This window comes from Pedobacter sp. MC2016-24, from assembly GCF_015223055.1.
Classification (GTDB): Bacteria; Bacteroidota; Bacteroidia; order Sphingobacteriales; family Sphingobacteriaceae; genus Pedobacter.
The window spans coordinates 230,687-288,357 of the sequence record NZ_JADFBX010000006.1 but is presented as its reverse complement, the minus strand read 5'-3'; the positions used below and the strand labels follow the sequence as shown (position 1 = coordinate 288,357).

General features: G+C 40.7%; 46 protein-coding genes and 1 tRNA gene (2 of these 47 running past the window's edge). 20 read left to right on the top strand and 27 right to left on the bottom strand.

All coding sequences use genetic code 11. The features are described 5' to 3' along the window. The 5 genes from IM797_RS16665 to IM797_RS16645 all read right to left on the bottom strand — a co-directional run. Positions 1–508 carry the beginning of a metallophosphoesterase gene (locus IM797_RS16665; RefSeq protein ID WP_194128283.1) on the bottom strand. The gene continues 617 nt to the left of window position 1, outside the view, so 508 of the gene's 1,125 nt are visible here — the first part of the coding sequence; its start codon is at positions 506–508; its stop codon lies beyond the left edge, outside the window. Between the two features lie 133 nt (positions 509–641). After that, positions 642–1,202 (bottom strand): elongation factor P, encoded by a 561-nt coding sequence (gene efp / locus IM797_RS16660; protein ID WP_194128282.1) that lies wholly within the window; start codon positions 1,200–1,202, stop codon positions 642–644. 136 nt (positions 1,203–1,338) lie between these two features. Beyond that, positions 1,339–1,764 carry a PleD family two-component system response regulator gene (locus IM797_RS16655; protein WP_194128281.1) on the bottom strand — a complete coding sequence of 142 codons (426 nt, stop codon included), beginning with the start codon at positions 1,762–1,764 and terminating at the stop codon, positions 1,339–1,341. 141 nt (positions 1,765–1,905) lie between these two features. Continuing rightward, the gene (locus tag IM797_RS16650) at positions 1,906–2,259 is read right to left on the bottom strand and encodes an MmcQ/YjbR family DNA-binding protein (RefSeq protein WP_194128280.1); all 354 of its coding nucleotides are present in this window, start codon (positions 2,257–2,259) and stop codon (positions 1,906–1,908) included. Between the two features lie 14 nt (positions 2,260–2,273). Beyond that, positions 2,274–2,921, bottom strand: a complete 648-nt coding sequence (locus IM797_RS16645; RefSeq protein WP_194128279.1) for a competence protein — start codon at positions 2,919–2,921, stop codon at positions 2,274–2,276. 186 nt (positions 2,922–3,107) lie between these two features. Here IM797_RS16645 and IM797_RS16640 point away from each other — a divergent pair, with 186 nt between their 5' ends. Continuing rightward, entirely contained in the window at positions 3,108–3,296 is a 189-nt protein-coding gene (locus IM797_RS16640) for a hypothetical protein (protein WP_194128278.1), read from the top strand. Between the two features lie 20 nt (positions 3,297–3,316). Here the strand turns inward: IM797_RS16640 and IM797_RS16635 are convergent, their stop codons facing one another. Then, entirely contained in the window at positions 3,317–4,489 is a 1,173-nt protein-coding gene (locus IM797_RS16635; protein WP_194128277.1) for an MFS transporter, read from the bottom strand. 91 nt (positions 4,490–4,580) lie between these two features. Here IM797_RS16635 and IM797_RS16630 point away from each other — a divergent pair, with 91 nt between their 5' ends. Beyond that, positions 4,581–4,964: a helix-turn-helix domain-containing protein gene (locus IM797_RS16630; protein WP_194128276.1), complete on the top strand. Its 384-nt coding sequence runs from the start codon at positions 4,581–4,583 to the stop codon at positions 4,962–4,964. A 24-nt stretch (positions 4,965–4,988) separates the two neighbouring features. After that, complete coding sequence (locus IM797_RS16625) at positions 4,989–6,041, top strand: hypothetical protein (RefSeq protein WP_194128275.1); 1,053 nt, start codon at positions 4,989–4,991, stop codon at positions 6,039–6,041. A gap of 85 nt (positions 6,042–6,126) precedes the next feature. Here IM797_RS16625 and argS read toward each other — a convergent pair whose 3' ends face one another. Continuing rightward, positions 6,127–7,908, bottom strand: a complete 1,782-nt coding sequence (gene argS / locus IM797_RS16620; protein ID WP_194128274.1) for an arginine--tRNA ligase — start codon at positions 7,906–7,908, stop codon at positions 6,127–6,129. A gap of 23 nt (positions 7,909–7,931) precedes the next feature. After that, a complete protein-coding gene (locus IM797_RS16615) occupies positions 7,932–8,882 on the bottom strand; it encodes an arginase (RefSeq protein ID WP_194128273.1) in 951 nt (316 codons plus the stop codon). Between the two features lie 102 nt (positions 8,883–8,984). Here IM797_RS16615 and IM797_RS16610 point away from each other — a divergent pair, with 102 nt between their 5' ends. From IM797_RS16610 to IM797_RS16585, 6 genes are all read left to right on the top strand, one after another. After that, complete coding sequence (locus IM797_RS16610; RefSeq protein ID WP_194128272.1) at positions 8,985–10,376, top strand: arginine decarboxylase; 1,392 nt, start codon at positions 8,985–8,987, stop codon at positions 10,374–10,376. A gap of 175 nt (positions 10,377–10,551) precedes the next feature. Then, positions 10,552–11,517, top strand: a complete 966-nt coding sequence (locus IM797_RS16605) for a hypothetical protein (RefSeq protein WP_194128271.1) — start codon at positions 10,552–10,554, stop codon at positions 11,515–11,517. A 95-nt stretch (positions 11,518–11,612) separates the two neighbouring features. Beyond that, positions 11,613–12,992, top strand: a complete 1,380-nt coding sequence (locus IM797_RS16600) for a PP2C family serine/threonine-protein phosphatase (protein WP_194128270.1) — start codon at positions 11,613–11,615, stop codon at positions 12,990–12,992. A gap of 1 nt (position 12,993) precedes the next feature. Beyond that, entirely contained in the window at positions 12,994–16,992 is a 3,999-nt protein-coding gene (locus IM797_RS16595) for an FtsW/RodA/SpoVE family cell cycle protein (RefSeq protein ID WP_194128269.1), read from the top strand. Between the two features lie 65 nt (positions 16,993–17,057). Further along, positions 17,058–17,849, top strand: a complete 792-nt coding sequence (locus tag IM797_RS16590; RefSeq protein ID WP_194128268.1) for an FHA domain-containing protein — start codon at positions 17,058–17,060, stop codon at positions 17,847–17,849. 9 nt (positions 17,850–17,858) lie between these two features. Next, positions 17,859–19,412: a serine/threonine-protein kinase gene (locus tag IM797_RS16585; RefSeq protein WP_194128267.1), complete on the top strand. Its 1,554-nt coding sequence runs from the start codon at positions 17,859–17,861 to the stop codon at positions 19,410–19,412. A 56-nt stretch (positions 19,413–19,468) separates the two neighbouring features. Here IM797_RS16585 and IM797_RS16580 read toward each other — a convergent pair whose 3' ends face one another. Next, positions 19,469–19,903, bottom strand: coding sequence for an Hsp20/alpha crystallin family protein (locus IM797_RS16580; RefSeq protein WP_194128266.1), 435 nt, complete (start codon positions 19,901–19,903; stop codon positions 19,469–19,471). Positions 19,904–19,990: 87 nt separating this feature from the next. On the opposite strand from IM797_RS16580, the gene IM797_RS16575 reads away from it, so the two are divergent. Beyond that, positions 19,991–20,476, top strand: a complete 486-nt coding sequence (locus IM797_RS16575) for a thioesterase family protein (protein WP_194128265.1) — start codon at positions 19,991–19,993, stop codon at positions 20,474–20,476. Here IM797_RS16575 and IM797_RS16570 read toward each other — a convergent pair. Both IM797_RS16570 and IM797_RS16565 read right to left on the bottom strand, forming a co-directional pair. Further along, positions 20,473–21,870 (bottom strand): FAD-binding oxidoreductase, encoded by a 1,398-nt coding sequence (locus IM797_RS16570; RefSeq protein WP_194128264.1) that lies wholly within the window; start codon positions 21,868–21,870, stop codon positions 20,473–20,475. The genes IM797_RS16575 and IM797_RS16570 overlap by 4 nt on opposite strands. Before the next feature lie 26 nt (positions 21,871–21,896). Further along, positions 21,897–22,280 (bottom strand): dihydroneopterin aldolase, encoded by a 384-nt coding sequence (locus tag IM797_RS16565; RefSeq protein WP_194128263.1) that lies wholly within the window; start codon positions 22,278–22,280, stop codon positions 21,897–21,899. A 95-nt stretch (positions 22,281–22,375) separates the two neighbouring features. On the opposite strand from IM797_RS16565, the gene IM797_RS16560 reads away from it, so the two are divergent. Beyond that, positions 22,376–23,563: an acyl-CoA dehydrogenase family protein gene (locus IM797_RS16560; RefSeq protein WP_194128262.1), complete on the top strand. Its 1,188-nt coding sequence runs from the start codon at positions 22,376–22,378 to the stop codon at positions 23,561–23,563. A gap of 4 nt (positions 23,564–23,567) precedes the next feature. After that, complete coding sequence (locus tag IM797_RS16555) at positions 23,568–23,948, top strand: SRPBCC domain-containing protein (protein WP_194128261.1); 381 nt, start codon at positions 23,568–23,570, stop codon at positions 23,946–23,948. A gap of 76 nt (positions 23,949–24,024) precedes the next feature. On the opposite strand, the gene lysA is transcribed toward IM797_RS16555, so the two are convergent. Then, entirely contained in the window at positions 24,025–25,176 is a 1,152-nt protein-coding gene (gene lysA, locus IM797_RS16550) for a diaminopimelate decarboxylase (protein ID WP_194128260.1), read from the bottom strand. Positions 25,177–25,367: 191 nt separating this feature from the next. Then, entirely contained in the window at positions 25,368–26,681 is a 1,314-nt protein-coding gene (locus tag IM797_RS16545; protein ID WP_194128259.1) for an aspartate kinase, read from the bottom strand. 305 nt (positions 26,682–26,986) lie between these two features. On the opposite strand from IM797_RS16545, the gene IM797_RS16540 reads away from it, so the two are divergent. Continuing rightward, positions 26,987–28,720 (top strand): phospho-sugar mutase, encoded by a 1,734-nt coding sequence (locus tag IM797_RS16540; protein WP_194128258.1) that lies wholly within the window; start codon positions 26,987–26,989, stop codon positions 28,718–28,720. An 8-nt stretch (positions 28,721–28,728) separates the two neighbouring features. Here IM797_RS16540 and IM797_RS16535 read toward each other — a convergent pair whose 3' ends face one another. The 6 genes from IM797_RS16535 to IM797_RS16510 all read right to left on the bottom strand — a co-directional run bounded on the left by IM797_RS16535 (position 28,729) and on the right by IM797_RS16510 (position 36,931). Further along, positions 28,729–29,169, bottom strand: a complete 441-nt coding sequence (locus IM797_RS16535) for a response regulator (RefSeq protein WP_194128257.1) — start codon at positions 29,167–29,169, stop codon at positions 28,729–28,731. Between the two features lie 45 nt (positions 29,170–29,214). Beyond that, positions 29,215–30,270, bottom strand: coding sequence for an ATP-binding protein (locus tag IM797_RS16530; protein ID WP_194128256.1), 1,056 nt, complete (start codon positions 30,268–30,270; stop codon positions 29,215–29,217). Positions 30,271–30,461: 191 nt separating this feature from the next. Further along, positions 30,462–31,709 carry a glutamate-5-semialdehyde dehydrogenase gene (locus IM797_RS16525; RefSeq protein ID WP_194128255.1) on the bottom strand — a complete coding sequence of 416 codons (1,248 nt, stop codon included), beginning with the start codon at positions 31,707–31,709 and terminating at the stop codon, positions 30,462–30,464. 2 nt (positions 31,710–31,711) lie between these two features. Continuing rightward, entirely contained in the window at positions 31,712–32,746 is a 1,035-nt protein-coding gene (proB, locus tag IM797_RS16520; RefSeq protein ID WP_194128254.1) for a glutamate 5-kinase, read from the bottom strand. Positions 32,747–32,823: 77 nt separating this feature from the next. After that, positions 32,824–35,259, bottom strand: coding sequence for an AsmA family protein (locus tag IM797_RS16515; RefSeq protein WP_194128253.1), 2,436 nt, complete (start codon positions 35,257–35,259; stop codon positions 32,824–32,826). A 175-nt stretch (positions 35,260–35,434) separates the two neighbouring features. Continuing rightward, on the bottom strand, positions 35,435–36,931 hold the full coding sequence (locus IM797_RS16510) for a malate:quinone oxidoreductase (RefSeq protein ID WP_194128252.1): 1,497 nt from the start codon (positions 36,929–36,931) through the stop codon (positions 35,435–35,437). A gap of 188 nt (positions 36,932–37,119) precedes the next feature. On the opposite strand from IM797_RS16510, the gene IM797_RS16505 reads away from it, so the two are divergent. Next, a complete protein-coding gene (locus tag IM797_RS16505; protein ID WP_194128251.1) occupies positions 37,120–38,493 on the top strand; it encodes an NAD-dependent succinate-semialdehyde dehydrogenase in 1,374 nt (457 codons plus the stop codon). A 37-nt stretch (positions 38,494–38,530) separates the two neighbouring features. Here IM797_RS16505 and IM797_RS16500 read toward each other — a convergent pair whose 3' ends face one another. After that, positions 38,531–39,688, bottom strand: coding sequence for a histidine decarboxylase (locus IM797_RS16500; RefSeq protein WP_194128250.1), 1,158 nt, complete (start codon positions 39,686–39,688; stop codon positions 38,531–38,533). Positions 39,689–39,835: 147 nt separating this feature from the next. On the opposite strand from IM797_RS16500, the gene IM797_RS16495 reads away from it, so the two are divergent. The 3 genes from IM797_RS16495 to IM797_RS16485 all read left to right on the top strand — a co-directional run bounded on the left by IM797_RS16495 (position 39,836) and on the right by IM797_RS16485 (position 44,034). After that, positions 39,836–40,303 (top strand): Lrp/AsnC family transcriptional regulator, encoded by a 468-nt coding sequence (locus tag IM797_RS16495; protein WP_194128249.1) that lies wholly within the window; start codon positions 39,836–39,838, stop codon positions 40,301–40,303. A 93-nt stretch (positions 40,304–40,396) separates the two neighbouring features. Beyond that, on the top strand, positions 40,397–42,790 hold the full coding sequence (locus IM797_RS16490) for a TonB-dependent receptor (protein WP_194128248.1): 2,394 nt from the start codon (positions 40,397–40,399) through the stop codon (positions 42,788–42,790). Between the two features lie 41 nt (positions 42,791–42,831). Next, positions 42,832–44,034, top strand: coding sequence for a DUF4374 domain-containing protein (locus IM797_RS16485; RefSeq protein WP_194128247.1), 1,203 nt, complete (start codon positions 42,832–42,834; stop codon positions 44,032–44,034). An 81-nt stretch (positions 44,035–44,115) separates the two neighbouring features. Here IM797_RS16485 and IM797_RS16480 read toward each other — a convergent pair whose 3' ends face one another. Then, positions 44,116–44,598, bottom strand: a complete 483-nt coding sequence (locus IM797_RS16480) for a hypothetical protein (protein WP_194128246.1) — start codon at positions 44,596–44,598, stop codon at positions 44,116–44,118. A 119-nt stretch (positions 44,599–44,717) separates the two neighbouring features. Here IM797_RS16480 and IM797_RS16475 point away from each other — a divergent pair, with 119 nt between their 5' ends. Continuing rightward, positions 44,718–46,460 carry an ABC transporter ATP-binding protein gene (locus tag IM797_RS16475; protein ID WP_194128245.1) on the top strand — a complete coding sequence of 581 codons (1,743 nt, stop codon included), beginning with the start codon at positions 44,718–44,720 and terminating at the stop codon, positions 46,458–46,460. A 54-nt stretch (positions 46,461–46,514) separates the two neighbouring features. On the opposite strand, the gene IM797_RS16470 is transcribed toward IM797_RS16475, so the two are convergent. From IM797_RS16470 to IM797_RS16445, 6 genes are all read right to left on the bottom strand, one after another. Then, positions 46,515–47,975, bottom strand: coding sequence for a RagB/SusD family nutrient uptake outer membrane protein (locus IM797_RS16470; protein WP_194128244.1), 1,461 nt, complete (start codon positions 47,973–47,975; stop codon positions 46,515–46,517). Positions 47,976–47,992: 17 nt separating this feature from the next. Further along, on the bottom strand, positions 47,993–51,160 hold the full coding sequence (locus IM797_RS16465) for a TonB-dependent receptor (RefSeq protein ID WP_194128243.1): 3,168 nt from the start codon (positions 51,158–51,160) through the stop codon (positions 47,993–47,995). Between the two features lie 396 nt (positions 51,161–51,556). Continuing rightward, positions 51,557–51,629, bottom strand: a tRNA-Met gene (locus tag IM797_RS16460). A 217-nt stretch (positions 51,630–51,846) separates the two neighbouring features. Next, entirely contained in the window at positions 51,847–52,569 is a 723-nt protein-coding gene (locus IM797_RS16455) for a 4'-phosphopantetheinyl transferase superfamily protein (protein ID WP_194128242.1), read from the bottom strand. Between the two features lie 4 nt (positions 52,570–52,573). Beyond that, positions 52,574–55,204 carry an amino acid adenylation domain-containing protein gene (locus IM797_RS16450; protein WP_194128241.1) on the bottom strand — a complete coding sequence of 877 codons (2,631 nt, stop codon included), beginning with the start codon at positions 55,202–55,204 and terminating at the stop codon, positions 52,574–52,576. Positions 55,205–55,617: 413 nt separating this feature from the next. Then, a complete protein-coding gene (locus IM797_RS16445; RefSeq protein WP_194128240.1) occupies positions 55,618–56,070 on the bottom strand; it encodes an Lrp/AsnC family transcriptional regulator in 453 nt (150 codons plus the stop codon). A 147-nt stretch (positions 56,071–56,217) separates the two neighbouring features. Here IM797_RS16445 and rocD point away from each other — a divergent pair, with 147 nt between their 5' ends. Further along, positions 56,218–57,477 carry an ornithine--oxo-acid transaminase gene (gene rocD, locus IM797_RS16440; RefSeq protein WP_194128239.1) on the top strand — a complete coding sequence of 420 codons (1,260 nt, stop codon included), beginning with the start codon at positions 56,218–56,220 and terminating at the stop codon, positions 57,475–57,477. A gap of 5 nt (positions 57,478–57,482) precedes the next feature. Beyond that, positions 57,483–57,671: the start of an arginase gene (rocF, locus tag IM797_RS16435; RefSeq protein WP_194128238.1), read on the top strand. It continues 771 nt past the right edge of the window; only the first 189 of its 960 coding nucleotides appear in the window; the start codon lies at positions 57,483–57,485; the stop codon falls past the right edge of the window.

Below are 57,671 nucleotides of genomic sequence, written 5' to 3'. Positions count from 1 at the left end.
CCTCCTGCTCCAGCTTATACAAAAGCCAAATCGTTGCAGGCACATCCTTTCCGCGGTCAAATAAATCGCCGCAAAGCACCACATGACCTTTTCCATATAACCATTTGTAATCCTTATCAATGATTTTATTGGCCAATAACAAATCGCGTAAAGCACCAAACTCCCCTTCGATATCAGAAATGGCCAGCAGCTTGTCGGGTTGTGGCCATATACAAGGTTCATTTTTTAGTTCTGGTTGTAAGCGGACTTTAAAATCTTTTTCCGGGTGATCGGAAAAACGGATATTCAATTGGATCTTAGCGCGGTCACTGGCCGGATAACTATTCGTAACCACTACCGCCTGTCCGTTTCTAACTTCAATCTGTTTAACAACAATACTGTCTCCTTTATAAAAAACGTAAGGGCCATCGCAGGTATTTCCACTTGATTTGCCATCCTCTTGCAACATGGCCTGCGCATGAGACAAGCTACACATCACTACCAAAATTAAACTATAAATTTTATACATATATATATGAGTTAGCTAAAGGTAAAAAAGAAACAAAGAAATAAGGCGATTACCTTATTGAGAATACAATTGTGCTTAAAAACAAAAAGCGGCTCAGATTACTCGAAGCCGCTATCTCATTGCTGATAAAATTTTATTTCACACGTTCAACATATTCTCCGGTACGGGTATCAACCTTAATTTTATCACCTTCGTTAACAAATAAAGGCACTTTCAACTCTACGCCATTTTCTGTATTGATCGTTTTAAGTGCACCTGAAGAGGTATCACCTTTTACTGCCGGCTCAGCATATGTAACCATCAGTTCCACAAAATTAGGTGCCTGAGCGATAATTGGTTCTTCACTTTCAAAAGAAACAATAACATCCATACCTTCTTTTATAAATTTAGCTGAAGCACCAAATAATGCTTTTGGTACATTAAACTGCTCGAAGCTTACGTTATCCATTACCACAAAATAATCACCTTCTTCGTACAAATATTGATAATCATTGGTCTCTACACGGCAAATCTCAACCTGCTCGTCAGTTCCCAAACGCGCTTCAACAATTTTGCCTGTTCTGATGTTACGAAATTTGCCCAAATAAAACGCACCACCTTTACCAGGTGTACGGTGTAAAATCTCGATTACTGTTACCAGTTCTCCATTGAAACGTAAAATATTTCCGACCTTAATTTCAGATGCCTTTGCCATATATCTTGTATAATTGTAAATTTTGAGCCCAAATATAAACGCTTTTTTCTTAGGTTTTCAAAATTAAGCAAATCGTATTGCAGTCTTGAAAAGATATCACAAAGCAGTCAGGCTCAATAGATCATTGAAAAACAGGTTAAGCCTGCTCAAATTTACGGGCACCTAATCTTTCTATATGAGCTGACAGTTCGTTGAGGTCGAAAGGTTTTGGAATGAAAAGATCACACCCGTAATCCCCCAAAGAAAGAAATACTTTAGGAAAAGCAGAGTACAGGATTACCGGTATTTTACAGAAATCCGGATGTCTTTTAACCTGACCACAAAGTTCCCCGCCGTTAACTGCAGACAGCATATAATCCAGTAAAACTACATCCGCTTTAAATTCGGTTAAGCAAGGAATAATTTCTTCTACATCTTCATAGATCTTGAATTCGTATCCTTCATCTGTAAACAACAACTGAAGAATATCCCTGATATCCGGGTCATTCTCTACAACCAGCACCTTCAATGGGCCATCATGATGCTTCGTTTCTTCCTGGGTATGATTTAAATTTACGCTCATAGCTATTACTGTCGATGGGTCCGGAATTTTTAGGACTTGAGCGAAAGATAAATGATTTAGCTAAATAGTTCTGCTTTATTTGCACAAAATGACCTAAAAATGCAAGTTTGCCAAATATCTGAAGCGTATACAAAGATTGGGTTAGCCGTTCAGAATTTCAGTTTGAAGTTTCTTCGGTAAACTACTAAAAACCAAATCATAAGAATGATCAATCAATTCGGTTAACTGTTTAAAAGTCAGGCGTCCATCCATAAATACCGTATTCCAATGCTTCTTATTCATGTGATACCCAGGAATAATTTCATCATATTGTTCCCGAAGTTCAACGGCACGCTCCGGATCACACTTAACATTAAATCGGTTTCCGGTCGTCAGACTGACCAATAAGAAGACCTTCTCTCCCACCTTAAAAACAAGTGTATCCTCTCCAAAGGGAAACCCTTCTGTGGCGTATTTTTTTTGCAGACAGTAGGTTCTTAATTCTTCTATATTCATGTTATAAATTGCTATTATATTTCCTTATTTAAAAACTGTTCAACAAAAGATTTTCTCGTCATCATGTGCAGGTAAGGATAGCTGCCTGATAGCTGTGGCCGCTGTTTCATCTGGTACAAAAAATGGCCACCCAGATCCACAATAATGGGGGCCTTTGCCTGATACCAGACCCGATGTGGCTGCTTCCAGCAAAAAGAATAGTAATGCGAAGTCAATTCAACAGTACGCAACTCCGGGTGATAAAAATTTAATACCTTGGTTCTACCCTGCAACAAATCTGTTTTCCTGATCATCGACAAATGATCGCTGTGGCAAAACTCGTAATCTCCCAGTCTGGGATCATCCACATCAGGTAAATGCTTCAAAATCCTGAATCCCTTAAACTTTTTACCATTCAATACCCAAACCAGTTTGGGGTAAAATGCTTCCCGGCTTTCCAGTTCGGACAAGCAAATCGGGGAATTCTGGAACTCCAGTGTGGTACCACATGGAGTATGTACGTCTGCACGGTGTAAATCACCCCGCTGTTCGTCTACAAAACTCACTTCACGAAAAGATTCAGGAAACGCTTTTTTCCAATTGCGGTGCCAGGGGCTTTCTCCGGAATAAAATCTCCTTAAGTTATTCGGTACAATGGAACCTGGTTCTTGATTTAAGTTCATGTGGCTGTATTCGATGTTCAGGCAACACAAAAATATACTAAAATTATTAGTACACAAAAAATTTCATAAAAATCTAAAATTATGCCTTAACAGTACAAAAAATTGTACTGATGTCCAAAGTTTTAAAAATAAAAACTTTTTAATGATGAGAATGTTAAGTAATTATTCATCCCTAAACTATTGATTATGAAAACAAAAAATAAAACAACCCAGCGACCTTCAGCAGGTAAAACCAAATTATTTAGTAAGCCGGCCTATTATTTTCATGCTGATGAAGACTTTCGCGAAGATTGGAACTGGAATAACACGGAAGTGGCAAATACCAATATTCATGAACAACGACATCTCACTCATGAAATTAAAATAACTGGTTAAATCCAGAAATTTCAAATCGATCAGGAACAACTTTCTGCAGAACAGCTTAGGTCAGGTTTAGCATCTAAAACTGACCTCCAGCCAATCATACCAATTGCCAAAATACCAAAGCCCATACCTACCCATGGACTTTGAACAACACCTCCTGAGGCAATGAACCAACCACTCACTACCGTACCTACAGTTACACCCAGATTTCCAAATGAAATGGCGAGGCTATTGGCAAATTCAGGTGCATGTGGTGCTGCAGACGTCATGTAAGCAAAACCACTCAAAAAGCAAGGTGCATATAAAAAGCCCCATAAGGCAATCACGCACATGTTAGAAAATGTATTTGCACCAGAGTAATACAACAGTACAGGAATCACCAATGTACCACTTAGAAATAAAGTGATCGTCAGCGGCATATTCCTGCTCATCATTTTTCCAGCCAGCCAATTCGAAAATACCCCTGTTATCCCGAAAAGAAACATCATATAGCTGATGGTCTCTGTATCCATGCGCTTTACTTTACCCAGATAATCCGCAAAATAACTATAGGTGGAAAACCAGGCAGCAATCATAAAAAAGTTCATGATTGAACTGATCAAAAATCGTCGGTTACTCAAAATTTTAAGCTGTGCGCCGTACGATTTCTTCGCTTGAGGACGCATCGCCGGCAAAATCTTATAAATACCGGCCAAAGCTATGGCTGTTACACCTGCCTGAACCAGAAAAGAGGTCCGCCAGGTAAATATACCGGCCATATACGTTGCTAAAGGCACAGTAGTGACCATCGCTATCGCAATCCCGCCCACTACAATGCCAGCCAGCCTGTACTCCTGCCTTTTGTTGGCCCCCACGGTAGCTGCGGCAATCGCGTTGGAAATAAATACAGGCTGTAAAAATGCAGGCAGCATCCGTACCAATACCAATAACCAAAACGGTGGTGCCAGCGCAGATACTGTTCCGGTCAGCAAAAATATAGCAATACTGAGCATCATGATCTTTTTACGGTCGAAACCAGAAGTAAACAGCGTCATAAAAGGTCCGGTCAGTGCAATGACCAATGCAAAGGCACTAAGTAAAATTCCCGCCTTATCGATAGAGATCTGATAATGTTCGGCAATCTGAGGCAAAATACCGATTACACCAAATTCTGTAGTAATGATACCGATAAGCCCTAAACATCCTACGTATGCAATTTTCTTCATTATTGTTTTTTATTTAGGGCAAAAATAGATCTTAAGCTATAAATTTACCGGGAACACAACCCGTTGTAGGGAACTAACAAAAATGTAAGTCATGGCCACGCGCAAAGAAAATTCAACCAATAGCATCAATCATAAAATCATCAGTGAATGCTCTAACATCGTATACGCCATAGGAATACTGGGCGGCAGATGGAAGGTATTGATCTTACGCGAACTGGAAGCCGGAAAAATGCGTTTCACCGAATTGAAGAATACCATGCCAAAAATTACGGAGCGAATTTTGAGTCTACAGCTTAAGGAACTGGAAAGTCAGGGCATCATTTCCAGAACGGTATATTCTTCAGTTCCCCCAAAAGTAGAATATGAATTAACGGAAATCGGAATCGAACTGATCCCCATATGGAATAAACTGAATGAATGGGGTGCTAAGCACCGAGATATCAACACTGAAAAGTCCCAGAAAGAAATCAAATAAAAACGGTACCTAATCCTACACCCTATGAAGAAACAATGGTTACTAATCCACATCATCATGCTGACCTTATTGTCTTGCAGCCCAGGCAAGAGATTTCCGGAACTGGTTGACGAATTACCGCAACATCATCCTGATGAAGATTTTCAAAAATCGCCCTTGCTCCCGGATTACCTGGCCTATAAAGATGCCACAACCAAGAACAGCAAAGTAATCGTGCCCATTAAACAGAAAGACATTAAATATCCATGGGACACGGATGCTTCGGATACAGAAGCAGAAAGTATCCTGACACAAATTGAACAAAACATTCAAGCCGCTAAAGATGCTGCTGCTGATGTAAATAAGGAAGCAGCAAGTAGTATACTCTTGATTTCAAGAATCAAAAGCTCTCCTGCTGAGGAGCAGCAATACAAAGAAAAAGGCCTATTGAAAAACAAAAAATCGCTTCTTGATGACATCAAAGGAAAGGTGATCGGCGCTCAGCTTTTCAATGAAAAAAACGAAAAAGTAGACATCACTAACGAATTTTTGGGTACAACACAGGGTGGACTCGAGGAATTTGATGGAAAAATGTACGGACATTTTGGTTTTCAAACCCTGGGCCTGAGTAACGAATATTTAACCTTAAAGGGCTTTATTGAAATCGAGATCGAGATCCCTGTTCAGTTTGATCATAAAGAAATTGACCATTCTGATGTTGGAACTACCGTAAAAATTAACGGTCAAAAAATTGAAATTCTGGAATTGGATCAAAACACACTGCATTTTGTACTCACATCGGGTTCCAGTCCGGATTTCAATATTTATTTCGACAACTGCAACAATGCCTACAGTAGCGGAATAGGAATACCAGAAAGCCTTTACAAAATGTTTAGAGAAAATCAGGGCTTATCCTACGAAAATTTCGTTAAGAAATACAAGGCGCTCGGCCTCGATAAGGACAGAAAACCAAGGGATGAAAATACCGTTTGGATTTACAAATCAGACAACTGCAAAATTGGAAAGGTCTTTTTTTACGCGCCAAACAAGGCTAAAACCCTAAAGAAAACGATTAAGGTTCCAATTGATATCAAATGAAACGCTGCAAAAGCAGATATATGATAAAACTTTTTCACAAACATGAGTGCATCAAGATATCTCGATATCTTGATGCACCTGAAAATTACATTCTTTCCGGAACGTTAATGCCTAAAATCAGCATTCCACGTTTTAAAACTTCTGCTGTAATATAACTTAGATTCAAGCGGTGTTTTTTTGCCACTTCGTCTTCTTCTTTGATGATCGGTGGTGTTTCATGATAGAACTTATTGAACATTTTAGCCACTTCGTAAATGTAATTGGCCAGGCTGGCTGGGCTAAACGTTTTGGCAGCTAATTGTACCTCAGCAGGATATTTAGACAGTAACATGATCATATCCAGTTCGGTTGGCGTATTCACTGCATCGGCTACACCATTAAATGAGAAATCATATGCTGCTTTTAGCAACAAAGACTTAATCCTGGCATGCGTATATTGTATAAAAGGCCCTGTATTTCCCTGAAAATCGATAGATTCAGCGGGATCAAACAACAAGCGTTTTTTAGGCTCTACCTTCAACAAAAAGTACTTTAAAGCACCCATACCGATATTGTAATACAGTTGATCCTTTTCTGCCTCATCAAAATCGTTCACCTTACCTAAGGCTTCAGTTTTTGCTTTTGCCGTTTCGATCATCTCTGCAATCAGATCATCTGCATCCACTACAGTCCCCTCACGGGATTTCATTTTTCCACTTGGTAAATCAACCATTCCGTAAGACAAATGGTGCAGGCCCTTAGCCCAACTCTTACCCAGTTTCTCTAAAATCAAAAACAATACTTTGAAGTGGTAGTCCTGTTCATTACCTACCACGTAGATGGACTCATCCATGTGGAAATCGTCATATTTCATCTGTGCAGTACCTAAATCCTGGGTGATGTATACCGAAGTCCCGTCTGCACGCAAAACAAGTTTCTGGTCTAAACCATCCCCGGTCAGGTCAATCCAAACCGAACCATCCGGTTTTTTAAAGAAAACTCCTTTTTCCAGACCTTCTTCCACCGTTCCTTTGCCCAGTAAATAGGTATTGCTTTCATAATAGTATTTATCAAAATCAACGCCCAGGTTCTTGTACGAGACTTCAAAACCTGCATATACCCAGCCATTCATCATTGTCCACAATTCAATCACCTCAGGTACACCAGCTTCCCAGTCCTGCAGCATTTTTTGAGCTTCTTGTATCAGCGGGGCATTCTTTTTAGCCTCTTCTTCGGTTTGACCACCCAGTTTTAAAGCTTCAATTTCTTTCTTGTACTCCTTGTCGAAAACCACATAATATTTACCTACCAGGTGGTCACCTTTCATGCCTGAGCTTTCCGGTGTCTCCCCATTGCCCCATTTTTGCCAGGCCAGCATTGATTTACAGATGTGGATTCCCCTGTCGTTAACCAGATTTACCTTGGTTACTTCATAACCACTAGCCTTTAAAAGTTCAGCAACAGAATAGCCCAACAGGTTATTCCTCACATGGCCAAGATGCAGGGGTTTATTGGTATTTGGTGAGGAATACTCCACCATTACCTTTTTCCCATTTGGTTTTACAGCTGCAAAATCGGGACTTAAAATATCTGTATTAAATAAATTTACCCAGTAAGCATTGGATATACTTAGGTTTAAAAAACCCTTTACGACATTAAAACCAGTGATTTCTTCAATATTTTCTTGTAAATAGGTACCAAGATCATTGGCCGTTGCCTCAGGGGATTTCTTGGATAAGCGTGTAACCGGAAAAACCACAATGGTAATCTGCCCCTCAAATTCAGCCCTGGTATCCTGTAAACTTACTTGATTTTCAGGTAAGTCCTGATTATATAACTGTTTTACTGCTGCTACAGTTGCAGTAATGATATGTTGTTCAATATTCATATGCTAAATAAATCGCAAAGCTACTATTCGTTTCTGAAAGCATTGGTAGCTTTAATTAAAATTTCGAAGGCATGCTCAGCCATCTGGTTTTCCCTGTCCAGTGTGGGGTTGACCTCCACAATTTCAAAACAGCAAACTTTTTGATTGGTAATCAAGCCGGACATCAGTTTACCTGCTTCTCTTTCTGTTAATCCCTGGGCTACCGGGGTTCCTGTTCCACGCGATGCTGTAGGGTCTAAAGAATCCACATCAAAAGACACATAAATCAGATCACAGTGATCCAGATATTTTAAAGTTTCAATCACAGTCCGCTCTACCCCCCTTTTCCTGAGCTCCGCAGTCATAATGATTTGCACTTTATTTTTTTTCAGCAATTGCGCCTCCGGTTTTTCCATATCCCGCGCAGAAATCAAGACCAGATCACTGTAATTGATCTTTGGGGCAATCTTGCCCACATTTTTAAGCTGGTACCAATAGTTAATCGTTTCCTGATCCAGTTTGTTCACTTTAGCCTCCAGATTATCTTCGTCCAGGGCTATAGCCAGGGGCATTCCATGCATGTTTCCGGAAGGTGTTGTGTAAGGGGAATGTAAATCTGCATGGGCATCGATCCAGACTACGCCCAATCGTGACTTCGGAAAAGCAGCTTTAATTCCTGCAATAGTTCCTGCAGCCGTACTGTGGTCGCCGGCAATTACCACCGGAAATTCTTCCCGGGCCAATGTAGCAGCCACCTCATCACTCACTCGTTCTACCATGGTTAAAATGCCTGAAATCCGCTTTGCAAAGGGATTACCACTGCCTTCTAACAATAAATGGTTCTCATTTGGGACCTCTATAGATTTATGTTTTTTAAAAAATCTGCTCCCGAAATCCAAGGCTGCAATCTTAATTGCATCTACACCCAGGCTGGCTCCACGGGTCCCCGCACCAATCTCAGATTTTACTTCAATAATTTTTAATGTCTTAGTCATAAAAAAAAATACGGCTGTATTTTATAAAGTGTTTATCTTTGACGGCAAATTAAGACTTTTAATTTGCCTAACCCTATAAATAATAGTTCAAAAATATAAAAAATGCAGAGTTACTCCGAATTTCTTGATCTAAGTGTTGGTTTTCCTCAGGAAGGCTATGACATCATAGACGATGAATTATACTTCCAGGATCTCAACTTAATGGAGATGATCGAAACCTATGGTACACCCCTACGTTTTACTTATCTTCCGCTGATCAGTAAAAAAATTCAGCAGGCAAAGATCTTGTTCCAAACCGCCATCCTGAAAAACAATTACAGGGGCGATTACAAGTACTGCTATTGTACCAAGAGCTCACACTTCCGTCACATTGTGGAAGAAGCCCTTAAAAATGGCATTCACTTAGAAACTTCATCTGCATTTGACATGCCTATGGTAGACGCACTGGAAAAGAAAGGTGCACTAACCAAAGACATTACGCTGATCTGTAATGGTTTTAAAACCTATCAGTACAAACAATATATCATTGATATGTTGCACGATGGTTATAAAAATATCATTCCGGTTTTAGACAACAAAGAGGAATTTAACCTCTATGATGATGAAATTGAAATGGATACCCCATGTAATCTTGGGATTCGTATCGCAGCTGAAGAACAGCCGGACTCGCAGTTCTATACCTCCCGGTTAGGTGTAAGACTAGAAGATGTGATCGACTTTTACAACAGTAAAATTGCGGCTAACCCTAATTTCAGGGTTAAACTATTACATTTCTTCATCAACTCCGGTATTTCAGACACCCCTTATTATTGGAATGAGCTGGAAAAATATGTAACCTTATACTGCAAATTCAAAAAAATCAATCCGGAACTGGATACTTTAGATATCGGTGGCGGTATGCCGTTCAAAGATTCACTGGTTTTTGATTTCGATTATGAGTATATGGTTAACGAGATCGTAAAACGGATTAAAGAAATCTGTGCCGAGCACGATGTAATTGAACCAGATATCATTACCGAATTTGGTAAATACACAGTGGCAGAAGCTTCTGGTATTTTGTATAAAGTATTGGGCCGTAAACAACAGAATGACCGTGAAAGGTGGTTGATGCTGGACGGATCTTTCATTACCAATCTTCCTGATGTTTGGGCATTGAACCAAAAATATGTGTTGCTGCCAATCAACAACTGGGATGCAGAATACGAAAAAGTAAACCTTGGCGGTATCACTTGTGATGGTCAGGATTATTACAATCAGGAAGCACACATGAACAGTGTGTTTATGCCAAAAACACGTAAAGTACAATACCTTGGTTTCTTCCATACAGGAGCTTATCAGGAAGTACTGAGCGGTTACGGCGGAATCCACCACTGCCTGCTACCAAGTCCTAAACACGTGATTATCAGAAGAAATCGGGATGAAACCTTCAATTTCGAGGTATTTGGAGAAGAACAGAACAGTAAACAAGTATTGAAAATTCTGGGTTATACCTAGGGTTGAACAAGCGTATAAAAAAGCAAGCCCCCGAACTTTCATTCGGGGGCTTTTTAGTTACGCTCCACGATAAACCTGTTAAAAACGATATAAGCAGCGTTATTTTTTATTTTAGATATGGAATTAACTAGCTTTACCGTTATACAATCTAAAGAAAAACACTAAATCAGTATAAATGGAAGAAAAACCTACTTTTTGGCAGCGCATAGGGATACAGGACTGGTTTCTGACCAGTAATGAAAGTGCTGGTCCAACTGCCAGGTCACAACCACTTACCCCAAATATCGTTTACAAATACATCATAGAAAAGTTTGAACAAAGTATTGCCGAATTGTCTTTTGCCGAACGCGTGGTTTTTTATCATGAATTCATCATCTGTTTCAATGCAGAAGACTATAAACAATTTATGGACAATAAAAATGGGTTGTTCGGATTAATTGCCCAGGAATCTGTTAAAAAATTCTATGAAATTCTTGGCGAGTATGCGGCAAAAGGTAAAAGTGTAGAACCTTCCAGCAGCAAATGGGTTTTCCGTTTTGTGTCGCATCCCGATTACAAACCCGGCGACAAAGGTTTTATAGGCAAACTGATGCCCGATGGAAATCAAAAACAGGAGAACCTGAGGGTTACTTTTATTCCAAGACAGACAGGTCTGGCCCAGACTTTTGACGTCAACAATGATATTTTAAAAGACTTCATCTTTTATAGCGAAGGATATTATGAGATTCCTTACCTGGCGAATTTTAATATAGAACAAAAAACAAGTCCCGCAGTTGCGGCTAATGTAGGCAATGTGGCCCTGGCAAGGTTTGAAACCACCATACCTGATCAAGCCTACAGTGGAAAGAAACTGGAATATGTCATGAATTTTAACGACATCCTGGTTTCGGGCGCCGAAGAAGTTCGTGAAGATGCACATATTTTTAAAATCCCGTCTGACTGGGTTAACGCACCGCACTTACGCATTCGTTTCGATCAGGCAATGGGCAAGTTTCAGCTGGCTTCATTTGGAGAAAAAACCATCCTGAACGAAAACCTGGTGGAAAGAAGCAGCACAGCAGATCCGCAATGGGTGGAATTGCCTGTCAATTCGCGCATCATCCTGAACGGTATCATTGGCGTAAACATATTTAAAGCCTGATCTTATGTCGCACATCCTGTCTATAGCCTTATTAACCCTGTGTATATTGTTGTTAATTGCACACTTCGCCTCCGTTAAAAACCAGAACAAGAAAAATGGATAGCAATTATTTTGGAATAACAGATACTGGTCGGATCCGGGACAACAATGAAGACACCTTTATTGCTGAACAGATACCGGGTACAGACTTCATCATTGCCTGTGCCATTGACGGCGTAGGTGGCTATACTGGTGGAGAGGTGGCAGCAGCCATTGCCCGAAAGGCAATTGTACAAAAGCTGAGCAAACCAGTTGGCGACCTGGCAATACTGATGCGTGCTGCCATCGCCGAAGCAAATGACCAGATTTTGCTGGAAAAACAACAAAACAAAGACCTGGAAGATATGGCCTGTGTGCTGACATTGGCTTTGGCAGACCTGGCCACTAACCAGTTCTACTATGCTCACGTTGGTGATACCAGACTATATCTGCTCAGGGACCAATCATTGATTAAAATATCAAAAGACCAGTCCTTTGTCGGCTTTATGGAAGATACAGGCAGGCTTACTGAAGAACAGGCGATGCGTCATCCCAAAAGAAACGAGATCAATAAAGCACTTGGTTTTATTCCACATATCGGATTACAGGAAGATTATATTGAAACAGGACACTCTCCTTTTTTACCCGGCGACTTGTTGTTGTTGTGCAGCGATGGCCTGTCGGATATGGTTAACCGGCACGACATGACTGAAATTTTGGTATCAGATTCTGATTTATACCATAAAGCACAGCAATTGATCAATGAAGCCAATGCCAATGGCGGATTGGATAACATTACCGCGGTGCTGGTTAAGCACAGTAAAGAGCCTTTAAAACACGAAGCCACTAAACCGTTGCCCCAGCCTAAAATTAAACACGTCATTAAGAATATAGAAAAGCAAACCGTATTAACCGCTGATATGCCAACGGCAAGGCCAGTTCATGGAAACAAAGCTATAGCCACTGTACCAACAGGGAAAAGCGGCAATTCCAGTGCTAGAATCATTGCGCTTGTTCTGATTGTCCTCCTGGGCATTGGGTTTTACTTTTACATTAGAAGCAGAGACCAGTCTGATGTGACTGGTACAGATCCGGCAAGGGTAATTGAGCACAGGAGCCTGGAGCAGGTTAAGCTACAGGATACCCTGGATAAATTGCAGGGAAATATCCTGATTTTGAGCGACTCCATCTTTAAATCACCCATTATGATCAATGAGCCGCTCCGCATTAGCCGGGATAGCTTATACATCAGGGCAGAAAGTAAAATTATCCTCCAAAGTGATAGCAGCTACTCGGGAGAACCGTTTGCAATTGCCGCGACCAATAAAAGCATCCTGATAGAGAATATCGACTTTCAGCGTTTTAAAAACGTAAATAGCTTACAGCAAAAAGGTGTACTCCTTAAAAATGTAAAAATCCTGAACGCAGATTCTGCAGCATTACCTATAAAACGTTAATATGGCAGAAACGCAAGCTAAAATCCCGAATAGAGCGATGGAAAGGATTTTTATGATCCTGATTACACTGGTGTTATCGGCCCTGTTTCTGACCCTGTTTCTGGAACAGCAAAAGAACTTTTCGGAAGTCCGAAAACGCCTTGACGAGGGTACTATTGTCAACCTGAATGCACCTAATGCTGGCGAGCATATTAAAAAGCTCCTGGTTAAAGGATACTATTTTGAAGACAAAAAAGACATTAATTTAATTGAGCAGATTGTTGCTAAAGGTGTGCGATCGTTCGAAGAACCGATAGACAATGTGGGCGAACTGAATAAGCGCCGCTTTTTTGTTGGCGCAGATACCGCATTCAGACAAGGTGGCCCAAATTTCAAAAACCGTGCCCTGGCTTCCCGATTGCTTTTGGGTTTTACAGGTGAGGATTCTGTTCGTTATGTTCAGGAATTACAGCATCCACCTGCCCTGCCTGCAACTCAGGATATGGGCAAAGGCAAATACAGCATAGCGGGAACTGTTACGGATGCCAAAGGCAAAGCTGTTTCGGGCGTATTGTTACGCCTGCAGATGATTTTACCCCAGGATACCGCTTATACTGAAGATTCGGTGATCAACAATTATGTGCGGTATTTACGTACGGATGTGCAAGGAGCATATCGCTTTCAAGGCTTGCCGGATGATCAGTCGTACAGTGTTTTACCACTTAAACCCGGTGCACAATTTGGCCGGTCACAAGGCACACAACAGCTGGATAAAGACGCGACTTTCAATTTTAAACAGAGTCCGCATACCGTGAGACTCTTCTCTGCGCGTGATTTTAAAATCTTAAAAAAAGAAAAATCTTTGATTGTACGTACACCTGAAACTTATAATCGATGGTACGGGATTATTGTGGGTAGCTTTTTTGCAGGCTTCTTTTTCCTGCATGTACTGATGAGTGCAAAATATAAGGAGGCCGACCAGCTGATGCTGCCCATTGTGATGCTGATGACAGGTTTTTCAGTATTGACCCTTTTAAGTTTACAAGATCCCTTACGGGATCGTTTCCTGGCCAGGGATACGCTGGTTTTCTTTGGCATCGGGATATTGAGCATGGGCATTTTACTTTCACTTAAGCTCCGGAAATTTAATACGGATTCACGCTTGTACCGTTTATTGATTTTTAGAAGTTCTTCGAGTAAGGCCAATGGCTGGCAATGGGCCGGACTGGCCTTAGGCCTGCTGGCCTTCACCATTGTATTTGGTACTGGTCCGGAAGGTAGTGGTGTTAAAGTTAATTTATTTGGAATACAGCCCAGCGAATTGGTTAAGTATGCCATTATTTTATTTCTGGCAGGCTTTTTTGCTGCTAATGAACGTTTCATTACAGAATATAGCAATTGGCAAAAAAGGGGATTCTTCTTTGCATTTGCCCTCGTGGCTATGGTGATTGCCATTTTCTTGTATCTGATTTTAGGAGACCTTGGCCCGGCCATGGTGGTCTGCTTTACCTTTATCATTCTCTTCTCTTTTTCGCGTGGTGATTTCATGATGATGCTGTGGGCTATTATGGTTTATGTACTTACAGCCTGGTTTTTAAACGTATGGCTAGCCACACTTGTAACCGTTGTGATCGTGGCACTGAGCATGTTTTTGAATAAGAAAAAGATGAGCGAATCAGCGGTCATGATTGTGGTAGTTATGGCAGCCTTCCTGCTGATCGATCAGGTGCCTTACCTGGGTAAACTGATTCCAGGTCCGGTAAACCGGCTCAGCGAACGTAAATCAATCTGGCAGGATCCCTGGAATAATGAAGTTTACGGTGGGGATCAGGTAGCCAATGGAATCTGGGCCATGGCTAGTGGCGGTATCAGCGGTCAGGGTATTGGTGAGGGTTTTGCAAAAACGATTCCAGAAGCACATACCGACATGATTTTGCCTGCTATCGGAGAAGAATTTGGTGCCGCAGGCATTATTGGTATATTTATTTTGTTCCTGATCTTTTTGAACCGGGCCATTGTGATCGGGCGACAAACCGGAACGCCTTTCTTATTTTACTTGTCGGCAGGTGTTGGGATCAGTCTGTTTATACAGTTTCTTTTGATCGCAGGGGGTTCAACAGGCGCATTACCACTTTCAGGAGTAGCCCTACCTTTCATTAGCTACGGAGGCTCCTCGCTGGTAGCCAATATGTTGGCAGCGGGCTTCTTGCTCTCAGTATCACAGGTACGCGGAACGCAGGTTCAAATGACGTACATTACCAAACAACAGGATAAAAATTTGGTACCAGCACTTTTGGCTGCAACAGTAGCTATAGTCTTGCTCTCTGTGACGGTTTACGGATACATTTCCCACAATAAAAAGTGGGTGGTTCAAGCAGCATTGGTAGCCGATAAGAGCGGTGCGCGCATGTTCAGTTATAACCCCAGGATTGCGATTTTAATGAATAAACTGGCAGCTGGCGACCTATATGATAGAAACGGACGCATCCTGGCCAGCAGTAAACCTGAAGGGATCAGGAAGCAACACCGCTTTTTGGAGAAGGCTGGGATTCAGTACGACCTGGATTCGGCGCTGCATAAACGTGTAGACCGCTTTTATCCTTTCGAAGCGAATATGTTTTTCTGGACAGGAGATATCAATACGGGTATTTTTAATGGCAGTACCAATGGATATTTTGCCGAATATGAACATGGACCAGAATTACGCGGTTTTAAAACGCCGGTAGTTTCTTTCAACACCAAGGCTAACCGTTACCAGGAGGACCGCTTTTTACCGCGAGGTGTAAAAGAAATGGCCGTGAGCAAACGGGACTATGCAGCTTTGGCTCCGCTATTATTATCAGGCATCAACAGTCGGGAAGTGGAAGCATTCAAAAAACGCAACAGAAACGTGAGGCTGACCGTAGATGCCGGCCTACAAACCAGCATTCAGAATTCCATTGCTCAGGACACCAGTTTACGAAACAGCCGGGTTTCTGTTGTGGTGATGGAGGACCTTACGGGTGATGTGTTGGCGTCGGCGGTCTACCCCCTTCCACCGGTTAAAAACTGGGAATTGCTGAACATGAGTACTGCAGAGCAAAACAAGTTATCGGGCTGGTATACTACAGAAGATTTAGGTTTCACTTATGCTACCCCACCGGGCTCTACAGCTAAAGTATTAACAGCCATGGCTGCATTCAATAAAATGGGGATGGCGGCAAGTGAGCGACGCTTCAATGTATCTTCAGCAGAAAGAATCCGCACCAAGGGATATGAGCCAGACGAAGTGGGCAACATCAGTCTGGAACGGGCTTTAGTGAAATCTAACAACGTGTATTTCATTAAAATAGCCAACGAAGAGCATTTACAGGAAGATATGGCTACCTTATATTTAAAAACAGGGATGTTTTTGAGGGGTGTTGGTGGTTATTATTACAGCAGGAATCCGACAAATGAAAAGCAGGAAGAGAAATGGCGCAGGTACTGGGAAAAAACAGAGTTCAATACAAAACCGGCCTACGATCCGGCGAGGATCAGGAGAACGCGTGCCAAAGGCATTTCGGGTATGGCCTGGGGGCAGGGAGAACTGATTGCCAGTCCGGCGGCGGTTGCCCGCCTGGTCTCTGGTGTAGCCAATAAAGGAAAACTGGTAGGCAGCCGTTATGTTTTGAAAATCAGCGATTCAGCCACTACAGTTAAACCAGCCATTCAACTGACTGTTAAACCAGAGTACGCCAATTTAATTGCGGGCTATATGGAACAGCAAAGTGCCAATAAAACCGGAGCTTTGGGTTTAAAGGTGGCTGGTAAGACAGGTACGCCAGAAAGGATCTGGAAAGGAGAAAAGATCAATGACGGCTGGTATGTATTCTTTGCGCCGAAAAAAAGTGGCCCAGGCCATGTGGTGGTTTGTATCCGTATCGAATCTACCAAGGGTTCCAGCAAAGCTGTTAAACTGGCTGGAGATCATGTTACCCCGATTCTTTTAAAACTAGGTTACGTTAGTGGTATTAAAAAAGATGCGGGAAAAGCAAAATAAATAGACAATAGTTTAAAAAATGGACTATTTATTGATTGAATTTAGAAAAATTAGTAAACAAAAATATGTTTAAATTATTTAGCAAAGGAAAACCTGAACCGCCGCAGGATGTTAAAGGCATCAGAGAATTGCTGCTTAGCTCAATCAAACAAGAGCTGCAGAAATTAGATGGTGGTGAGGGCAAGCATATTAAAGGCCTGGAACTCCTGATAGCCTGTGCACCAGCCGAGATTTACATGTATGAATCGGCAGTTTTTTCTGCTGAACCTGACAGATTTAAACAAGAAGTGCAACGCATTGCAGATGATTACGCGATTGATATGCCGGAGCAATGGTCTATGCAGACGAGTTTTCTGGATGAGCTTCCAGCCGATGTGATCAAAATACCAAACATCAATGCGGCCTTACTGATCAAAACACCGGAACATGTGGTTGCTAACCATTCCAGAACGGCTTACATTACTGTTTTAAATGGTGAGACTGCAAAAACACAATACCAGATCAATGCAACAGATGGTAAGATCAATATTGGACGTGAGCAGAAAGTACAAGTCAGTGATGGTTTTTTCAGGATCAATACCATTGCCTTTCCGGATGCAAGTGCCAATGAAGCCAACAAATACGTAAGCAGACAACATGCACATATCGAATGGAGCAATGATTCGGGGAGTTTTCTACTTTTTGCAGATGATGGTGGGGTTCCGCCACGCAATAAAGTTAAAATAAGATCTTTGACCGATCATACCCCGGTAAAACTTAACTTTGTTGAACTGGGGCATGCCCTGCAGGAAGGTGACCAGATTATACTGGGTGAACTTGCAGTACTTGAATTTAGTTACCTTAACCATTCAAATTAACCGCATACAATGAGTAAAGTTTTTACAATAACAGAAGGATTAGAAAATCTGGGTGCCCTAAGTACCGGTGGCCAGGGTTCTGTATATAAGGGAAAAAGGATAGGAACAATTATTACAGCTGTAAAAATTATGCCTACGCCAATCCATACAGAGAGTGAGGATGACAAAAACTTCATCAAATTTAACAGCGAGGTTGAAAAGCTGAAAAAGGTAAATGAAGTGCCCAACCCAAATGTGGTTAAGATCATCGGTTCTGGTTTAACCGAAAGTGGCTCCTTCCCCTTTATTGAAATGGAATACATTGAGGGCCCCGACCTGGAAAAATTACTAATGCCGCCCCACCCACCGATATTTACCATTCATGAAACCATTAAAGTAGCCGAGCAACTGGCCAATGCGCTGGCCCATTGCCATAAAGTTGGGATTAAGCACGGAGATATCAAAAGTAATAATGTCAAGTTCAATAACGATACAGGCAATTATGTGTTGCTTGATTTTGGACTGGCCATTACATCAACAGAACAAAGACGTACCAGCCTCAGGCACGCAGGCGCAGTAGAATTTATGGCTCCTGAGCAACACGATGGTGAGATGTTTTTCCAGACCGATGTGTACAGCTATGGAATTATACTTTATGAACTACTGGCCGGTACAGTACCTTTTCCGCTGATCAATAAAAACGAGACGTCCCGTAATCATGTGATGTTATCTCATATGGAAACTGCAGTTCCGGATTTACTGGCTCTGCGCAGATCGCATTTACCGGAAAGCTGGGACGCAGATCGCAAAGCAAGGGAAATGAACGTGCCGACATGGTTACTTGAACTGATTGGAAAATGTTTGGAGAAAAAACCAGAGCGAAGATTTGCGAATGGCTCTGCTCTGCAAGAGGCAATTGTACACCGTGCAGCGGAACCGTTTGTGACAAAAGTACAGCCAGGTATCGCTGCTGCTATGCCTAAACCCATCGTTAACCCGGTATTGGATAGCCCGGTTAGTCCGGATGAAATCAGGCTTTCTAAATCGGTATTTGCCATTTTGATTTTATTGATCGTAATTTTTGGCATTTTATCTGTCTATGGATTGTTTTTTAAGTCGGACGAACCAAACCGTGTACTTGCCGGGGCAGACTCCACCCAAGTGAGACATCAGGATACGACGCAATCTATTGTTCAACGCCCGGATACGGCATCTCAGGTAAAACCAGTAGTCATTGATACTGTAGCGCAAAAGGCAGAGATCGACAGTTTAAAGAAGGAATATGAAGCGCAAATGGCTGCCGCTGCCAAACGTGCCCAGGATGAAGCGAAGGCTAGGGAAGACAATGCAACAACCATCACCAGCAATGGCAAGAAATATCAGCTACCAAAGGGAACAGTGTATTTTTATGAAGCGGCCAATGCCACTTCAGCAAGAAATGGTGTACTCGGATTGTGGAACAATGCTAAATTTAATGTAATTGAAGAGCAAAACGGATTTATTTATGTGACGCACACCAATAAAGACGGAGATATAACGAAGGGTTGGCTGAATAAAGCAGACTTGAAAGAAGTTAAAGAATAAAAAAATGGGGGCTGTCTTTCGACTGGCCCCCATCACCTTAAAACAAACTTACCCTATTATGAAACCTTAATTTCTTTTGCTGCTGATTTAGATTCATCTTTTTTACCGATGGTAATGTTTAAAATACCATTGGTGTATTCGGCAGTGATCTGATCACCATCTACGCTTTCAGGCAGAACAAATGATCTTGCGAAAGAGAAGTAATCAAATTCTTTTCTTGTATAATCTTTTTTCTCCTCAGTTTCAGCTACTTTTTTCTCAGCCCAAACAGAAAGGGTATCTTTTTTTAAATTGATTTGAAAATCTTCTTTGGTTAAGCCCGGAGCCGCCAATTCAATTTTATAATCAGTTTCAGTTTCTAAAATATTTACACCAGGAACTTTATTAATAGTTAAGTTTTTATTCAACGCTTCGCTAAACAAAGAGTCAAATACATTGTTAAAGTAAGGTGCTGTGTTCCTGGTTCTGTTGTTAAAATTTACTAGTGTCATGGTTGTTTTCTCCTATTTTAATGTTTTATTATTTTTTTAAGTTTTATACTAACCCTTTGTTCAACTCTTATACCAACCCTATATTTTATGATTTTCAAGACATTTTGGCGCAACAAAAATAAAAAGCAAGACAAAACGACAGATAACACAGACACTTTAGACAGTTTTAAGTATAAAACTGTGATAGAAACCCGCTTTGCAGATTTTGATATGATGGGTCATGTAAACAATGCGGTGTATTTTACATATATGGAAATTGCCCGAACAAAATATTGGATGCAGGCGATCAACTGGGACTGGAAACGAACTGGTGTGGTGATCGCTCAAGCCTCACTGGATTATGTATTACCGGTATTCATAGACGATAAGATCAGCATGTACGTACGTACGTCCAGAATAGGAAAGAGCAGTTTTGATCTGGAATATTTACTAGTCAAAACTGTTCATGGCAAAGAAGAAGTATGTAGCCGGGGTAAAACTGTCTGTGTGGCTTTTGACTACAACAGCAAAAGCAAAGCACCTATCCCAGTACATGAAAGGGAAAAAATGGTATCTTTCGAGCAGCTCGATTAAAAGATCTTCCCCGGATTTAAGATTGCTTTTGGATCGAACACTTTTTTAATCCCGCGCATGAGGTTTAAGTTGACTTCGCTGTATTTGATGGACATAAATTCCTTTTGGACCAGGCCGATGCCGTGTTCACCTGAAATGGTTCCACCTAATGCAGCAGTCAACTGAAAAATTTCTATAATGCCGTCTTTTAACCTGTTCTGCCAGTCTTCATCACTCATACCCGCCTTGATGATATTGATGTGAAGATTTCCATCGCCAGCATGACCATAACACACACTTTCAAATCCATATCTGGATCCAATCTCCTTAATGCCCTGGATCAGTTTTGGCAAAGCTGCACGGGGCACCACGGTATCTTCTTCTTTATACACTGAATTTGATTTTACCGATTCTGCCATGGTCCTGCGCATACGCCACAATTCTTCTTTTTGCTGTGCCGTATCAGCAAAGAGCACGTCGGTACAACCAAACCCTTCCAGAACCAGATTTACCTTTTCACAGTCCTTAAAAATGTTATCCATATCATCGCCGTCAAACTCAATCAATAAAAAAGCATTGACGCCATCTTTTAGCTCGAACCGAATGCCGTCGTATTTTACTACCCACTCTACACCTTTCCGTTCCATAAATTCTAGCGCAGAAGGTGTTACACCTGCCCTAAAAATTGCCGACACAGCCGCGCAGGCTTGTTCGTTTTCGGCAAAAGAAGCCAACATCAATATGCTTTGCTGAGGCCTAGGGATTAATTTGGTCACGATTTTAGTGACAATACCTAACGTACCTTCTGAACCGATCATGAGTTGGGTAAGGTTATATCCCGAGGCATACTTTAGGGTGTTGGCACCTGTCCAGATGATTTCCCCGGTAGGTAATACGACCTCCAGATTTAAAATATATTCCCTGATCGTTCCATATTTAACCACCCTTGGGCCGCCAGATCCATGAGCCACATTGCCACCGATAAAACACGAACCTTTACTGGAAGGATCAACAGGATATAACAAACCTTTTTCAGCTACAGCGTTGATAAACTCTTCGGTAATGACACCAGGTTCTACTATAGCCTGGAGGCTTTCCATGTCAATGTCAATAATGGCCTTAAAACGCTCCATAGAAAGCAGTATTCCGCCAAAAATAGGCAAGGCAGCTCCGCTCAATCCTGTACCTCCGCCTCTTGGAGTTAAAGGAATATGATTTTCATTACAGAACTTTAAAAGTACTGAGATTTCGCTCGCATTTGTAGGCTTTACTACAACTTCAGGAAAGAATTTCAAATCTTCAGTCTCATCATGTGCATAGTTTGCCAGGGCGTCTTCATCTGTAAAAACATTTTCCGCACCGGCAATGTTTTTGATTTGCGCCAGTAAATCTGCAGTAATTTTAGTGTATTCCATGATACCCTTTATGTGTGTGTTTTCTTTTAAACTGTTTTTTGAGCGGTGTATTTGAGCTGGACGAAAGAAAGTCCCACTTGCCCGGGCATTGGCGGATTCATTTTTCGGATACCTACTTCTGCCGTTAATACAAATGGGTAACTGGCAATCGTACGGTCGATGATATTTCGGACTACCGTTTCCAGCATTTTCTGGGTGTTTTTCATTTCTTCCAGAATGATGGTATTCAATACTTCATAATTTACGGTATGCTGTAAATTTTCTGTATCCCCATAAGGTTCAAATTCCACCACCACATCGACCATAAAATAGATACCTGTTAATTGTTCCTGTGGATAATAACCATGCAAAGCATGACATTTGACATCTCTGAGTGCTACAGTTTGGATATATGGATTAATCTGCGTCATTAACAATTATTTTTGATCTGTTTTAACCCGCCCCTATCCTTAATTCATTACCTTTGGATGAGCAGCTGATTGCAGAACCAAAGATAGTGTAAACAATGAATAAATCTGCCAAAAAAGACCTTTACGAAGCACCTGATTACTATTTACTGGACGAATTATTATCCGAAGAACACAAACTGATTCGTTCGACTGCACGCGATTGGGTAAAAAAAGAATTGACTCCGATTATTGAAGATTATGCACAACGGGCAGAATTTCCAGGACATCTGATTCCGGGTTTAGGTGAGATTGGTGCTTTTGGGCCAACCATTCCGGTGGAATACGGGGGTGCAGGCTTAGATTACATTGCTTATGGCCTGTTGATGCAGGAAATTGAACGTGGAGATTCCGGAATTAGATCGACGGCTTCTGTACAGGGCTCTTTGGTCATGTATCCCATTTATGCTTATGGGACAGAGGTACAGCGTAAGAAATACCTGCCCAAACTGGCAACTGGCGAACTGATGGGTTGTTTTGGTTTAACAGAACCGGATCACGGCTCTAACCCCGGTGGCATGATCACGAACATTAAAGATCAGGGTGATCATTATTTGTTAAATGGTGCAAAAATGTGGATCTCTAATGCTCCTTTTGCAGATATTGCCATTGTTTGGGCCAAGGACGAATCGGACAAAATCAGGGGAATGATTGTGGAACGCGGTATGGAAGGATTTACTACACCAGAGACGCATAACAAATGGAGCTTGAGGGCTTCAGCTACTGGTGAACTGGTATTTGACAATGTAAAAATACCCAAAGAAAATGTCTTTGAGATCAGCGGTTTAAAAGGTCCGTTGGGCTGTTTAAACCAGGCCCGGTATGGCATTGCCTGGGGTGCCCTAGGCGCAGCGATGGATTGTTACGATACGGCTTTACGTTATTCCAGGGAGCGCATTCAATTTGGAAAGCCAATTGGCGGATTTCAACTGCAGCAAAAGAAACTGGCTGAAATGATCACAGAAATCACCAAAGCACAGCTGCTGGTTTGGCGGCTTGGTGTACTCAAATCGGAAAACAGGGCTAGTGCAGAGCAGATCTCTATGGCCAAGCGGAACAGCGTGGAGACTGCTTTAAACATTGCGCGCAATGCGCGGCAAATGTTGGGCGGCATGGGAATTACCGGCGATTATTCGATTATGCGCCACATGATGAACTTAGAATCTGTGGTTACCTACGAGGGTACACACGATATACATTTATTAATAACCGGAATGGACGTAACCGGATTAAATGCGTTTAAATAAAAAGATGAAAAATTTTAAAAAGTACCATTACATTCCCGCTCCTCCTGAGGAGGTATACCTCGCCATGACGAAGGCCCAAAGCATTAAACTGTGGACTGGCGCGGAGGTTGAATTTACGGAAGAACCCGGCACAGAATTCTCTTTCTGGGATGGCGATATTGTAGGGAAAAATCTGGAATTTGAGTACGGCAAAAAGATCGTACAGCAATGGTATTTTGGTGAAGAAGGTGAGCCTTCTATCGTAACCATTAAATTTCATGCAGACAAAAAAGGAACATCACTGGAATTTGCACAAACCAATATCCCGGACGAGGATTTTGAAGATTTTACAACTGGGTTAAATGAATATTTCCTGGGTGGCTTGCTAGACTTTTTTGAAGAATAGCCCGCTTGTTTTCAGTCCATAAAAAAGAACAATATTGGTAATTACATCAGTACACCTGATGTAATTACCAAATGTCTTATTCGCTTAGCAATACATTTACATTTTCACGTAAGTTGTAATGCGACGCCATCACTTCACCGTAAGCTCCGGTGCTGCGTAAGGCGATTAAATCCCCTCTTGATGTTTCCGGCAATTCCACCTCTTTACCAAAGCAATCGGTACTTTCACAAATTGGCCCGACAACATCGTATTTGGTGTTGTGATCCTCCTCAGCCCTGCTGATGTTTTCAATTTTATGGTAAGCCTGGTATAAAGCCGGGCGCATCAGTTCCGTCATACCAGCATCCAGGATGATGAAATTTTTCTTCTTTCCGTTTTTCACATACAATACCTTACTGATCAAAGAAGAGCACTGACCTACCAATGCACGTCCAAGCTCAAAATGAACCTCCTGGTTGGTTCGCACTTCCAGGAAATCATTGAATATTTTAAAATATGCTTCAAAATCAGGAATCTGTTGATCAGGATTGTGGTAATCGATACCCAAGCCACCGCCAACATTTAACACTTTGATGGCAAAACCACGCTCTTCGAACCAGGTAGCAAATTCATTGACACGAATGCAAAGGTTTTTATAAACATCCAGATTGGTAATCTGAGATCCGATGTGGAAATGGATACCAATAAACTCCAGGTTCACTGCAGTTTTTAAAGTTTCTGCGCAGGAAGGTAAATCCCAGGAGTTGATACCAAACTTATTCTCGTCCAGTCCCGTAGTGATGTTGTGGTGGGTGTGTGCATCCACATTTGGATTGATACGAATCGCCACCTTGGCTTTTTTGCCTTTTTTAGCGGCCAGTTCATCAATTACTTCAAGTTCCTGAATGGATTCCACGTTGAAGCAGAAGATATCCTGATCCAGGGCATCGTTAATTTCCTTATCAGACTTACCCACACCCGCAAAAACAATTTGCTGGTGGTTAAAGCCTACTGCTACTGCACGGGTTACTTCGCCCCCGCTTACGCAGTCGGCACCAAACCCGGTATCTTTAATTTTTTCCAATACCGCAGGATTGAAATTTGCTTTCATGGCATAATGCACATGGAAATTATATACCTTCGCGGCGTTAGCACAAGAACTTAAAGTTTTTTGCAGCAAATCGAGATCGTAATAATAGAAAGGAGTTTCTACATTTGCAAATCGCGCTTTATCTTTATTAGAAAACATAATGTTCAGATTTCTTGTTATATTTTTTGTACTTATACTCGGTTTAATTCAACTGGGCAACTATATTGATTTTAGAAACCAGAAGATCAATAAAAAGGAGTACGATAGAAGAATCAGAATCCTTATCGCACTCGTTTTTATCATTATTGGGATTTTGGTCTGGATCAGACACAAATAGCCCTTATTCTTTTTTATTCAAATAACCTGTTATGTAAGCTCTTTAAAGCTTCGGTTTTGTCACCTGTATTGATCAGTAAAGAAATGTTATAGCTGCTGCCGCCGTAAGAAATCATGCGCACGGGGATGTGTTTGATGGCATCCAGTACCCTAGCAGCATAACCATGTTTTTCGGCACTGAAATCACCTACTACGCAAACAATACTTTGGTCCTTATCAATCTCGACAGATCCAAAAGCATGAAGCTCTTCGACAATTTTATCCAGGTTATCTAAGTAATCAATGGTTAAAGAAACGGCAACTTCAGAAGTGGTGATCATATCGATTGGTGTTTTATACCTTTCAAATATCTCAAACACCCTTCTTAAGAAACCGTAAGCCAGTAACATCCTGCTGGAGTGAATTTTTATAGCGGTGATGCCATCTTTGGCTGCGATAGATTTGATTTTTCCTTTTTCACTATTAACGGAAATCAACGTTCCAGCAGCCTGAGGCTCCATGGTATTCAATAACCTAACCGGGATCTTGTATTTCTGAGCTGGAAAAACAGATTGCGGGTGCAGAATTTTTGCACCAAAATAAGCAAGCTCAGCAGCTTCGTCAAATGACAAGTGCGAAATGGGTTTCGTCCCCTTTACAATACGTGGATCGTTATTGTGCATTCCGTCGATATCCGTCCAGATCTGAACTTCCTCAGCCATAATAGCAGCACCAATCAGTGATGCAGTATAGTCGCTTCCACCGCGACGCAAGTTATCTACTTCCCCAAAACTGTTCCTGCAGATGAATCCCTGGGTAATGAACAGGTTATTTCCTTTGTGCTGTGCTAAAAGTGGTCCCAGATTTTTGGTAGAGAATGGAACATCAGGTTCATTGTCCTCATCAATCTTCATAAAGTCAAGCGCCGGCAGCAATACAGAAGGTACGCCTATAGACTTCAAATAAATGTGGTACAATGTAGTAGACAATAGCTCTCCCTGTGCCAATACAACTTTCTCCTCAACGGGAGTAAAAATATCGTTAGCCAGCGTATTTAAAAAGCCAAAGTGATAATCCACCACTTCCTGTCCCTGCGCACGGAATTCGCCTTCTGCTAAAAGTTCAACAACAAATTCATTATATTTTTGGTGCAATGCGTTAATTAAGCTTAACGCCACCTGTTTATCTTCCTTTAAAAGTTTGGCTGAAATCTCTACTAAACTATTGGTAGTACCAGACACCGCTGATAATACGACAATTTGTTCTTCTGCCGGATTGATGATGTCCAGCAATTTTTTCATCCGCTCAGGGCTTCCTACAGAAGTACCTCCAAACTTTAATACTTTCATAATTTTTATATTGTTTTTAGTGGTCTGGTAACCATTACACCAGGTGCAATAGCTATTAATGGTAATAATTTATTTTTTTAAGGTTAAAAGCTCATAAAAGCTATATTTATTTGCTGCAAGTATTTATATTTAGCTAAAATGGTTATATACTTGCATTTTGGCGTGAATTTAAATAAATAGCGCATAATAAGTGCAAAATTGACGAAATAAAATTTGGACAAATATCAGTGTGTTACCGTAAATCAAAACTTAGCGCCCAATTATTTGTTAAAGAGGAGAAAAATACAAAACCGATATCTTAATATATGCAATTAGAACCAGCGACCTTAAGCACTATAAATGAGTGGCTTAACGGCAATTACGACACAAAGACTAAAGCAGAAATTCAAAGTTTATTAGATGCAGAATCTTATACTGAGCTTACGGATTCATTTTATAGAAATTTAGAATTTGGAACCGGCGGATTGCGTGGCATCATGGGACCTGGCTCAAACCGGATCAACAAGTATACGATTGGTACCGCAACTCAGGGACTGGCAAATTACCTGAACAAAAAATATCCAGGCCAGGAAATTAAAGTAGCTATAGCTCACGATAGCCGCAACAACTCAGATTACTTCGCGAAAATCACAGCTGATGTATTTTCTGCAAATGGCATACAGGTTTATTTTTTCAAGGAACTGCGACCTACACCGGAACTTTCTTTTGCCATCCGCCAACTGGGATGTAAAAGTGGGGTCATGTTAACAGCCTCACACAACCCAAAAGAATACAATGGTTATAAAGCATACGGCGTAGACGGCGGACAATTCACCGCTCCTGATGATAGCCTTGTCATGGACGAAGTAGCCAAAATTAAAAGCATCGACGAAGTTAAATTTGACCGTGCAGACGAATTGATCAGTTTGATCGGCGAAGAAATTGACCAGCTTTACCTGGATAAAATCACTGCATTATCAGTATCTCCAGAAGCTATTGCCCGTCAGACGAATTTAAAAATTGTTTATTCGCCAATTCATGGCACAGGAATTACCCTGGTTCCAAAAGCGCTTGCACAATTTGGCTTTAGCAACTTGACCCTTGTGGAAGAACAAAGCAAACCTGATGGCAACTTCCCTACCGTAGTGTATCCAAACCCCGAAGAAAAAGAAGCCTTGACCCTTGCTTTGAAAAAAGCACAGGATATCGATGCGGATCTGGTTTTGGCGACTGACCCGGACGCAGACCGTGTAGGTATTGCCGTTAAAAACAATGATGGAGAATTTGTTTTGCTGAATGGAAATCAGACCGGTAGCTTGTTGATTCATTACCTGCTTACGGCATGGCAAGAAAAAGGAAAACTAACTGGAAATGAATACATTGTTAAAACCATTGTAACTTCTAACCTGATTGAGGCTATTGCCAATGAGAAAAAGGTAAAATTCTATAATACTTTAACCGGATTTAAATGGATTGGGCAGCTGATGACTCAACTGGAAGGTAAAGAAACCTTTATCGGCGGTGGTGAAGAGAGTTATGGCTATTTAATCGGCGACCTGGTAAGGGACAAAGATGCTATTGTTTCCTGTGCTTTTATTGCAGAAATGACGGCATTTTACAAAGATAAAGGCAGTAGCTTATATGATGCGCTATTGGATATGTATGTAACTTACGGACTCTATAAAGAAGAACTCGTGTCAATCACCAAAAAAGGTAAAACCGGTGCGGAGGAAATCAAAGCAATGATGGAAAAATTCAGGAGTACCCCACCTGTAACACTTGGTGGATCTAAAATCGCAACTTTAAAAGACTATGAACTTGGCGTAGAAACAGACTTAAAAACAGGTTCAAAAACAGCACTTGAACTTCCTAAATCTGATGTACTTCAATTTATCACTGAAGACGGAAGTATTGTATCTGCCCGCCCATCTGGAACGGAACCTAAAATTAAATTCTATTGCAGTGTAAATGCTCCCTTGAAGCACAAATCTGATTTCAAATCAGTAGATGCAGAACTGGGAAGTAAAATTAAAGCTGTTATGAATGATCTGGAAGCTTAAGCTCCGGATCATTCCGTTGTAATTTCTTTAAAATATTGATCAGCAATTCGCGCGACTGCTGCTGCATTTAAAGGTTTGGATAAATAAGTAGCGATATCTTTAAATTTAGCGGCAGTTGCCTGATCATCTGGGTTCAACGAAGTGGTTAACATGACCACAACAATTCTTGCCCGTTTTTTTTCATCCAGGTTTTTATATTCCTCCATAAAATCCCAGCCATTCATACCCGGCATATTGATGTCCAGAAATATAATTCCTGCATTTAAAACCTGGTCATTATTTACGTATACACCAGAGCAGGTGAGGTAATCTAAGGCTTCCTTCGCAGATGTGATTGCTTTGACATCGACCTGGATACTCGAATTTTCTACAATTTTACGATGAATAAAATTTGTAGCCATGTCATCATCAATTAGCAATATCCGATCAAGATCTTTATATTTCTTCATGTTTAATACATTTATATTTGGCGTTAACAATCATGAAACTAAACCCTAATTCGCGCTTAGCGTAAAACAGAATTTACTGCCCTCAGCAATTACAGACTCTACCCATATTCGCCCCCCATGCAACTCCACTATTTTTCGGCAATGTGTTAAGCCTACGCCATCGCCCGGATAAATTTCAGCTCCATGTAGGCGCTGAAACATGACAAATATTTTCTCCTTAAAACGATCTTCTATACCAATCCCGTTATCTGAAAATTCGAACCTCCAGAAATCCCCCTCTTTGAAAGCTCCAATCTCTATTTTGGGCTTTACTGCTGCTCTTGAAAATTTCAGCGCATTGCCGATCAGGTGTCCAAACAATTGCTTTATACCAGATTCAAAACCATTTAGTACCGGTAAATTGGCATAGTGAATTCTGGCTCCCTTTGATTTGATGACGCCGGATAGGCGTGGTAGCAAATCGTTCATAAGTGAGTTACAGTCGATAACAACCTTAGTCTGGTCTATACTCAACCTGGAATGATCCAATAAGCCTTTGATGAGGTTCCGCATTTTTTCTGTGGCCGCATCGATGTTCTGCATATACAAATGTGCATCTTGATCAAAAGATTCCAGATATTCCATGCGGAACAATTCAACAAAATTCCGGACATTGATCAAAGGCTCCTGTAAATCGTGAGAGGCGATGTATACAAATTGATCAAGCTCTTTCTTTTTGAGCGCCAACTTTCGGATGTACTCATCGACAACCTGTTTAGATAAATACTTTTCTGTTTCATCCCGTATGAGCAATGCAAAGCCTGTAACCCTTTTTCGCTCATCATATTCGGCAGCCATACAGGTATAAGACCAAAAAACTTCTGCATCTTTTCTTTGCAGCCAGCCTTCATTTTGGGCAGTTCCTTCAGTTACTGCCTGCTGCATAAATACTTCGGGAATGCGGTTGGAAAGGTCTTCCTGCTGATAAAAAGTGCTAAAGTGCTTTCCAACAATTTCATCAGGCTTGTACAGAGTTAAACGCTGGGCACTCAAACTAAATGCGCTGACAAGACCATCACTGTTTAAAAAAATAACAGTTTGACCGTTTATTACCTCAAGCATTTTAAGTAAACTTTCCGCGTTCAATTCATTTTGATTTATTCCAGACCGGAAGTAATTTCAAAATTCAGACCAATTTGCCTTACTCGTTCTATTGTCATAAAACTAAAGCTGTACTTCAAAAATGGAAAACTATTGTCCAATAATTTCCCCAAAAAGGGGAAATCCAACACAATGGCTTACCATACTAAGCACTAACGAATCTGACCACTGCCTTTCACCACCCATTTCTCGGTCACCAGTTTTTCAAGTGCAAAAGGCCCCCTGGCGTGTAATTTCTGGGTAGAGATTCCAATTTCTGCACCCAAACCAAATACCTGCCCATCGGTAAACCGTGTTGAAGCATTGAGATAAACTACAGCGGCATCCACAGCATCCAGAAATTTTTCCGCGATGGTTGCATTTTCCGTTAAGATGGCCTCAGAATGTTTTGAAGAAAATTCGGATATGTGCGCTAATGCCTCATCCGGCCCGTCCACCAATTTCACAGAACATTTATAATCAAGAAATTCCCGACCAAAGTCCGCCGCCGTTGCAGCTTGAAGATGGGGATAGTTTAAAGCTTTCAATAGCTGGTAAGCTTCCTGATCAGCAAATATTTCTACCTTATGCTTAGCTAGTAGCGGACCCAGGATTTCCAGAAAGGATTGGGCAATGGCACTATCGACCAGCACAGTATCCAAAGCATTGCAAACTGACGGTCTTGATACTTTCGCATTGAGTACAATTGTCGCCGCTGTTTCCAATTTTGCTGTTTTTTCGACATAGGTATGGCATACTCCAGCGCCCGTTTCAATAACAGGTACCAAGGCATTTTTACGCACAAATTCAATAAGTTGATTGGATCCGCGTGGAATGATTACATCGATGTATTTCTCGGCTTGTAAAATCTCCAGGATGTATTTTCTGTCCGCAGGTAATTGCTGAACTACATTTTTATCCAGTCCCTGTTCTATCAACACTTGTTGAATCAGGGATACGATGCAGGTATTGGTGTGAAAAGCGTCTTGTCCGCCGCGCAAAAGGCAAACATTGCCAGATCTGATGCACAATGAAGCGACATCAATGGTCACATTGGGCCTGGACTCATAGATTACACCAACAATACCTATGGGCACCGTTTTCTTTTGTACAAAAAGACCGTTATCCAGGGTTTTGGTAGACAGGATCTGATTGGTCGGGTCGGGCAAATTAGCGACATCGATCAAACTGTTGGCCAGGCTTTGAATCCGGGACTCATCAAGTAATAACCGGTCTTTCTTCGGATCAGTATCTGATAATTTCACAAGATCTTTAAGATTTTCATTAATAATCTCTGCGGAATTTGCTTTGATCACATCAGCAAGCGCATAAATCAGCTTTTTTTTATCCAGGTCACTTAGCGAGGCGATGGCCAACTTTGCGTTTTTCGCATTGATTAATTGCTGTTCAATTGATTCCATGATTACAGTATTACGATATCGCTGGCATTGGCTATCTCCAGGTTATGCTGTTTTAAATTTTTAGTAATGTCTTGTGCAGATGCTTTAGCCCTGGCGACGGCTACAATATGTTGCTGATCATCTACAATCTCAAAGATCTCGCCATCGGCAAATTTTGTGATTACCTGAAGTACACCAACGGCAAGCAAGCTTTTGCGTTTACGGATGGCTTCACAGGCACCTTCATCCACCATAAGTCGACCGGTTACGAGGCTACCACTGGCCAACCATTTATTTCTTGCCGGAATAGAACAATTCTTAGGCATACAAACCGTTCCCGTTTTTTCGTCGATCGCCTGTAAGATTCCTTCCGGAGTTCTGGCACCAAAAATCACAACCTTAATTCCCATGGCAGCGGCCAGGTTGGCAAAAGTCAGTTTTGAGATCATCCCTCCTAAACCCAGAGCAGAAGTATTTTTACTCGCCAGAGAAAACACTTCGTTGTTCATGGTTTCGATTTTAGGAACTACAAGTCCCTCTTTATCAAGCACCCCGGGAACAGAAGTACCTAAAAGTATTAAGGAAGCACCGAAACCAACACCAAGAAGCGTGGCCAGTTCATCGTTATCAGAAAATTTAAGTTCCAGACTACTCACCACATCGTTCTCATTGGCAATTGGGATTACCCCATTTTTCCAAAGTTCCTCGTAAGTCTCTTTCAACTGTAAAAACTGCTTACGGTTAGAGAAGTGCTGTCTTTCACACAAGCTCTGTGCAATAGAGATTTGATAAGGTTTAAAATGTTTTGAATAGGTATTGATCAACAAAGGATTTCCAATGGATGCAGCTGCCTTTCTTTCAGAAATTTTGCCTTTATAGTTTTTAATAAACTGCTTTCCTGCGGCTACGGCGCCGGAAGAAACCAGTATTAAACGATATTTATCAGAAATGGCAGCAACTTGTCTGGTGATGTCTGCGATGACCAGCTCATCGAGCTCTCCTTTGGTAGTGGTAATGGATGCGGTTCCTAGTTTTAAAACAAGTATCGGCTTGTTCATGGTTTAGTTCAGGTTATAATAACAAATATAAAGCCCTAAAATAAAGAAAAAATCTATAGAACTACTAAACTAAGCGATTACTTACTTTTATCCCGGTTCTTATTGAGCTTGATTTTTATTTTGCCATCATCGCCATCTGTTGCCAGCAGGTGCAATACAATACCCTTCATCCGACGTGCTTTAATCTCTTCTTTATCGGTAATATCGGCATCTTTTTTAGGGTTTCTTAAGGGAACATCTACGGCAATATTTGTTCCTGTGGTCATAGAATAAACACCTGCAACATCCATATTCAATAAACTGGTATTGATTTGCATCGGATTGATGGTAATTTTCTGTCCACGTATATCAAGTTTCCCATTCAGATTGCTAAAAGTAATGTTGTTGAGGTCCCGGAAAGGAAAAGCAAATTTACCTACGCTGATGATCGGGTCAAAATTAACTAAAGCACCTTTTTTTAAATCAAAGGTCAGGTTACCATTCATGGAATTGGTAACCAGTTTACCTTGATCTGTAACCGTACCACGCAGGTTAATTTTAGAAAAAAGATAACCGCGAAGGTTCTGTGAAGTCAGGCTGGTGAGGCCAAAATTCTTAAACGAATAAAAGAAATTCTTTACGTCAACATTGGCAATTGTTGTATTGATAGAAAATTGATTAGAGCTGCCTTTTTGTGTAATGTTCCCATTGAGGTTGAGCCTACCGCCACCGTGTTTAACGGTTACGTTTTTAATGGCTATCCCAGACTCGGAAAGTAAGAGATCGGCATTGGCATCTGTGGCGACAAAGCGTTCGTAATATACCTTATCAAGGTGCATATGCATGTCGACATTACTCTTTTCGAATACCGAGTTTAAATCCTCAGAGAAACTGGTTTTGGCCTTTTTTGTTGTTCTTTTTGCTGCTGTCCTGCTTCCTAAAAAACCAAGAAACTCTCCCAAATGAATTTCCGGACTTCTGATTTTCCAGTTCAGCAGGATTTTTTCAGGTGCGGTATAATACAGGTTTAAAAAATTCTTGATGCTTCCGTCCATAAAAACCACGCTTTTGCCACTTTGTAACCTGATGTTTTTAATGAATAAATCATTATTGCTGAAATTGAGTGAAATGGCTGTATTGGTAAAGTTCAACTTCCTGGGTACGTAATTTACATCGGCATTTTTGATATCGACCACGCCCGATAACAATGGTTTATTCAACTGGAAATTTACAATATCGGCCCTGTAAGCGAGCTTCACATCGGCAGTGCCCTTACTGAATTTCAGAGTCTCTGTGCCTGCCACATTGTTCAATTTAGCTACGTCAAACTGGGACTTGAAAACACCTGTAGCTACAGGATTGTCCAGATCATTGATAAAGGCTGTATCGATTGAAAAAGGAATTTGTTTATAAGCACCTTTAAAACCATATAATTTGATGGCTGAGTTCGCATCCGTAAAACCTTTGCCATTTACATAGTTATTGGTAAAAAAGCCAGTAAAATTACATTGATCCACTACGCCGCCGGGTGTAGTCAATACATTGTTTTTGACAATAGCCTTGACGTCTATAGCCGGATCGCCACCTGGCCCCATGTCGCCGGCTAAAGTGCAATTTACATGAATTGGTTTATTCAGATCAAACATATTCAACTTCTGGGTAATGTTTGGTGCAAGCAAGGCTGCTGCATTTTTCCATAAAATACCCGGTGCTTCGATATTGATTTTAAAATCTGTGTTTTCTTTCGATGTATCGAATGTTGCACCAATAATAAAGAGGTCATCACCGATATTTAATTTATTGGGATTTACGTGTATAATACCGGTCTCATCATTATAGCTTAGTTTAAATGGACCCTCTAACAGCTTATCCTTAATAAAACTACCGCGCCGTGTATTGAAAGCGAGACTTTTAGCCAGGGTTTTCAATTTCAATTCAGCATCCCATCCCCCCAGTATCGGATAATCAATTTTTCCTTTCAACTCATCGACCACGAAGTGGAATAATTTGTGACCTTTTTGATTGTCAACCACAAAATTTACATTATTTAAGGTGAGTTTCTTTATTTCAGGAAAAGAGGAATTTTCTCCTTTTGGTGTGGGTGCTTTTTTTTCTTTCTTCTTAAAAACTGCAGTATTACTATAGCCGTTGCTGTCGGTATACAAGTAAATAGTGGCATTGTTAATCCCCAATTTCTGAATCTCAACTGTTCCCTTTAGTAATGCAAAAACATTCACTGCAACATCGAAACTACTCGCCTCGAGTAAAGTATGATGATGTGTAGCCCAGAGACTGTCCTTGATCACAATATTTTTCAGTTCTAAAGACACACCCGGAAACCCTTTTAAAAAAGTGGGATCCATACCGCCAATCACCATTGATCCGTTTAAATTCTTATTCAGTTGCACATTGAGCTTATCCAGTAAGCTCTTTTTATTCGCATTTACATATACAGCAATGGCAACGTATATCACAAGTATTAGTGCAACTAATCCGGCGAATATTTTCAGCGTAATTTTAGACCAGCGGGGCATCTTAAATCAATTAAAGGTTAGTATGAGGTTAATCCATATGGACTGGAACAATACATTCAATTATTATACCAATACAAACCAGGGATTACCTCATTTGTTTAAAGATACGAGAAGAAAGGCATAAAAAAAGCCGCATCAGAATTAATGATACGGCTTTGTATAATCGGGTTGAAAATTAATTCAATTTTAAAGCATGCGAAGTTTGTGTGCGGATATTCTCGGTTAACTGAGGATTCCCATTCAGAACTTCACCATAGGAAGGAATCATTTGCTTTAATTTTTGTTGCCATTCCGGAGTTTTGATTTGTTCTACAAAACAGCGCTCCATTAAAGTAATCATGATAGAAACGGCAGTAGATGCTCCCGGAGAAGCGCCCAATAGCGCAGCAATAGAACCATCTGAAGCAGTTACCACTTCGGTACCAAACTCAAGGATACCACCGTGCTCTTCATCCTTTTTAATTACCTGTACCCGCTGACCAGCTGTTTCCAATTCCCAATCTTCCATTTTAGCCGTTGGTAAATATTCCTTTAAAGCTTCCATGCGATCTTCAGGCGACTGACGAACCTGATCAATCAGGTATTTAGTCAGCGGTAAATTGTCCAGGCCTGCAGAAATCATCGGACGGATGTTGTTAATCTTAATGGATAAGGGTAAGTCGAGCAAAGATCCATGTTTTAAGAAACGGGTTGAAAAACCGGCATAAGGACCAAAAAGAAGGGCTTTTTTACCATCAATCATCCGGGTATCCAGGTGAGGAACAGACATAGGTGGTGCACCTACTGATGCTTTTCCATAAACTTTAGCATGGTGTTGTTCAATAATTTCAGGATTGATACATTTTAGCCATTGCCCGCTCACCGGGAAACCTCCAAAACCATTGCCCTCTGGTATGTTTGCCTTTTCAAGCAATGGCAAAGAACCGCCCCCGGCACCAATAAACACAAATTTCGATTTAATGACACGCTTTTGGCTATTCGTTTCATTTTTAACCTTTACTTCCCATTTTTGATCCTTTTGTTTCAGTTTTTTAACATCATGGTGGAAATGAAGCTTTACTCCTTCTCTTTTTTGAAGATCGTTAAACATCATTCTGGTCAATGCGCCAAAGTTCACATCAGTGCCCATCTCCATTCTTGTTGCCGCAACTTTCTCATCCGGACCACGACCATTCATGACCAAAGGCATCCATTCATTCAGTTGCGCTGCATTTTCAGAATAGACCATGCCTTTAAACAAATCGCTTTCCTGAAGTTTGGTATAACGTTTCATGAGAAAGTCGACATTATCCTGTCCCCATACAAAACTCATGTGTGGAATGCTCTTAATGAAGTTTTCAGGAGATCCTACCAATTTATTTTTAACCAGGAAAGACCAAAATTGTTTGGATACTTCAAAAGACTCAGCAATGCTGATTGCTTTCTTAGTGTCTACAGATCCATCTGGCTTTTCAGGTGTATAGTTCAGCTCACAAAATGCAGAATGTCCTGTTCCGGCATTGTTCCACGCATCAGAACTCTCAGCAGCAGCAACATCCAGTCGTTCAAAAATTTCAATAGTGATATCTGGCTGCAGCTCCTTAAGCATCATCCCTAAAGTAGCACTCATAATGCCTGCTCCAATCAGTACAACATCAACTTCTTTGTCCGAATTACTATTTTTACGAGTCATTTTTTGAATTTTTTTGCAAAAATACGATACATAATTATATTTTAAATCTATTTTCAAAATATAATTCTATTTTTTTTACACGGATGTGGCGTTAACCATTCCAAAATTCTGTTCTTTTAATAAAACTTCTTTCAAAAAGTAATTTTTTAGCCACGAAGGCGTTAATCTTAGTCATCATCTATCCAAATATGAGCATTCAATCTGTGAACCCTACCAATGGAAAATTGGTTAAAAAATATAAAGAAGATTCTGAAAAACACATTGCTGTAAAAATCGACGATACCCATGCGGCCTGGTTAAAGTGGCGCAATAGCGATTTTGAAGAACGGGCTCGATTACTAAAAAAAACCGCATCCATCCTGGATCAGCGAAAGCAAGAACTAGCTAAACTGATGGCTTTTGAAATGGGAAAACCTCTTAAGGAAGGGATTGCTGAGCTGGAAAAATGCGCTGCTGTGTGTATTTATTATGCAGAAAATGCCAAAAGCTTTTTGGAAGATGAGTTGGTTAAGACCGAGGCCAGTAAAAGTTATGTCAGTTTTCAGCCGCTGGGCGTTGTATTGGCCATCATGCCGTGGAACTTCCCCTTCTGGCAATTGTTTCGTTTTCTGGCTCCGGCATTAATGGCGGGTAATTGCGGACTCTTGAAACATGCATCCAATGTTAGCGGATGTGCCATTGCGATAGAGGAAATTATCCGCCATGCAGGTTTCCCAAAACATGTATTTCAATCGCTCATCATCAGTAGCACTGCAGTTAAACAAGTTATTGCACATCCTAAAGTTAAAGCCGTAACGCTCACCGGAAGTACCCATGCCGGGGTGGAGGTTGCCCGGCAAGCCGCATCTCTGTTAAAAAAGACCGTACTTGAATTGGGCGGAAGTGATCCCTATCTGATATTAGAGGATGCGGATCTGGAACAGGCCGCAGAAATCTGTGTACAAAGCCGCTTGATCAACAATGGTCAGAGTTGCATTGCAGCCAAACGTTTTATCATGGTTAAAACCATAGAGAAGCCTTTTTTAGCACTTTTTAAACAAAAAATGGAGGCCAAAATAACCGGTGATCCTTTGGATGCCAGGACTGATCTCGGCCCGATGTCAAGAATAGATCTGCGTGATGAATTACATGCACAGGTGATTGCAAATATTGAAGCTGGTGCACATTGCCTATTGGGTGGCGAAATTCCTGATCCAGATCTAAAACACGCTTTTTACACCCCAACGATATTGACTGGTATTAAAAAAGGAATGCCAGCCTATGAAGAAGAACTTTTTGGGCCAGTGGCTTTGATGATCACCGCTCAGGATACTGAAGATGCGATTCGAATTGCCAATGACACTTCATTCGGCCTCGGCGCGGCAGTATTTACAAAAAATGTAAAACAGGGCGAATTGATTGCAAAAACTCGCTTAGATGCCGGGTCCTGTTTTGTAAACACGTTGGTAAAATCGGATTCAAGATTGCCTTTTGGTGGCATTAATCAAAGTGGATATGGTAGAGAGCTCGGCTTATATGGTATTCGTGAATTTGTAAATATAAAAACCGTTTATATCAAATAGGCAGTGGTCGTAAAACTACCGCCTATTTGATCCAGGTTTAAGCAAGCGCTTCCTGAGCAATTAAATCAGTATTTCCGATAAGCTCTGCCTCCAGTTCATCAACGAATTGATCAATTTGTGTCTTGGTTACACCAGGCATACAAATGATATGACTACGGCCAGCCTCGGTAGCGATTTGCCAACGTTGACGAAGCGCAAGTGAGGGTTCAGGAAACACAATGGTTAATGCAGAAGGGTTTCTCCATGCTTCAACACCAATTTCATTCAATTGATTTACAGCATAGGCCGCCATATTTAAGCAATCTAAAGCCCGCTGCCTTAATCCTTCCCTACCCAGTTTCTTAATTGCATACCATAGAAACACAGGGCTATGTCCGTTTCTGCTACCCGTAATAGTCGTATCAACCGTGCCAATATAAGGTATTGCTTTTCCGATCCGTTCTTTATAATTCTTTTTAACCAATACCATTCCACAAGGGATTGGCGAACCGATAAATTTATGACCGCTGATGGCGATACTATCTGCACCATAAGTAAAATCAAAACCTGGTTTTAAATCCAATAAAGCACTATAGGTCCCAGCCAAAGCGGCATCACAATGGATGTAATGATTTTTGATGGCCATTTGCTTCAAAATTGCCTGAATTTTCTGCAGGTCATCTTTAGCTTCGGTCATGGTAGTACCAATGTTGGCCAGTATAATTACAGGCTGGTCCCTGTGCATCTGAACCATTTGACGTAAATCGTCATAGTCCATTTCTCCATTTTCCTGTGTACTGATCACAATACTACGCAGGTTTAACAATTGAATGTTCTTTTGAACACTATAATGGGTAGCTTCTGAATAATATACAATTCCGTTGGGATACAATTCCCTTGCAACATATAAACTGTACAGATTTCCTTCAGAACCTCCATTGGTTACATATCCCCACCAGTTATTCTGAGGAGCATTGAATAGCGCTGAAAAAAACTGCAGCACCTCTTGTTCGAGTGACCGGGAGTTTAAGTCGTAGGTAGATTCTACAAGCGGGTCACCAATATTGTTCAATGGAAATTTAAGCAGAGGATAAAGCTCCGAATAATCGAAATCCTGTGCTATTGGATAGCCGATAAAATACTTAGCGCGTTCTTCCGCCTTTTTCATATAAGTATGGAGTCTTTCTCCATCAGCAAAATTAAGTTTGGTATCCATATTCAAATATTTATACGGCAAAGTTAACTCAAACAAATATTTATAAGTTCCATTTAATAGAAAGCAGTAATTATTACTCATAATATATATATTTGCAATTTATTTTACGGATTAAGACGGTAATTCTCAAGTTTACAGGATATTTCGATGACAGACAAATTAGACACATTTGATTCGCAAATTTTAAATCTCTTACAAAGCGATGCATCCATGGCTGCAAAAGATATTGCTGCACTGATTGGATTAAGCGTCTCACCAACTTATGAGCGCATCAAGCGCTTAAAACATGAAGGCTACATTGAGAAATATGTAGCCCTGGTAAACCGGGAAAAACTAGGCAAACATTTGCTGGTTTTATGTACCGTAACGCTGAAACAGCAAAGTTTACAAACATTAAAAGCGTTTGAAGAAACGATCACCAGTTACAAAGAAGTACTAGAAGTACTTTGCATTGCAGGAAGTAACGATTATCAATTGAAAATAGCCGTTCGGGATGTAAATGACTACCATGACTTTGTAATGAAGCACCTCTCCTCTTTTTCTACCATTTCCAATTTGAACAGTAGTTTTGTATTGAAGGAAATCAAGCGTGAAACTGCTTTTGATTGTGGATAATAAAGTAAATAATAATATTTCCCTTATACAATTCATAATAAGTCTAAATAAGCTATATTTGCCGGAGTTTGCAAATTTTACACTTATTAAAAAATGTCATACGGGAAAATTCTACTCTTATTTTTATTCAGCGCAATATCAATCAGCGCCTCCGCTCAAAGTTCAACAGTTATATCTGGCTACGTAAAAGATGGCGACGAAGCCATTACAGGAGCATCCATATTAGTTCTAGGTACAAAGAATGGTGTTACCACAAATAATGAGGGTTATTTTGAGATCAGCCAGCTCAAACCTGGCACTTATACCTTGACAGTATCCTATGTTGGCTATATCAAAACCTCAAAATCAGTCACTGTTTTGGCCAATCGCGATGTTAAAGTTAATTTTGCCTTGAAGGCAGACCGGCAGCAATTGAACAACGTAAATATAGACGGCAAGACCAAGGTTCAGCAAGTGAAGGAATCAGGATTTGCAGTTAACGCGATTGACACTAAAAAGTTTGCCAATACTACCGCCGATCTGAACCAGATTCTGAACCGTAGCACTGGAGTAAGAATCCGTGAACAAGGTGGCTTAGGTTCTGATTTTAAATTCTCCATCAATGGATTGTCAGGTAAACAAGTTAAATTCTTTATTGATGGTATACCGATGGAGGTTATGGGTAGCGCTATGTCACTAAACAATATACCGGTTAACCTGGCAGACAGGCTGGAAGTATATAAGGGCGTTGTTCCTGTACAGCTGGGTGCCGATGCTATGGGCGGTGCGGTAAATGTTGTCACCAATCAAAAGGTTAGCAATTATCTAGATGTGAGTCATAGCTATGGCTCATTTAACACCAACCGCTCAGCCTTAACCGCTCAGGTGGTTGATAAAAAAACCGGAATAATTGTAAAAGCCAGTGGTTTTCTGAACTCATCTGATAACAATTACAAAATGAAGGGTGTAGATGTATTGAATACCGGGCCAAGAACAAATCCGTTTATACCTGAAGAGGAATTGTATACACTGGAATATGTGCAGGGAGATGTGAAGCGTACTCACGACAAATACTTCTCTGCACTTGCACAACTTGAAGCTGGTATTACCAATAAAAAATGGGCGGATGTTTTGTTTATTGGCGGAGGGTACAACGAAGCACATCAGGATTTGCAAACAGGGTTTGAACAAAAAATAGTTTATGGTACAGTTTCAAGGACCAGTTATGCAAAAAGTGCGACTATACGTTACAAGAAAGACAATATTTTCACCAAAGGACTAAACATCAGTGCATTTGCAGCGCGATCAGCAGACACATATAGAACTATTGATACCTTATTTGGTAAATATGACTGGGGCAATACCTGGTTTGAAAGTGGTCATACAGAAATGGGCAATGGGATTAAGACCATCGGCGTAATTAAAAGACCAAGAACCTATGCAATGGCCAACATGAGCTATGTGATCAGTCCGAATCACTCCATAAACCTGAATTACACGCTTGATCACCTGAAAAACGAAAACTACAATACCTTACAAGTTGAGCGGGACAGTTTACCTGGAAAAATCAACAAACAAATTGTGGGATTGGCGTATCAACAGGACCTTCTTGAAGGAAAATTAGTCAACACCATTTTTGCAAAATATTATAACCTTGGATTAAACCGGGCCAAATATATCAGTGGAGCTTATATTGCTCAGGACACGACTTCCAATAATTGGGGCTATGGAATCGCATCGAGATACAAACTCAGCCCGGAACTGGGGATCAAAGTTTCTTATGAGCATGCTTACCGCTTACAGGAAGTGGACGAAGTTTTTGGTGATGGATTAAATGTTCAGGGTAATCCAAACCTGAAACCAGAAAACAGCAACAACTTCAACATAGGCGCATTTTATGGATTCAGAATCGACAAAAATTCATTCTTCATTGAGGTATCCGGTTTTTACCGCAATGCAAAAGATTTCATCTTTCCTGTACCAGATGCAAGGTCTAACGTCTTAAAAAATGAAAACCAATCCAGTGTTCGCATCACAGGATTCGAATCAGAAGTCCGCTACAATTACGATCAATTGCTCTCTGTCACTTTGAACATGACCTATCAGAATGCAATCAACACGACAAGGGATGGGCAAACTGAATCTTATCATATTCCAGGCACTTACAACAATAAAATTCCAAATCAGCCCTGGTTGTTCGGAAATGCCGACTTTACGATTGGTAAAAATGACCTGATCGGAAAAAACACCAGGCTGCAGTTCAATTGGTTCAGTCAATACATCAATTGGTTTTATCTGACCTGGGAAAGCAAAGGGAATCCAAACGGAAAATCTGATATTCCTACACAATTTGTACACAATGCGGCTTTGAGCTATTCCATCCAAAACGGAAGATATAATATCTCTGCTGAGTGTAGAAATTTGACAGACCAGCTGAATTATGACAATTTCAGACTGCAAAAACCGGGAAGATCATTCTCCCTCAAGCTAAGATACTTTATACAGTAAACTATACATCAGATATCAAATCATAAAAATATAACGTCCAAATGAAACGAATAAATCATAGATCCTTAAGACTAATCGCCATTTTCCTGGTACTTTTCAGCATCAGTGGATGTGAAAAAAGAAATACCGGCAATGTTGAAGAAGGAACAAAATACTCCGCAGTGTTATGCATTGGCAGCTGGCCAAATATTGCTTATTATATTTCCGGTATCCCTTCCCTGACAAGTGGCACCATCAGTCTGAAGGGAAATGGTGCTGAAATGACTGGAAAAGTTTATGCCCAGGATGTGATTCAAAAGGATGGTTTCTATTACCATGCCAATGCCGGAAGCGGCCGCTTAGGGAAATACCATGTAGAGAATGGCGTGTTAATTACAGACAAAGAGATTCCTTTTTCATGGTTAAGCTGGGCAAGCTATACATGGGTTGACAACAATACCCTGCTTATCATTGGAGAAGGTAAGGGTGAGGCACGGTACGCCATCATTAAAGTAGATAAAATGACTTTAAAAATTGGTCGCTTGACGCTAAATGCCATTCCATCAGGATTTCAGGTTTACAATATAGGTTTTGCAGAATACAGAAATAACAAAATTTTCCTGGGCTATGGGTTTGGCTCTAATGATTGGACGAACTACCCTCAGATGCCTGTATATCCAAAATCTTATGTGGCCGTAATCGACTACACCAGCATGAACGTTGAAAAATCAATAGAAGAAACGCGTAGCAATGGCCTGGGAGGTTCCAGCGTCTATGCACCATCTTCATTTATTGATGAAAACAATGACCTTTATTTCATCAGCGATCCTGTTAATATTTATGATTACAAATCCAACTCTGCAATGTACCGCATCAAAAGCGGATCAACAGAAATAGATCCTACCTACTTTTTCAATTTCTCTGCTGCTGCCAACGGTGAAAAAGCACCTGCCATGTGGTATATTGGCAATGGTAAAGCAATTGTAAGATCAAGAATAGCGGGTGAATCTATCGATACGGACCACTATTACCGGATTATTGATGTAAAAACAGGTTCTATGATCAAAAAACTGGATTTACCGGCAGACAAAGGAGAGCGTATGGTTAACGCAGTTATTGTGGAAGATGGAAAAGCTTTTATTGCGGTAAACGCCGCTGACCGGGATTACATCTGGCAATACAATCCTGCTACTGATCAATTGACCAAGGGAGTGGAATTTATCGGAGGTATTGATTACATCCTTCGGATAGAAAAGCTAAAGTAATCAAACAGGAATGATGAAAATCTCGCCAATTGGCTACACCGCACTATTTACGGTTTACAGATTGGCGAGATTCACGCTTATTTACTTACATGCTTTGGGCTCGAAGGTAAAACGTCCTTTATCAAAACGAATAGGCTTGTCTTTAGCAAAATAAGAACGACCTAAAGTAGTTTCGATCTGGCCTACACCCAGAATTAGCTTACCGTCTTTTTTCAACAAAGCCAATGGGTTTTTATAAATGGTTTGATTAGTCTTGCCAATTTTAAAGGTATAATCTACAAATAAAGTATCTCCACTATATTTTCCCTCAATCTGACCGTCATTCTTTCCTTTTTCAAAATAATTGATAACCAGCGTTCCGGATACTTTTCCTTCAGAGGTAGTAAGCTTCAGATCAGCGGTATCTTTACCATCTATTGCTACAAAACACTGTTTTTCAAATAAGGTATCGGTTTTGCTGGCGATTGTTGTATCGGCTTTTTCGGAACTTTTATTGCCAGTCTGCGTGCAGCTATACACGAAAGGAATGGCCAATAATGCCAGGTAAAGAGGTGATTTTTTCATGATTAAACAATTATTTTAAGTGATTTTGTTAATTATTAACTACAATATACTCATTAAAACAAATGGAATAAAATAATAGTTTTAGTATAAATGCCTTATCGCATATTAATCAGCCGCTTATGAATATCTTGTGGAAATACCTTAAACCCCACCGTACCTTAATCTTTTTTTCTCTCCTGCTGGCTGGCGCGTCACAATTGCTGAATTTATTGGATCCCGTAATTTTCGGAAAGATCATCGATCAGTATTCTACCAATAAAAACAACCTCTCGGAACACGATCTAATCCGCGAAGTACTCTCCTGGTTACTGCTTGCATTTGGTATAGCCGTGCTGGCCAAACTTTGTAAATCAGTACAGGAATACATCACAAGAAAGGCTGTGGCTAAATTTGGTATGAACATTTTTAATGATGGACTAAAGCAAACACTCCGGCTTTCTTTTCAGGAATTTGAAGAGAGCCGGAGCGGTACTACCCTTGCTGTATTGCAAAAAGTAAAAACAGATGCCGAACGCTTCATCAACGCTTTCATCAACATTTTGTTTTCTTCTTTAGTGGGCGTAGGTTTTCTGCTTTGGTACAGCATTAATAAAAACTGGCTATTGGTTCCGGTGTTTTTTGTTGGGGTGTTGCTATTGGGGGCCTTAACCGGGCTGATCTCTAAGAAGATTAAAGCGATACAGCGATCTATCAATCGGCAAACCGATGCCCAGGCCGGAGTAATTACTGAAAGTTTACGTAATATCGAGCTGGTCAAAAGTTTGGGCTTAACGTTTCCGGAAATTCGCCGTTTAAACCTGCAAACGCTCAAAATATTTGACCTGGAAATGTTAAAAGCCAAAAAGGTTAGTGTGTTGTCTTTTTTGCAGGGCAATATGCTAAACTTTTTAAAGCAATCGGTACTGTTTATTCTGCTGTGGCTTATTTTCAGGAAAGTTTTGAGTGTAGGTGAACTCATCGCCATGCAGTTTATCTCTACTGCCATATTCAATCCATTGCAAGACCTCGGCAACATGATTATCTTGTACCGCGAAGCGGATGCATCCCTTAAAAATTTCGACAAGCTGATGCGAAAACCTGTGGAACAGCGACCGGATAATTCGATCGAAATTGGAAGGCTTGAGAGCCTAAGGTTTGAGCAGGTTGTATTTAAACACAAGACGGCCAACTACAATGCAATCGACAACATTTCCTTTACCGTAAATACCGGACAAACCGTAGCCTTTGTTGGCCCGTCCGGTTCCGGAAAATCAACCCTCGTTAAATTGTTGGTTGGCCTGTACGTGCCAGTAGGAGGACAAATTTACTTTAATGATGTCTTATCCACGCAAATTCGTTATAACCCACTTAGAAGACAAATTGGTTTTGTGACCCAGGATACGCAATTATACGCCGGATCAATAAAAGACAACATGTTGTTTGTAAACCCTTCGGCAACAATGGATGAAATTGATGAAGCATTGGACAAAGCATCAGCCCGGGGGCTGATTTCCAGAGCTTCTCATGGCGTAAATACCATATTGGGTGAGAATGGCATGAAGCTATCGGGTGGGGAAAAACAAAGATTATCTATTGCAAGGGCATTGTTAAGAAAACCAAGATTGTTAATTTTCGACGAGGCGACATCGGCCTTAGACTCCTTAACAGAGGAGGAGATCACCAGCACCATCCGGCAAATATCAAACAGCAGGGCTCAGATGACGATATTGATTGCACACCGACTATCTACCATTATGCATGCCGATACCATTTACGTATTGGAAAAAGGCCAGGTTTCGGAAACAGGAACTCACAATGAATTATTGGAGCAAAGAGGCTTATACTATTCCATGTGGCGCCAGCAGATTGGAGAACGAAGGTAGTCGTGTCACTAAAGATGAGGGTGATCAAAATATTTTGATTCACCCTCAAAAAAATCAATATCCTGCGTTTTGTTGTGGCCTAAGCCCAGGATTGGCATTCAATTCTGCATCCGGAATAGGCAGCCTTGTTTTATTAAAAGTCCTGTCAATTGTTTTTGGCCTTGAAGCCGGTGTAATACCGGCTATTTCATCGTTAAAAGTGATACTTTTATTCAAGCGGATCAGGTCAAAAAACCGCTGTCCTTCCCCTACCAGCTCTTTACTCCTTTCGTCCAGAATCATGTCCATATTTATGGTAAGATTTGTTGCAGGTACAAGTGACGGGGATCTTTTTCGGATGGCATTTAGGTAGTTAGCCGCTTTAATTTTATCTGTAGGTAAGGCCGCTTCCGAAGCAATCAGGTACATTTCAGATAAACGGATGACCTTAATGTTCACCGCTGTTGAACTTCCCTTACCATCCCCAAAAAGCGCTGTACTGCCGCTGTATTTGTAAATGGCTCCCAAACGTGTATTAGAGATTTCGTCATAACTCATGATGCCCAATCTTACATCCGCCGGATCTTGTTTGATTCTATTGATAAAGTAATCACTAGCCATAAAAAAACCAAGGACAGCGCTTCCGCCATCAGACTTACGCCGAAGGTAAACCCCCAATGAAGCAGTTGTTAAATCGCCTTCCAGTGGATATATACCCAATTCCAATACGGACTCTTTTCCAAAAGCCGATTTCCAGGAATCAACCCATTCTCCATTGGTATACAATCCAGGGTAAATGCTTGTTGCATTGATTACTTCCTCTGCAGCTTTTAGTGCATTTGGGTAATCGCCCATAGTCAGATAAACCCTTGCCTGGATGGCTAAATTCGCATAATAATTGATGTAACCGTTTTGTTTCGTTTTGGGCAATAATGGAGCTGCTGCTTTTAAGTCTATCAAAATCTGGGTATAATTTTGCTCAACAGTACTCCTTAAGGATTGAGCATCAGTACCCAGGGTTGTGATGACACTGGGTACTCCAAATGCGGTCTTGTCATCTGTATAAGATTTGCCATAAAGGCGAACCAGGTCAAAATACAGGAGTGCTCTGGCTGTTAGGGCCTGTCCTTTATAAGTGTCATACGTATTAGTTGCAGTATTTGTCTGAATTTTCGCGATGCCCTCCAGCAAATAATTAGTTTGTGCAATACAACTGTAAATCTGGGACCAGAAACCACCGTAGTTATTTGAAGTTGCAGAATGGTTGAAGGTATAGAGCACATCCTGACCGCGCCCTTGAGACACGATGGTCAAATCTCCACCTTTAGCATCCCCATACAGTATAAAATTCCGGCCATAATAATCTGAACTGGTCATGCTGCGCATTAAACCAGCTATTAAAACCTGTGCATCTGCCGGTGTTTGAATCGCATTTGCCGCATCTGCCGCATTGCTAGGCTTTACATCTAAAAAATCCTTACAGGACGAAAAACCTGTTAAGAGAACTGCCGTTAGAAATATATGTGATATTTTCATCTGATAAAATCTTTAAATTAGAAACTAAACTCAATCCCAAAGGTATACGTCTTTCCATATGGAGTTTCCCAGCCCCTTGTCCCAAAAGAATTCACTTCCGGATCTGCAATTTTGTATTTGGAAAAAGTCAGCAGATTGGTTCCGTTAAAGTATAGCCTGGTATTGGAAACACCGATCCTGTTGATCAGGTTCTTAGGCAGGTTATAGGCCAGAGTGACATTTTTCAGCCTTAAAAAACTAGCGTTATACATCTGTCTGCTGCTGTACTGCTGAGGATCAGTAAGATCATTCCCATCCAGTTTTGGTAAGCTTCCATCAGGGTTTTGTGGTGTCCACATGTGATCATAAACCTCTTGTGCTCTGATTCTTTCCCAATAATAACCATCATCAGCTACATCCTTAAATGCACCATCATATAATTTCCCGCCAATTTTATAGTTAAAATTTAAGGCCAGGCTAAAGCCTTTATATTCCGCATCCGTATTGAAACCACCATAAACATCTGGTACAGCTGTACCTAGTACTTTATAATTTGCCTTGGCGTAATTGTATGTTGCCGGCCTTCCATTATAAGAAAAATCTTCAGCATCTGGATCCGCTCCATTTTTATACCATACATTCTTTCCATTTAAAGCTTGAACACCTGCCCATTCGTAGCCATAAAAGCTTAATGTAGATTGCCCCTCCATATAAATAAATTGTGCTCTCCTATCTTCGCCAGCTTTGTCGCCACCGGTTGGATCGTACCATACAATGTCCCGTCCACCATAAAGTTTAATGACTTTTGATTTAACAAATGAGGCGTTGAAACTTGCACTCCACCTAAAATCATTTTTAGCGATAATATCACCACCCAGTTCCAGTTCAAATCCCCTGTTATTCATTTCACCTACATTTTGGATGGTTGATCCGAAACCAGTGACCATAGAAATTGGTACGCTTTGCAACAATCGTTTAGAATCACGGTTAAAATATTCGACTGTACCGGTAATCCGGTTTCCTAACAAGCCGAATTCAAGCGCTACGTTGGTGGTATAGTTGGTCTCCCAGGTCAGGTTTGGTGTAACAATATTACTTTTAATACCACCCGGCGCAGACATATACCTGGAATTATAAGTAACCAGTTCTCTCCAGGCAAAATCATCCGGAGGTAAGGTTCCGTTTAGCCCATATGAAGCTCTCAAACGAAGGTTACTGATGTATTTCACATCTTTCATAAAATCCTCATTGTTGATTCTCCAGGAGCCAGCTACAGACCAGAAATTACCCCATCTTACGTTTGGATCCAGTTTTGAGGATCCGTCTCTACGAAAGGATCCGGAAGCATAGTACTTGCTATTGTAGTTGTATTCCAAACGTGACAATAGCGAACTCATGGAATTTCCGAAATCATAAGCCGTTGAACTTAGCACCCCCGCAGTTGCAACAGTATGCAGCTGTGCCTGGGGCAGATCAGTTCCGGTGGCACGAAGGTAATCGGTCTTGTTCTTCTCTGCTTCGAAACCGGCAAGTATGCCCAGGTTATGCAAACCAAATTGTTTGTTATAGTTTAAGGTAGTGGAAGAAACCAGCTTATTGATATTTGTGGTTGTTTCTTCTACAGCGCCTTTGGTGGCAGCGCCAGTAAAATGCAGGGCACTATAATACGTATGTCCTTTTACCTGTGCATTGTCATAAGAAAAAATGGATTTGAGGGTCAAGTCCGGAAGAATCTTAAGGTTTATAGTTTCATTCGCCGTAATTCTATTGGTAATGGCACTGTTTTCCCATTCCTTGTCATAATACACTGCATTCTGTGCCAGACTACCATACCTTGCTGTAAAAGGTAAACCTGTTTTATAATCTGTTGGCCAATAAAAAGGCCACAACAAATTTCTGGATTGCATAAAATAATTTGTGCTCGTGTTCCGGGTATCGTTATATCCCGCCTGCTTACTTCTGGCGATATTGACATTAGAAATAAATTCGAGGTATTTGCCCACTTTCTGGGACAGATTAATTCGACCCGATATCCTGTCGAAGTTGTTAATTTTAGCGCGGCTCTGATCCTTCGTATAAGATAAAGACGAATAATAGCTGGTATTTGCATCGGCACCGCTAACTGATAGGTCGTTGTTCTGAAACAGTCCGGTTCTGAAAAGCGCATCGTTCCAATCAAAATATTGTCCGTTTCTATTTTCAACACCATCCGTTAGTCCGGTAATGATCACATTTTCGGCCAAACCCGTACCAGCGGTAGAGAAAGTATAACCATGCCTGTTAAATTTAGTTTTTAAGCGATTTAAGGCATCGGCATTTGCAGCAGCCTCTGTTTTACCGGATGTAGTATTGTAGTCGTAAAATATACGATAGAGCATATTCGTTTGCTCCTGAATGCCCGCAGCCTCATAATTATCTGTTGCCCAAGACGGTGTTAAACCAACTGATGATTTAAAGTTAATTACCGGTTTGCCCAATTTTCCACGCTTAGTAGTTACAATGATCACACCATTTGCGGCCCTTGAACCATATAAAGAGGAGGCGGCGGCATCTTTTAAAATGGTGATCGATTCAATATCTGCAGGGTTTAATGAGCTCATGACATTGTTACTGTTATAAAGCGGTTGATTACTCACTCCCGCGTTGCCGGAAATGGTGGGAACCCCATCGATCACATACAATGGTTCGTTGGTAGCCAACATGGAGCCTATTCCGCGTATCCGGATGCTTGGAACTGCTCCTGCCTGACCAGACGCGCTGGTTACCTGCACGCCAGGAACTCTCCCAATGAGTGTATTTTCAAAAGAAATGACAGGAACATCCGGATTGGGCTTAATGGCGTAAGCTGCACCAGTATACGTACTCTTTTTAGCTGTACCGTAGGCCACCACCATGACCTCGTCCAGGGCCTGATCGGCAGATTGTAAAACAATATTGATTACGGGCCTGCCGTTTACTGGAATTTCCTGTCCCTGATACCCTACCGACGATACAAGAAGAATGGCGTCGCCTGGTACATTTTCAAGCATATAGGTACCATTGACAGTGGAAGATGTCCCTTTTGTTGTCCCCTTGATCATCATTGTTGAAATCACGCTGCTTCCATCTTTGGCCGCAGTAACTTTGCCAGATAATCTGGCTTGTCCCTGTGCAAATGCGGGGATGGAAATCATAAAAATGCACAGAATTAGTAAAGATTTTCTCATAACAATTTACATGTTGAAATAATAAAGAATTGTTTTGGTGAGGATTGAAAAGCCCCATTAAGATTGGTCAGACCCAGAAATCACGGGCCAAGGGGTTGTTTGGATTTTTTAATCATAAGTTTAGATGGTTAGATTTAAGGTGGAAGTTTGTTTTCTGTTTTTTATTTGAGGGATTAAGATGAGGCGATGAAGACAAAACACTGGTTTATGCGGCTTTATGCGGTTTATTACCAGTTCGTTAATTTGATACAATATAAAAATATATTGCTATGTATGAATGATTTGATAGGATTTTATCGAAAACACAATTGCTATCTAAAAATAGATACCATAAAAAAACCCACTTTACTAGGTGTAAAGTGGGTTTAAAACCTTCATTCTGATGAATGATTCCGGTAGCGGGGACCAGACTCGAACTGATGACCTTCGGGTTATGAGCCCGACGAGCTACCAACTGCTCCACCCCGCACTATATAGAAGATCAGGCCTGTAAGTATTAAGCTTTCATGCTAACCTCTGGTCAAAGATAGTAATTTTATTGGTGTTTAACGAGGTTTCGTCACAATTAAAGAGACAAAGGCTTTAACTCACTAAGGATCAAATGAAAAAATTAACATTAATTTTATAAAAAATAAAGGTTTAGTTTTTTCTGCTTTCTTCAGCCCCCACTTTCCTACTTACAGAACTCACATCCAATATTCCAGAAAGAAAATCAAGTCAGATGCCGTAGCAACAGCACAGGCGTAATCTGAATTAAGCATAAACCCAAGAACTTTCCAGTTGTGTTGATAACCGTATAAGTCGGCATTCAATTGATGAACGCCAGTTAACGATGGTGTAAATTTCAAATGATCACCGATTCCCTGACCTGTAGCTTTTAAGAAAGCTTCCTTCCTGGTCCAAAGTTTAAAAAATGCCGTCGCTGTATGTTGACTGTTTAGATAGCTGATCTCATCCTGACTAAAATATTCCTGTACGATATCACTGGCTACAAAATCAGGTTTAACAAACTCGATATCTATCCCCACCTCCATATTCGACACAGCAATTAGCGCCCAATCTGATGAATGAGAGATGTTAAAAAAAAACGTCCTGTTACTTTTAACAAATGGTTTCTTTCCAGTATCCACATCAAATAGCAATGCTTTGGGTGCGATGTCCATATATCTGCTTAAAATTATTCGCAAGGCAGCTTTGCTAATGGTGAAACGATCCTGATCCTGCTTTTTCAGGTAACGATTTGCTTGTATCTGCTCATCCAAACTTAATAAAGCCTGAAATTCCCGTATTCTATGCGCTTCTTCAACCAAGCTTATCCGATAAATGTGTACACCATCAATTTTTAAAGTTGGCATATCATAAAAAATCCAGTTTAAAGATTCAACAGACTTGATTTCTATTTCTCCCATCACATCAATCATTCACCTTATCCAAACATCCCTGTAACATACGTGCGAACAACTTATCGTTTGGTGATTTAAAAATCGTATTGTGCGCCCCAGGTATTCCATGTATATTTATGCCTTTTAAAGCATAAGATTTCCAGCCCAGATATTCAAAATCGTCCAGATGAAAGGAATGCTGTTCTGCCCTGAATAGCTCAATTTCAACATCAGCAGGTTCGATCTTATAGAATTTTAAAGCCAGTTTATTCATGACATCTATTTTATTTGGGTAGCCAAAAATACCAATTTGTTCCTGGTCATTTCCAGACTTAAATTTCAAAAGTAGGCGCTCTATTCCTCTTTTGAGGGCCAAAGACCGATTTGCGATCGTGGCCATAAACCCGTCACGAAAGGTTAAAGTGTACATAGCTTTGCGAACAAAATACAAAGTTTTATTGATAAGTTTTTCTATGGGAGGGTCGTAGTAAGGAGTTCTATAAGCAAAGGTATCAAACATGGCCAGCATTTTCACTTTTTTATTCAGGACTTCCAATTGCCTGGTCATCTCATAGGCGACGATCCCGCCAAAAGAATAACCAGCCAGGGCATACGGCCCTTCCGGATTTTGTTTCAGAATTGCCTGTATGTAATGAGCGGCCATGTCTTCAATACGACTAAAAGGTTCGTCTATGCCATTGAGTCCTTTAGCTTGTAATCCATATATAGGCTGATCGTCATCCATATGTATGGCAAGCGTGTTGAACAAGAGCACATTTAAGCTGGCTCCATGCACGATATAAATTGGGATTTTGTTACCTGAAGGCTTAATGGGAACAAGTACATCCCAAGTAATAGATTTGGCATCCAACTGCATGACAAGTGACATTTTCGATATGGTTGGATGTGCTATAAATGTAGCCAATGGCAAGCGTCTTCCTGTTTCTTTTTCTATCCTTAGCATGATCTGTAAAGCCTTAAGAGAATGTCCGCCGATTTCAAAAAAATTATGGTGAATACCTATTTTATCGATGTTTAAAACTTCAGACCAGATTCTGGCCACCATTTGCTCAACATCTGTTCGCGGTCCTGCATATTCATTCAGGGGTTCAAGGACCAACTTACGTTCGGCCAAAGCTTTTTTATCTATCTTTCCATTTGGCGTTAAAGGCATTTCAGTCAAAAACTGAAAAATATCAGGGATCATGTAATCTGGTAATGTTTGTTTAAGGTCTGTAATCCACCTGTCAGCCAACATGGATTCACTTTCCACACTAGGTTCTGCAATTACATAAGCTACTAATTTGTAAATCCCGTCAGTTCCGGCCATTGCAATGACAACAGCATGCTTCACTTTATGTGCTTTACTCAAATGGTATTCAATTTCCGCGGTTTCAATCCTGTAACCGCGGATTTTAATCTGCTGATCCACCCTGGAGATGTAGATCAGCTCCCCATCTGGTGTAAATTTGCCCAAATCACCAGTTCCGTACATTCTGCCGCCTGGATCATTTGAAAATGGGTCCGTAAAAAACTTCTCAGCAGTTAGCAATTGTTGATTTAAATATCCTCTAGCCACCCCTTCTCCAGCAATAAAAATCTCCCCCACTTCACCGATCGCCAAAGGACTCTGATGTTCATCCAATATGTAGATTCCCGTATTATCTATAGGCTTTCCAATGCCAATGACTTCATCTTTAGAATTAATTTGTTTAATGGTCGACCAGATTGTAGTTTCTGTTGGCCCGTATACATTCCATAAAGATCCTGCGCGATTCAAAATTTTCTTCGCAAGGTCCACAGGCAACGCTTCACCTCCACAAAGCACCTTCATTTTTCCTTTTTGCCAACCTGCCTCTAACAACAATCTCCAGGTATATGGTGTAGCCTGCATAAAGGTAATGCTTTCCTGGTCAATCAACTCTAATAAAAGACGACCGTCCTTTACTTCTGTAGCATCAGCAAGTACAATTCTGGCACCAGTAACAAGCGGCAAAAACAACTCTAACCCAGCAATATCAAAACTAATAGTTGTTACAGCAAGCAGACTGTCTGTTGGCTCCATACCCGGAACCTTTTGCATACTTAGTAAAAAATTAACCATATTTTGATGCATCACTTCCACTCCTTTTGGTTTCCCAGTGGAGCCTGACGTATACAAAATATATAAAATATCTTTTCCAGAAATCTCAGCTATCGGATCCTGATCTGAAAATAAGGATAAACTACCCCATACATCTTCCAATATAACCTCCTTTGAACCTGACAAATGAACCTCTTTATAGCAATCAGATGTCAACAATAACACTGTATTGGAATCCTCCAGCATATAACTACTTCGAGCTACAGGAAATAAAGGATCTAAAGGGACGTAAGTTGCGCCTATTTTCATAATTGCCAATAAACTGATTACAAGCTCTTCTGACCTATCAAGTAGAATCGCCACTTTATCCTGGGGCATTACACCTTTATCAAGGAGTAAATGTGCAAGTCTATTGGCATGACTATTCAATTGAAAATATGTAAGGTTATTATTTTTAAATGTCAGTGCTACACGATCCGGATATTTAGATACGGTTTCGCTAATGAGTTGATGAAGCAGTTTGTCTTTAGGATAGTTGACTTGAGTCGCGTACGACATGGCCATATTATTTGCTTTCAATTTAGGTCAGTTATAGGTAAATGATCAAAATCTTGCAATAATTTAGCCATTACACTTGACTAGTATCTTAAGGAGATAATAAATTAAGATCAGGAGTAGCTGCTTACCGCCGTACGGCTTTAGAAATTAACATTATATTATTTCCTATAATAAGAAATTTAAACACAATAAAATCAAACACTTAAAGTATTTAACTAAAATACAACTTAAGGTATAGCAATGCTCTGAACCAATCAAAAAGCTGGAATGACAACGATATATTCATTTTATTCATTTTACCTAAGGCTAAATGATATGTAGCGGAAGGTCTCTGCCGTTTACTAGCGACAAATGACGATAACAACTCTCTTTGCCAGTTTTTTCAACAGAAAAGATATGAATGATGAAAAGAAAGTTAAATTTTATTGTGGCTGTTATAAAATGATATTCCGCTTAAATGCACAACCCAGTTCCATGATCGAATCCGTCTTCGCAATGCCCGAGATGTTATCAATTTTCTCATACAATACCTTTCTCATGTGCTCATGGTTTTTAGCGATGATCTTCAGATAGAGCGTATAGGTACCTGAAATATAATAACACTCCGTTACCTCCGGAATTTTCTTCAATTCTTCAATGATCCGATCTGAGTCCTGATCCTTTTCCAGGGTAATTCCAGTAAAAGCGCCCCAGTCGTAACCAATTTTCTTTTCATCCAGAACAGGTTTGATTCCAGTCAGTATACCTAATTCCGTTAACCTGGAGATCCTCTGGTGGACCATTGTATTTGATACCCCCAACATAGTTGCTATTGCTGAATAAGCCATACGGCCGTCTTTTTCAAGCGCCTTCAAAATCTGAATATCAAAATCATCAATGCCGTTCATGTTGTTTGCAGTTTAATACACCATTCAAATATCGGATTTTTTAAGTTAAATTCACTTTTTAAATAACAATAATAAGTTAAATATCACTTTATGATAAGTAAAATATAAAATATTACTAACTTCGTCGCAACTGAAAAGTATTCGAAGATGGGAAATTTAACAGAAAACAGCACGAGTGAAGTATTAATCGCTAAGGAAGATAAATATGGCGCACACAATTATCATCCCCTACCCGTAGTATTAACCCGCGGTAAAGGCGTTTATGTGTGGGATGTAGAGGAAATGAGATATTTCGATTTCCTATCGGCTTATTCTGCAGTAAATCAGGGTCACTGCCACCCTCGAATCATTGATGCGCTAAAAAACCAGGCGGAGCAGCTTACGCTCACTTCAAGAGCCTTTTATAGTGATAAGTTAGGCGATTTTGAAGAGTTTGTTTGTAATTTATTTGGTTACAACAAAGCATTGATCATGAATTCCGGAGTTGAAGCGGTAGAAACAGCCATGAAACTTTGTCGGAAATGGGCATACCAGATCAAAGGAATTCCGGTAAATCAGGCTAAAATTGTTTTTGCAGATGGAAATTTCCATGGCAGGACCATTTCAGTCATTTCTGCCTCTAATGATGAAAGTGCAAGAAAGGATTTCGGCCCGTTCGTATCCGGAATCGCCCATGTTCCCTATAACGATGCCGATGCTTTTGAAGCTTTGTTAAAAACTGATCAAAATATTGCTGGTTTTATTGTAGAACCCATTCAGGGAGAAGCAGGTGTTGTTGTGCCGGACAGTGATTATCTGAAGCGTATTAAAGCACTTTGTCAGGCTTACAACGTACTTTTTATTGCGGATGAAATCCAAACGGGAATCGCCCGTACAGGCAGCATGCTGGCTTCTTACGAAGTAGACAGTGAAGATAAAAGCAATCAACCGGATATTCTGATATTAGGGAAAGCCATTTCTGGTGGTGTTTTGCCGGTTTCTGCGGTAATGGCCAATGATGAGATTATGTTGACCATCAAACCTGGAGAACATGGCTCAACCTATGGTGGAAATCCACTTGCCTGTGCCGTGGCAAAGGAAGCTTTACAGGTGGTTATTGATGAAAACTTAGCTGAAAACGCTTATATACTAGGTAATCAATTCCGTGCTGGACTTGAAGCAATTGCTCAAAAAACGGATTTAATTCAATTGGTAAGAGGTAAAGGACTACTCAATGCAATCGTCATCAACAGCAGCGAAGAGTCTGACATGGCCTGGGACATCTGCATGAAGTTTAAAGAAAACGGTCTGCTGGCCAAGCCAACCCATGGCAATAAAATCCGCTTTGCTCCCCCATTGGTGATCACAGCGGCACAAATCAAAGAAAGTCTGGCCATTATTGAAAAATCTTTATTAAGCTTTGCTTAAAACTTATGCAGAGAACGATAAAGCTGGTTAAAAACAGATCTGATATTGGTGCCGGAACACGTGGATCTGACATGGGCATAGACGCAATTGAAATTGCAGCCATCAATAAGGGAAGTGATTACTTTAACAAATTCAGTACCTTAGACGTGGAGACACACAATGAAACGATATATAATAAAGACAGAAATACATTT

What these genes read in the sequence shown, in the direction of transcription:
- efp (WP_194128282.1), bottom strand. Translation starts at nt 1,202, where the DNA reads ATGGCAAAGGCATCTGAAATTAAGGTCGGAAATATTTTACGTTTCAAT.
- IM797_RS16655 (WP_194128281.1), bottom strand. Translation starts at nt 1,764, where the DNA reads ATGAGCGTAAATTTAAATCATACCCAGGAAGAAACGAAGCATCATGAT.
- IM797_RS16650 (WP_194128280.1), bottom strand. Translation starts at nt 2,259, where the DNA reads ATGAATATAGAAGAATTAAGAACCTACTGTCTGCAAAAAAAATACGCC.
- IM797_RS16645 (WP_194128279.1), bottom strand. Translation starts at nt 2,921, where the DNA reads ATGAACTTAAATCAAGAACCAGGTTCCATTGTACCGAATAACTTAAGG.
- IM797_RS16640 (WP_194128278.1), top strand. Translation starts at nt 3,108, where the DNA reads ATGAAAACAAAAAATAAAACAACCCAGCGACCTTCAGCAGGTAAAACC.
- IM797_RS16635 (WP_194128277.1), bottom strand. Translation starts at nt 4,489, where the DNA reads ATGAAGAAAATTGCATACGTAGGATGTTTAGGGCTTATCGGTATCATT.
- IM797_RS16630 (WP_194128276.1), top strand. Translation starts at nt 4,581, where the DNA reads ATGGCCACGCGCAAAGAAAATTCAACCAATAGCATCAATCATAAAATC.
- IM797_RS16625 (WP_194128275.1), top strand. Translation starts at nt 4,989, where the DNA reads ATGAAGAAACAATGGTTACTAATCCACATCATCATGCTGACCTTATTG.
- argS (WP_194128274.1), bottom strand. Translation starts at nt 7,908, where the DNA reads ATGAATATTGAACAACATATCATTACTGCAACTGTAGCAGCAGTAAAA.
- IM797_RS16615 (WP_194128273.1), bottom strand. Translation starts at nt 8,882, where the DNA reads ATGACTAAGACATTAAAAATTATTGAAGTAAAATCTGAGATTGGTGCG.
- IM797_RS16610 (WP_194128272.1), top strand. Translation starts at nt 8,985, where the DNA reads ATGCAGAGTTACTCCGAATTTCTTGATCTAAGTGTTGGTTTTCCTCAG.
- IM797_RS16605 (WP_194128271.1), top strand. Translation starts at nt 10,552, where the DNA reads ATGGAAGAAAAACCTACTTTTTGGCAGCGCATAGGGATACAGGACTGG.
- IM797_RS16600 (WP_194128270.1), top strand. Translation starts at nt 11,613, where the DNA reads ATGGATAGCAATTATTTTGGAATAACAGATACTGGTCGGATCCGGGAC.
- IM797_RS16595 (WP_194128269.1), top strand. Translation starts at nt 12,994, where the DNA reads ATGGCAGAAACGCAAGCTAAAATCCCGAATAGAGCGATGGAAAGGATT.
- IM797_RS16590 (WP_194128268.1), top strand. Translation starts at nt 17,058, where the DNA reads ATGTTTAAATTATTTAGCAAAGGAAAACCTGAACCGCCGCAGGATGTT.
- IM797_RS16585 (WP_194128267.1), top strand. Translation starts at nt 17,859, where the DNA reads ATGAGTAAAGTTTTTACAATAACAGAAGGATTAGAAAATCTGGGTGCC.
- IM797_RS16580 (WP_194128266.1), bottom strand. Translation starts at nt 19,903, where the DNA reads ATGACACTAGTAAATTTTAACAACAGAACCAGGAACACAGCACCTTAC.
- IM797_RS16575 (WP_194128265.1), top strand. Translation starts at nt 19,991, where the DNA reads ATGATTTTCAAGACATTTTGGCGCAACAAAAATAAAAAGCAAGACAAA.
- IM797_RS16570 (WP_194128264.1), bottom strand. Translation starts at nt 21,870, where the DNA reads ATGGAATACACTAAAATTACTGCAGATTTACTGGCGCAAATCAAAAAC.
- IM797_RS16565 (WP_194128263.1), bottom strand. Translation starts at nt 22,280, where the DNA reads ATGACGCAGATTAATCCATATATCCAAACTGTAGCACTCAGAGATGTC.
- IM797_RS16560 (WP_194128262.1), top strand. Translation starts at nt 22,376, where the DNA reads ATGAATAAATCTGCCAAAAAAGACCTTTACGAAGCACCTGATTACTAT.
- IM797_RS16555 (WP_194128261.1), top strand. Translation starts at nt 23,568, where the DNA reads ATGAAAAATTTTAAAAAGTACCATTACATTCCCGCTCCTCCTGAGGAG.
- lysA (WP_194128260.1), bottom strand. Translation starts at nt 25,176, where the DNA reads ATGTTTTCTAATAAAGATAAAGCGCGATTTGCAAATGTAGAAACTCCT.
- IM797_RS16545 (WP_194128259.1), bottom strand. Translation starts at nt 26,681, where the DNA reads ATGAAAGTATTAAAGTTTGGAGGTACTTCTGTAGGAAGCCCTGAGCGG.
- IM797_RS16540 (WP_194128258.1), top strand. Translation starts at nt 26,987, where the DNA reads ATGCAATTAGAACCAGCGACCTTAAGCACTATAAATGAGTGGCTTAAC.
- IM797_RS16535 (WP_194128257.1), bottom strand. Translation starts at nt 29,169, where the DNA reads ATGAAGAAATATAAAGATCTTGATCGGATATTGCTAATTGATGATGAC.
- IM797_RS16530 (WP_194128256.1), bottom strand. Translation starts at nt 30,270, where the DNA reads ATGCTTGAGGTAATAAACGGTCAAACTGTTATTTTTTTAAACAGTGAT.
- IM797_RS16525 (WP_194128255.1), bottom strand. Translation starts at nt 31,709, where the DNA reads ATGGAATCAATTGAACAGCAATTAATCAATGCGAAAAACGCAAAGTTG.
- proB (WP_194128254.1), bottom strand. Translation starts at nt 32,746, where the DNA reads ATGAACAAGCCGATACTTGTTTTAAAACTAGGAACCGCATCCATTACC.
- IM797_RS16515 (WP_194128253.1), bottom strand. Translation starts at nt 35,259, where the DNA reads ATGCCCCGCTGGTCTAAAATTACGCTGAAAATATTCGCCGGATTAGTT.
- IM797_RS16510 (WP_194128252.1), bottom strand. Translation starts at nt 36,931, where the DNA reads ATGACTCGTAAAAATAGTAATTCGGACAAAGAAGTTGATGTTGTACTG.
- IM797_RS16505 (WP_194128251.1), top strand. Translation starts at nt 37,120, where the DNA reads ATGAGCATTCAATCTGTGAACCCTACCAATGGAAAATTGGTTAAAAAA.
- IM797_RS16500 (WP_194128250.1), bottom strand. Translation starts at nt 39,688, where the DNA reads ATGGATACCAAACTTAATTTTGCTGATGGAGAAAGACTCCATACTTAT.
- IM797_RS16495 (WP_194128249.1), top strand. Translation starts at nt 39,836, where the DNA reads ATGACAGACAAATTAGACACATTTGATTCGCAAATTTTAAATCTCTTA.
- IM797_RS16490 (WP_194128248.1), top strand. Translation starts at nt 40,397, where the DNA reads ATGTCATACGGGAAAATTCTACTCTTATTTTTATTCAGCGCAATATCA.
- IM797_RS16485 (WP_194128247.1), top strand. Translation starts at nt 42,832, where the DNA reads ATGAAACGAATAAATCATAGATCCTTAAGACTAATCGCCATTTTCCTG.
- IM797_RS16480 (WP_194128246.1), bottom strand. Translation starts at nt 44,598, where the DNA reads ATGAAAAAATCACCTCTTTACCTGGCATTATTGGCCATTCCTTTCGTG.
- IM797_RS16475 (WP_194128245.1), top strand. Translation starts at nt 44,718, where the DNA reads ATGAATATCTTGTGGAAATACCTTAAACCCCACCGTACCTTAATCTTT.
- IM797_RS16470 (WP_194128244.1), bottom strand. Translation starts at nt 47,975, where the DNA reads ATGAAAATATCACATATATTTCTAACGGCAGTTCTCTTAACAGGTTTT.
- IM797_RS16465 (WP_194128243.1), bottom strand. Translation starts at nt 51,160, where the DNA reads ATGAGAAAATCTTTACTAATTCTGTGCATTTTTATGATTTCCATCCCC.
- IM797_RS16455 (WP_194128242.1), bottom strand. Translation starts at nt 52,569, where the DNA reads ATGGGAGAAATAGAAATCAAGTCTGTTGAATCTTTAAACTGGATTTTT.
- IM797_RS16445 (WP_194128240.1), bottom strand. Translation starts at nt 56,070, where the DNA reads ATGAACGGCATTGATGATTTTGATATTCAGATTTTGAAGGCGCTTGAA.
- rocD (WP_194128239.1), top strand. Translation starts at nt 56,218, where the DNA reads ATGGGAAATTTAACAGAAAACAGCACGAGTGAAGTATTAATCGCTAAG.